Annotated in this window: 46 protein-coding genes, 1 CRISPR repeat array and 1 riboswitch (2 of these 48 only partly in view); of the genes, 36 read left to right on the top strand and 10 right to left on the bottom strand. The window is 54.3% G+C overall.

Translation table 11 applies throughout. The annotated features are described in order from the left end of the window. Together X474_RS24780 and X474_RS24775 are read left to right on the top strand one after the other, a co-directional pair. A protein-coding gene (locus tag X474_RS24780; RefSeq protein ID WP_044352763.1) for a hypothetical protein crosses the window boundary here: on the top strand, positions 1 to 805 show its 3' portion. The gene continues 503 nt to the left of window position 1, outside the view; the window shows 805 of its 1,308 coding nt (coding positions 504-1,308); its start codon lies beyond the left edge, outside the window; its stop codon occupies positions 803 to 805. Positions 806 to 1,070: 265 nt separating this feature from the next. Then, the gene (locus X474_RS24775) at positions 1,071 to 2,198 is read left to right on the top strand and encodes a hypothetical protein (RefSeq protein WP_044352762.1); all 1,128 of its coding nucleotides are present in this window, start codon (positions 1,071 to 1,073) and stop codon (positions 2,196 to 2,198) included. Between the two features lie 8 nt (positions 2,199 to 2,206). Here the strand turns inward: X474_RS24775 and X474_RS24770 are convergent, their stop codons facing one another. Both X474_RS24770 and X474_RS24765 read right to left on the bottom strand, forming a co-directional pair. Continuing rightward, a complete protein-coding gene (locus X474_RS24770; protein ID WP_052515621.1) occupies positions 2,207 to 2,731 on the bottom strand; it encodes a shikimate kinase in 525 nt (174 codons plus the stop codon). Positions 2,732 to 2,737: 6 nt separating this feature from the next. Beyond that, positions 2,738 to 3,208 carry an L-2-amino-thiazoline-4-carboxylic acid hydrolase gene (locus X474_RS24765; protein WP_052515620.1) on the bottom strand — a complete coding sequence of 157 codons (471 nt, stop codon included), beginning with the start codon at positions 3,206 to 3,208 and terminating at the stop codon, positions 2,738 to 2,740. A gap of 271 nt (positions 3,209 to 3,479) precedes the next feature. After that, a CRISPR array of direct repeats spans positions 3,480 to 4,887; the repeat unit is 28 nt; unit sequence TTTCTAAGCTGCCTATGCGGCAGTTCAC. Positions 4,888 to 6,044: 1,157 nt separating this feature from the next. Between X474_RS24765 and X474_RS24755 the strand changes: the two genes are divergently transcribed. Together X474_RS24755 and X474_RS24745 are read left to right on the top strand one after the other, a co-directional pair. Then, positions 6,045 to 7,229, top strand: a complete 1,185-nt coding sequence (locus tag X474_RS24755) for an ABC transporter substrate-binding protein (RefSeq protein WP_156360928.1) — start codon at positions 6,045 to 6,047, stop codon at positions 7,227 to 7,229. Between the two features lie 853 nt (positions 7,230 to 8,082). Further along, on the top strand, positions 8,083 to 9,264 hold the full coding sequence (locus X474_RS24745; protein WP_052515618.1) for an ABC transporter substrate-binding protein: 1,182 nt from the start codon (positions 8,083 to 8,085) through the stop codon (positions 9,262 to 9,264). A gap of 195 nt (positions 9,265 to 9,459) precedes the next feature. Here the strand turns inward: X474_RS24745 and X474_RS24740 are convergent, their stop codons facing one another. Then, positions 9,460 to 9,846 carry a response regulator transcription factor gene (locus X474_RS24740; protein WP_044352758.1) on the bottom strand — a complete coding sequence of 129 codons (387 nt, stop codon included), beginning with the start codon at positions 9,844 to 9,846 and terminating at the stop codon, positions 9,460 to 9,462. Positions 9,847 to 10,238: 392 nt separating this feature from the next. Between X474_RS24740 and X474_RS24735 the strand changes: the two genes are divergently transcribed. The 7 genes from X474_RS24735 to X474_RS24705 all read left to right on the top strand — a co-directional run bounded on the left by X474_RS24735 (position 10,239) and on the right by X474_RS24705 (position 19,836). Continuing rightward, entirely contained in the window at positions 10,239 to 12,251 is a 2,013-nt protein-coding gene (locus X474_RS24735) for a sensor histidine kinase (protein ID WP_044352757.1), read from the top strand. Positions 12,252 to 12,255: 4 nt separating this feature from the next. Then, positions 12,256 to 12,930, top strand: a complete 675-nt coding sequence (locus X474_RS24730) for a response regulator (RefSeq protein WP_044352756.1) — start codon at positions 12,256 to 12,258, stop codon at positions 12,928 to 12,930. Positions 12,931 to 13,118: 188 nt separating this feature from the next. Then, the gene (locus tag X474_RS24725) at positions 13,119 to 14,825 is read left to right on the top strand and encodes a bifunctional sulfate adenylyltransferase/adenylylsulfate kinase (RefSeq protein ID WP_056009693.1); all 1,707 of its coding nucleotides are present in this window, start codon (positions 13,119 to 13,121) and stop codon (positions 14,823 to 14,825) included. A gap of 59 nt (positions 14,826 to 14,884) precedes the next feature. Further along, complete coding sequence (wecB, locus tag X474_RS24720) at positions 14,885 to 16,009, top strand: non-hydrolyzing UDP-N-acetylglucosamine 2-epimerase (RefSeq protein ID WP_231688378.1); 1,125 nt, start codon at positions 14,885 to 14,887, stop codon at positions 16,007 to 16,009. A gap of 326 nt (positions 16,010 to 16,335) precedes the next feature. Continuing rightward, the gene (gene ligA / locus X474_RS24715; RefSeq protein WP_044352755.1) at positions 16,336 to 18,408 is read left to right on the top strand and encodes an NAD-dependent DNA ligase LigA; all 2,073 of its coding nucleotides are present in this window, start codon (positions 16,336 to 16,338) and stop codon (positions 18,406 to 18,408) included. 10 nt (positions 18,409 to 18,418) lie between these two features. After that, positions 18,419 to 18,697 carry an acylphosphatase gene (locus X474_RS24710; RefSeq protein WP_044352754.1) on the top strand — a complete coding sequence of 93 codons (279 nt, stop codon included), beginning with the start codon at positions 18,419 to 18,421 and terminating at the stop codon, positions 18,695 to 18,697. Positions 18,698 to 18,786: 89 nt separating this feature from the next. After that, positions 18,787 to 19,836: a hypothetical protein gene (locus X474_RS24705; RefSeq protein WP_156360925.1), complete on the top strand. Its 1,050-nt coding sequence runs from the start codon at positions 18,787 to 18,789 to the stop codon at positions 19,834 to 19,836. Between the two features lie 113 nt (positions 19,837 to 19,949). Here the strand turns inward: X474_RS24705 and recN are convergent, their stop codons facing one another. After that, entirely contained in the window at positions 19,950 to 21,665 is a 1,716-nt protein-coding gene (recN, locus tag X474_RS24700; protein ID WP_044352751.1) for a DNA repair protein RecN, read from the bottom strand. A 317-nt stretch (positions 21,666 to 21,982) separates the two neighbouring features. Between recN and rlmN the strand changes: the two genes are divergently transcribed. The 13 genes from rlmN (at position 21,983) to X474_RS24625 (ending at position 36,823) form a co-directional block, all read left to right on the top strand. Further along, positions 21,983 to 23,029 carry a dual-specificity RNA methyltransferase RlmN gene (gene rlmN / locus X474_RS24690; RefSeq protein WP_044352748.1) on the top strand — a complete coding sequence of 349 codons (1,047 nt, stop codon included), beginning with the start codon at positions 21,983 to 21,985 and terminating at the stop codon, positions 23,027 to 23,029. Between the two features lie 63 nt (positions 23,030 to 23,092). Continuing rightward, entirely contained in the window at positions 23,093 to 23,470 is a 378-nt protein-coding gene (gene hisI, locus X474_RS24685) for a phosphoribosyl-AMP cyclohydrolase (RefSeq protein ID WP_044352747.1), read from the top strand. Next, complete coding sequence (gene hisG / locus X474_RS24680; RefSeq protein WP_044352746.1) at positions 23,467 to 24,342, top strand: ATP phosphoribosyltransferase; 876 nt, start codon at positions 23,467 to 23,469, stop codon at positions 24,340 to 24,342. The genes hisI and hisG overlap by 4 nt, the downstream gene beginning before the upstream one ends. Before the next feature lie 23 nt (positions 24,343 to 24,365). Continuing rightward, complete coding sequence (locus X474_RS24675) at positions 24,366 to 25,532, top strand: pyridoxal phosphate-dependent aminotransferase (RefSeq protein ID WP_044352745.1); 1,167 nt, start codon at positions 24,366 to 24,368, stop codon at positions 25,530 to 25,532. Between the two features lie 7 nt (positions 25,533 to 25,539). Further along, entirely contained in the window at positions 25,540 to 26,148 is a 609-nt protein-coding gene (gene yihA, locus X474_RS24670; RefSeq protein WP_044352744.1) for a ribosome biogenesis GTP-binding protein YihA/YsxC, read from the top strand. Between the two features lie 171 nt (positions 26,149 to 26,319). Continuing rightward, a riboswitch (TPP riboswitch) is annotated at positions 26,320 to 26,436 on the top strand. A 91-nt stretch (positions 26,437 to 26,527) separates the two neighbouring features. Continuing rightward, positions 26,528 to 27,871 carry a bifunctional hydroxymethylpyrimidine kinase/phosphomethylpyrimidine kinase gene (gene thiD, locus X474_RS24665; RefSeq protein WP_044352742.1) on the top strand — a complete coding sequence of 448 codons (1,344 nt, stop codon included), beginning with the start codon at positions 26,528 to 26,530 and terminating at the stop codon, positions 27,869 to 27,871. Positions 27,872 to 27,874: 3 nt separating this feature from the next. Continuing rightward, entirely contained in the window at positions 27,875 to 29,179 is a 1,305-nt protein-coding gene (thiC, locus tag X474_RS24660; RefSeq protein ID WP_044352741.1) for a phosphomethylpyrimidine synthase ThiC, read from the top strand. 5 nt (positions 29,180 to 29,184) lie between these two features. Next, complete coding sequence (locus X474_RS24655; protein ID WP_044352739.1) at positions 29,185 to 29,997, top strand: HAD-IIB family hydrolase; 813 nt, start codon at positions 29,185 to 29,187, stop codon at positions 29,995 to 29,997. After that, the gene (locus X474_RS24650) at positions 29,990 to 30,988 is read left to right on the top strand and encodes a biotin--[acetyl-CoA-carboxylase] ligase (RefSeq protein WP_052515616.1); all 999 of its coding nucleotides are present in this window, start codon (positions 29,990 to 29,992) and stop codon (positions 30,986 to 30,988) included. Before X474_RS24655 ends, X474_RS24650 begins: the two co-directional genes overlap by 8 nt. A gap of 278 nt (positions 30,989 to 31,266) precedes the next feature. Next, complete coding sequence (locus tag X474_RS24640) at positions 31,267 to 32,337, top strand: CNNM domain-containing protein (RefSeq protein WP_044352738.1); 1,071 nt, start codon at positions 31,267 to 31,269, stop codon at positions 32,335 to 32,337. A 257-nt stretch (positions 32,338 to 32,594) separates the two neighbouring features. Then, entirely contained in the window at positions 32,595 to 33,401 is an 807-nt protein-coding gene (locus X474_RS24635; RefSeq protein ID WP_052515613.1) for an ATP-dependent Clp protease proteolytic subunit, read from the top strand. A gap of 63 nt (positions 33,402 to 33,464) precedes the next feature. Further along, the gene (locus X474_RS24630; RefSeq protein WP_052515612.1) at positions 33,465 to 35,075 is read left to right on the top strand and encodes a hybrid sensor histidine kinase/response regulator; all 1,611 of its coding nucleotides are present in this window, start codon (positions 33,465 to 33,467) and stop codon (positions 35,073 to 35,075) included. 350 nt (positions 35,076 to 35,425) lie between these two features. Continuing rightward, a complete protein-coding gene (locus X474_RS24625) occupies positions 35,426 to 36,823 on the top strand; it encodes a sigma-54-dependent transcriptional regulator (RefSeq protein ID WP_044352737.1) in 1,398 nt (465 codons plus the stop codon). A 9-nt stretch (positions 36,824 to 36,832) separates the two neighbouring features. On the opposite strand, the gene X474_RS24620 is transcribed toward X474_RS24625, so the two are convergent. After that, positions 36,833 to 37,801: a lysylphosphatidylglycerol synthase transmembrane domain-containing protein gene (locus tag X474_RS24620; RefSeq protein WP_044352736.1), complete on the bottom strand. Its 969-nt coding sequence runs from the start codon at positions 37,799 to 37,801 to the stop codon at positions 36,833 to 36,835. Positions 37,802 to 38,406: 605 nt separating this feature from the next. Here X474_RS24620 and X474_RS24615 point away from each other — a divergent pair. From X474_RS24615 to X474_RS24560, 12 genes are all read left to right on the top strand, one after another. Next, positions 38,407 to 39,390, top strand: a complete 984-nt coding sequence (locus X474_RS24615) for an NAD-dependent epimerase/dehydratase family protein (RefSeq protein WP_044352735.1) — start codon at positions 38,407 to 38,409, stop codon at positions 39,388 to 39,390. Further along, positions 39,390 to 41,252, top strand: a complete 1,863-nt coding sequence (gene asnB / locus X474_RS24610; RefSeq protein WP_044352734.1) for an asparagine synthase (glutamine-hydrolyzing) — start codon at positions 39,390 to 39,392, stop codon at positions 41,250 to 41,252. The genes X474_RS24615 and asnB overlap by 1 nt, the downstream gene beginning before the upstream one ends. 4 nt (positions 41,253 to 41,256) lie before the next feature. Beyond that, a complete protein-coding gene (locus X474_RS24605) occupies positions 41,257 to 42,000 on the top strand; it encodes an acyltransferase (protein WP_044352733.1) in 744 nt (247 codons plus the stop codon). Then, complete coding sequence (locus tag X474_RS24600) at positions 41,997 to 42,974, top strand: radical SAM/SPASM domain-containing protein (protein ID WP_044352731.1); 978 nt, start codon at positions 41,997 to 41,999, stop codon at positions 42,972 to 42,974. The genes X474_RS24605 and X474_RS24600 overlap by 4 nt, the downstream gene beginning before the upstream one ends. A 97-nt stretch (positions 42,975 to 43,071) precedes the next feature. Then, positions 43,072 to 44,244 (top strand): glycosyltransferase, encoded by a 1,173-nt coding sequence (locus tag X474_RS24595; RefSeq protein ID WP_044352840.1) that lies wholly within the window; start codon positions 43,072 to 43,074, stop codon positions 44,242 to 44,244. Between the two features lie 65 nt (positions 44,245 to 44,309). Next, positions 44,310 to 45,263 carry a glycosyltransferase family 2 protein gene (locus tag X474_RS24590; RefSeq protein ID WP_044352730.1) on the top strand — a complete coding sequence of 318 codons (954 nt, stop codon included), beginning with the start codon at positions 44,310 to 44,312 and terminating at the stop codon, positions 45,261 to 45,263. Beyond that, positions 45,263 to 46,738 (top strand): flippase, encoded by a 1,476-nt coding sequence (locus X474_RS24585; protein ID WP_044352728.1) that lies wholly within the window; start codon positions 45,263 to 45,265, stop codon positions 46,736 to 46,738. The genes X474_RS24590 and X474_RS24585 overlap by 1 nt, the downstream gene beginning before the upstream one ends. Positions 46,739 to 46,942: 204 nt before the next feature. Further along, positions 46,943 to 48,088, top strand: coding sequence for a glycosyltransferase family 4 protein (locus X474_RS24580; RefSeq protein WP_197282267.1), 1,146 nt, complete (start codon positions 46,943 to 46,945; stop codon positions 48,086 to 48,088). Continuing rightward, positions 48,085 to 49,185, top strand: a complete 1,101-nt coding sequence (locus tag X474_RS24575) for a glycosyltransferase family 4 protein (protein ID WP_052515609.1) — start codon at positions 48,085 to 48,087, stop codon at positions 49,183 to 49,185. Before X474_RS24580 ends, X474_RS24575 begins: the two co-directional genes overlap by 4 nt. 8 nt (positions 49,186 to 49,193) lie before the next feature. Continuing rightward, positions 49,194 to 50,342 carry a glycosyltransferase gene (locus X474_RS24570; RefSeq protein ID WP_231688377.1) on the top strand — a complete coding sequence of 383 codons (1,149 nt, stop codon included), beginning with the start codon at positions 49,194 to 49,196 and terminating at the stop codon, positions 50,340 to 50,342. A gap of 213 nt (positions 50,343 to 50,555) precedes the next feature. Further along, positions 50,556 to 51,917: a Trk system potassium transporter TrkA gene (trkA, locus tag X474_RS24565; protein ID WP_044352727.1), complete on the top strand. Its 1,362-nt coding sequence runs from the start codon at positions 50,556 to 50,558 to the stop codon at positions 51,915 to 51,917. Positions 51,918 to 52,087: 170 nt separating this feature from the next. Next, positions 52,088 to 53,548, top strand: a complete 1,461-nt coding sequence (locus tag X474_RS24560) for a TrkH family potassium uptake protein (RefSeq protein WP_044352726.1) — start codon at positions 52,088 to 52,090, stop codon at positions 53,546 to 53,548. A 65-nt stretch (positions 53,549 to 53,613) separates the two neighbouring features. On the opposite strand, the gene X474_RS24555 is transcribed toward X474_RS24560, so the two are convergent. The 5 genes in view from X474_RS24555 to tkt are tightly spaced (at most 43 nt apart) and all read right to left on the bottom strand, a layout consistent with a single transcriptional unit that may run on beyond the window. Then, a complete protein-coding gene (locus X474_RS24555) occupies positions 53,614 to 54,306 on the bottom strand; it encodes an SOS response-associated peptidase (protein WP_044352724.1) in 693 nt (230 codons plus the stop codon). A gap of 2 nt (positions 54,307 to 54,308) precedes the next feature. Next, the gene (gene pgl / locus X474_RS24550; RefSeq protein ID WP_044352723.1) at positions 54,309 to 55,067 is read right to left on the bottom strand and encodes a 6-phosphogluconolactonase; all 759 of its coding nucleotides are present in this window, start codon (positions 55,065 to 55,067) and stop codon (positions 54,309 to 54,311) included. Next, positions 55,064 to 56,635, bottom strand: a complete 1,572-nt coding sequence (zwf, locus tag X474_RS24545) for a glucose-6-phosphate dehydrogenase (protein WP_082464628.1) — start codon at positions 56,633 to 56,635, stop codon at positions 55,064 to 55,066. The genes pgl and zwf overlap by 4 nt, the downstream gene beginning before the upstream one ends. Positions 56,636 to 56,678: 43 nt before the next feature. Next, a complete protein-coding gene (gnd, locus tag X474_RS24540) occupies positions 56,679 to 57,578 on the bottom strand; it encodes a phosphogluconate dehydrogenase (NAD(+)-dependent, decarboxylating) (RefSeq protein ID WP_044352722.1) in 900 nt (299 codons plus the stop codon). A 40-nt stretch (positions 57,579 to 57,618) separates the two neighbouring features. Then, a protein-coding gene (gene tkt / locus X474_RS24535; RefSeq protein ID WP_044352721.1) for a transketolase crosses the window boundary here: on the bottom strand, positions 57,619 to 57,671 show its end. Its footprint extends 1,942 nt past the window's final position; 53 of the gene's 1,995 nt are visible here — the last part of the coding sequence; the start codon falls outside the window, past its right edge; its stop codon occupies positions 57,619 to 57,621.

The following is a 57,671-nucleotide window of genomic DNA, read 5'->3' as shown; positions in this document are numbered from 1 at the left end:
GGCCGAGTTGGGCGGACTGACCCCGGCCCAGTTTTCCCGCCTGATCAACGACGACTGGCACGGCGGCAGCCTGGGGGTGGTCAAGCTCACCAGCGGTTTGAACCCCGCGGATCTGGCCGCCGCGCCGATTCTCTCCAGGGCCAGGACCATGCTCAGGGCGGTTGCGGAAACCGGTATGGTCAAGTCCACCTTGCGGGGCAATCTGCCCCGCTGGTTTGTCTCTGAGATGGTGAGCCGCATGGCTTTGCCGCCGGGATATATCGAGTCTATTCTGCGGCGTAAAAAGGTGTTGAACGAAAAGGATGTCCTACCCCTGCATGTGGTCAGGGTTCTTTTGGAGCTTTCCGGCTGTCTGCATTTGACGGATGGTCACTTCCATACCACCAGAAAGGGCATAACCCTTTCCAGTGAGAGGCGCTCCCAGGATCTTTACACTCTTTTGTTCAAGACCCATTTCAGGGAATTCAACCTTTCCTACATGGACGATATGCCCGATGCGCCGCTTTTGCAGAATGTGATTGCCTATTCCCTTTACGGCCTTTCTATTCTGCCCAACGAATGGCGTCATCCCGAGCAGCTGGCCCGCAAGCTGGCCTTGCAAAGGGAAGTGGTGGGCGCGCCTTACACCTTTTGGAATGAAAAGGTGCACCAGATGCTGATCTCCCGGCTTCTGCGCCCCCTGATCGGTTTTGGCCTTTTGGAGAAACAGTTTTTGCCGAGCCGGGAAACCCTGGACTGGCTTAAACCGTTTGAAGTGAGGCGCTCGCCTTTGTTTGCCAGGTTTTTGAGTTTTGATCTTAAATAGTCCTTAAGCCGCTGGATAATCCGGTCCGGCTTTGGGCAACAAAAGCGGAATGCTTAAACCAGGCAGTTCCGCTTTTTTTATGTTCAAGCCGAAACGCATTTTTGAATCAATGCCCACAGCCCGGATTTGGGGGTAATATTGACTAAATGTGGAGGGGAAGACCCGGTTCGGGCAATCTCGGCCTTTCTTTAAAACCAGTCTCCGGGGCCCAAGGCCCCGAGCCGGCTTGATTTAGCCAGTTCAAAATCAACCAGGGGGTCGCACCATGAAACCGGATTCAGAACTCAGGCTCAGCATTATAGGCCTGGGCAATCTGCTCGAGATTATCTGGCCTTGCTTTAAAACCGCCTTAACTGCCCCTGATTTAAGAAAAAGGGTCTTGGCAACCACCCTGGATGAACCTGAACTTGAGGATAAAAGAAAGCATTTCGGCATAGAGGTGCAACTGGGGGAGAATTTAAAGGCGCTAGAGAAAAACCAACCGGATATCATCGCTTTTGCCCCACCGCCCCAGGCCGCGCCCAAGGAGATTGAGCTGACCTTGGCAAGCTATTTTGCCGAAGTCAGGCAAAAGGGAGCGCCCTTGCCCGAGATCTATGCCTTTCCCCCCATGCCGCCCGGCTCCCAGTACCAAAAGGTGCTGGGCACAGATGTCCTGGTGGTGAACCTCATCCCCAATAACGTGACCCGTATTGCGGGTGAGGCGGTGCGGGATGAAGGCTATTATGTGGCTTGTTTTTATGGAGACTGGCCCCAATCTTCCCGGGATCGCCTGCAAAGGATTTTTGCCTCCCAAGGGGCCATGGTCCAGTCCCCGCCCGAACTTTTAGTTCCCATGCTCGGCGGCACCTGCGGCTTTTTCTGCCTGTGGGAAGTGGTTCCCCGATTGGCCGCCATGCTGAGTGCAAAGGGTTGCGGCTCTGACCATAACCAAGTCGGCGGTTTTCTGAGGGCCGTGTGCCGGGAAATCAGCCGTTTCACCCCGCCTTCAGGCGAAGAACTCGGCCGTTTTGGCATAACCGGCGACCTTGCCCTTTTCCTTGCCCACATCGCCGGGGCCTGGTTGAGGGGAGTGGAGAATTATTTTAAGGAGATCGATTTTCCCGCTGAAGCGGCCCGCACAATCCTGACCCGGGGCTTTGACCTGATCCTGCACACCACCCAATGCGAACCCAAAGAGGTTTTGCATAACCACGCCGTGGGTGCGGCCACCAAGGGAGGCGTCCTGGAAAAGGCGGTGGCTGTTTTCAAGGAAAAGGTGGAACCGGTTCTGCAAAAAGGGGTGCAAACCCTGCCTGCCGGACCCGGAACGGCCTGGCCGGAAGAACTGTCTGCCAGGGTTTTGGAATTGTGCCGTATTGTGGGAGCCCACGGCAAGCGCTTGGCCGGTTGAAAGCGGGCTTAGCCGGTTTGACGCTTCATCAGGTCTGCAATAAGGCGGCTCAGGCCCAGGGCCGATTTCTCCAGGGATCCGGGGTGGGTTTCAAAAACCTCATCACAGGCGGAAAGATAGGCCTCTCTGGAATTCTCCCAGATAGCGGCCAGCTCATCCTCCAGTATTGGGTGGCCGGTCACCCTGGGGCGCTGGTTGTTTCTGATCCTTTGGGCCAGGATCTCCAAGGGAGCATTTAAAAGGATGATGGGGCCGGTCCCCTTAAGTTGATCCAGGTTCCAGGGGTAGCGCACCGTTCCCCCGCCCAGGGCAAACAAAATTCCGCCTTGGGCCGCGGTGCGCCTTACGATCCGGTACTCCAGCTCCCTGAAGGCCAGCCAACCCTTTTGCCTGACCAGCTCGTGAAAGGAAAAGCCCAGGCGGCGGTCAGCTTCCCGATCCAGATCCAGGAAGCTGAGCCCCAGTTCACTGGCCGCCCTTTGGCCCAGGGCGGATTTGCCGCTGCCCATCATGCCGCAGAGATAGGCGTTCATTGTTTTTTATCCTTGGCTTATCTTAAGCACGCAACAGGGGTCGCCCCCGCCCAGGGTTTTGGAAAGTTCCATGTTGACTCCGTGATAATCAGCCCGTCCCCTGTCGCCCTCCATGGCGATATCACAGTAAAGGGCCACCTTTTCAGGGGGCAGCCCCAGTTCTTTCCAGGCCTCGACCAGGGCGCAGTAACGCATTTTTTGTATGGCGTAGTTGTCTGCGATTTCTATCTCGGAATCAAACATCAGGGCAGAGCCCTTGTCCTTGTGCCTCTGAACCCAGGCCTGGGGGCTGAAATCCTTTACATCACTGGCCCCTTTCATGTGACCAAATTCAAAGATCGCCTCCCGACAGAGCTTTTCCACCTGGTCTTCAGGCAAAACCTGACTGAATTTTTTATAAAGCAGGGCAAACCAGATGGCCCGGTCCTTGATGGCTGCCCTTACCTTGGCAATGAGTTCAGCTTGGTGATCTTGCATGCAAAGCTCCTTAAGACCTTTAAAAGGCCACTTAAATTCAAAATGAAAAGGGAGGTGCGGTAATGGTCTTCCCCCCGGTCGGCAATAGAGGTGCTATTCAGGCAGACAACCGGTTCAAGCCCTTAGCCGTAAAAAAAAGGCAGATAAATTGAAACCGGCAAGGCCCGATTTATGCCTTGTGTAGAGCCTGTTTTTTGATCTGCGGTTTTAAAAGCCCCCTCAGCCAAAGGATATACCGGCTGTGAAGCATTGTTTCAAAGGGGAAGGGCAATTTCCAGGCCACCTATGGGGCAGTTCACTTGAGAAATCAACCACCTCTAAAAATAGCACATTTCTAAGCTGCCTATGCGGTAGTTCACAAGATAACCAATTTGTTCCGTCATCTGAAATTTTTCTAAGCTGCCTATGCGGCAGTTCACTATATCATTTAAGGAATTAAGAGCGGAATAATTTTCTAAGCTGCCTATGCGGCAGTTCACAGATGGCAAATGCTCAGATGAATACGCTTGACTTTCTAAGCTGCCTATGCGGCAGTTCACATAAAGACAGCAATGAGATTACGGTCTCTGCTTTTCTAAGCTGCCTATGCGGCAGTTCACAGAAAGGACAAGGGAGAATTGGGGATGCTGCATTTCTAAGCTGCCTATGCGGCAGTTCACTAAGAGAGTTTGATAAAGCGACAGATGAATATTTTCTAAGCTGCCTATGCGGCAGTTCACTGTTGGAGCGTATCACCGTGACTTTAAGCACATTTCTAAGCTGCCTATGCGGCAGTTCACATTTTGTGCATGTTAGCTCCCGTAAGCAAAAATTTCTAAGCTGCCTATGCGGCAGTTCACGACCGTAACCCCCACGGTTCCCTCCCCCATGCTTTCTAAGCTGCCTATGCGGCAGTTCACTAGACAAACGCCGTAAGGCAGGCATGGTTGAATTTCTAAGCTGCCTATGCGGCAGTTCACACGGTGTCCCACTTATGCCAGCGCATATCACCTTTCTAAGCTGCCTATGCGGCAGTTCACCCTTCCTGCTGTATTTTTTGTTATATCATTTATTTCTAAGCTGCCTATGCGGCAGTTCACGGCTTCCGCCGCCGCCAACCTCACTTGGCTGATTTCTAAGCTGCCTATGCGGCAGTTCACAGGGTGATCAATGTCAACCCCCGGTCTGTACTTTTCTAAGCTGCCTATGCGGCAGTTCACCAAGGAACGTCGCCCTCAAGTGGCACATGGCGTTTCTAAGCTGCCTATGCGGCAGTTCACTACTAATTGTTTGCGATGTTGTATGTATTGCATTTCTAAGCTGCCTATGCGGCAGTTCACTACCGAATTAGGTATTGCTCCCAGCGACATTTTTTCTAAGCTGCCTATGCGGCAGTTCACTGCGTCGCCAGTCCCAGGGAGGGGTGGGGGATTTTCTAAGCTGCCTATGCGGCAGTTCACAAATGGCTGGTATTCGGCGGATGGAAGTAAGATTTCTAAGCTGCCTATGCGGCAGTTCACATATTTCAGTTGATTGGCTACTAGGTGTAATATTTCTAAGCTGCCTATGCGGCAGTTCACCTGAATTTCGCAAAATAATCGGAATTTCTCCGTTTCTAAGCTGCCTATGCGGCAGTTCACGCAAATTCGAGCGCCCAACCGGATAACAATTTTTTCTAAGCTGCCTATGCGGCAGTTCACTAGAGATGTTTTCTTATAACATCCTAATTTGCATGAAGATATCCTAATTTTAGAGAATTTGACCCTTTTTTTGAGACGCTTTTTAACTCACCGATATTGCAGTGCTTTTTTTAGGGCCAAAAAAAAGGGTCAAAATTGAATCACATATTCACAATTGTTTTCGGGTGAAAAGCAGGGCCTGGTCCGGCTTGGAAGGGGGCTGGATTAAAGCTCCGGCTTATTGGCTTGGGGCTGTTTTTTGATTTTCCGTCAGGGGGAAAATCACTTCCTTGCGATCAAATCCGTTATTTGCCGGGAGCGGGGAGCAGATGGTGCTGTTTGCCTTCTCGTCCGGCAGGCAGGCCCAAGGATCGTGAAGTTTGCGGTCCGGGTTTTGCCCGGAGCAGAGCCCAAATCCCCCTCCGCTCGGTTTTATATGTTTCTATTCTGGATGCGGTTTTTGCCAAAAAAAGAAAAAGCCTTGGCTCAGGTAAGAATGCTTGAGTGTCGATATCCGCCAACTTGTCGGCATATAAGCGAAAATGAATTCAGCACCGCAGAGCCCCGCTTTGTGGAAAACAGATCTGAAAGATTTTTAAAAGGCCCAAAAGAACATTTACTTGACCCTGTTTTTAATTAATGTTAATTAGCTTGCTAGGTAAATCGGCAGGTTGCAATGGCTCTTTTAAAAGGGGCTTTTTGTTCACTTGCATTGCTTGTCGGTTTAAAAACCGCTGGGCAGGGCCGAGACCAAAGGCCTGAGAAGACCTTAACCGGAGATTCCCGACCAGGGAGAATCCTTTGGGAGCTGTTGAAATGTTACTAAATAATCCATGTCGTTTAAGTATCTTCGAACAATTATCCTTCAACTCTCGCCCCGCCTTTGCCGTGATCCCCTTCTCTGTAGTAGTACCCGTATCCTGCTGATCTTTTGCCCTTTGGGCGTCTTTATTTTTTCAAAAACTTAAATTTTCGGCATCAAGCCTGATCCCAGGGATCAAAGCCTGTGCGTCAGCTCTTTTTTAGTGCAGGCATAAAACCCGGATTTTGAGTGCCGACTGTCTGAAAAGGCTTTCATATTGATGAGTTGCCTTTGAGTGCCTGTTTTGGTTTTTCCCGTTCGGCCGCCGGTCGGACGGTTTCAAAAAGGGTTTATCAATCATTATTGGGAGGAAAAAATGAAAAAGTTAACCCGGAATTGGTTTCGATTGTGCCTGGCTGGTCTTTTCCTGGCGTTTGGGTTTTTGGTCGGCCAAGAGGCGATGGCCAGTGAGATAAGGGTGGGAGGGCTCTTTGATATGACGGGCCCCACCAGCGAGGTGGGGGCGGATTACGGCCAGGGGGCCATGGCGGCCGCCGACTACATCAACAAAAACGGCGGCATAATGGGGCAGAAAATAAAGCTTATCCCCAATGACTATGCCTATCGCATCCCCGATGCGGTTAATCTTTACAAGAGATACAGAAGCGTTGACAAGGTTTTTATTGTCCAGGGCTGGGGCACCGGAGACACCAATGCCTTGAGGGGTTTGGTGAACCGGCACAAATGCGTGTTTATGAGTGCAAGTTATGACGGCGGCCTGGCTGATCCCAAAAAGACACCCTACAACTTTTATATCGGCACCCCCTATGGCGAGACGATCCGCATGGCCTTGGATTTCGCCAAGTCAAAAGGGGCCCAAAAGTTTGTGTTTATCTATCCTGACCACCCTTACGGCAAAAATCCCATTCCCGCGGGCAAGGAATACGCCAAGGAGATCGGCCTTGAGGTGGGGCCGGATGAGATTGTTCCCCTTAAAGCCATCGACGCCACCAGCCAGCTTATGCACTTAAAGGAATTCAATCCTGATTACGCCTGGATCGGCAACACCACAGCCAGTGCGGCAGTCATACTGAAGGACGCAGCCAAGCTGGGGCTCAAGACCAAGTTCATAATCAACTGTTATGGGTTTGATCGAAACCTGCCCAGGCTGGCAGGAGGTGCGGCCGAGGGCAGGGCCTTTGGCATGATGCCGGTGGCGCCTATGGGCGCGGATGTGCCGGGCATGAAACCTGTCATGGAGGCGGCGGGAGGCAAAACCTACACCTATAATTTTGTTAAAAGCTGGGTCTCCATGCTGGTCATGGCCGAAGGCCTCAAAAGAGCGAAAAAGGCGGGCAACCTCAGTGGGCCGGGCTTGAGAGAGGCTCTGGAGACTATCAAGGATTTCGATACCGGCGGTTTGACCGCCCCGATCACCTTTTCCGCAAAGGATCACAGGCCCAACACCGCTCTCAGCATCTATACGGTGGGTGACAAGGGAAAACTGGTCAAGGTCAAGGACGCCAAGTTCCCCAGGCTTGATAAATACTTGGGTTACTAAAAAAACGGAAGGTTATTGCCGGCAAGTATTCACCCGGAGCCTTTAAAAGCCCCGGGTCGGCTTTCCGGCAAGGCCTTTCCGGGCTGTGACGGATGCCGCCTGGTAAAAGCCCGAGTTTTTACCAGGTGGCTTGCACCATAAAGACTCTTGATTGAGCAGGCCACCGTGGCGGGGTTAGATTGGAAATCGCTGGAACCTGGTTTGGCATATCCCCAAAGGCTTCCTTTGCCTTTAATCCTTATTGGTTTTGCCGGGTGTTTAAAAGGGGGGGGCATGGCAGCCGTTTTTTTAAGAGGAGAGATTTAAAATAAATTTTCGGCTTAAAGTTGTTTTGCTGCTTGACCATCTCCTGGTTTGCTGTTAATTATGTTTTTCATTGTTTTTTCGAATTCAGGAGAAATGTCATGAGAACACCAAAGGTATTGTTAAGTCGCGGGTCGCAAGACTCTTGTGCCTTTAACTCTTTCTCTGCCCGTTCCTCCCGAATTATTATCTCCATTCCCTCCATTATCAGCTCAATTTCCATTATCGGCTAATTCCGCTTTTTAAAAGGTGTTTCAAGGACCGCTAAGGGACTTGGAGCGGCAAATACCGGCCTATTGAACCGTTTTTCGGAAAAGATCCGTAATTTGGATTTGCCGGAACATTTGGTTTAGTTGGTCAGTATTAAAGCTTTGTCAACACCTTTTAGTGGCGGAGTAATCTGAAACCAACCAGGTATCTGGTATGGGATATCTATAATCTGTGCCATTTTTATGGATTTTTGTATCTATAAAGCACGGGAATATTTTCTGCCAAAGCCTGGCATTGATACAAAATTTAAGGCATTTGTTACTGAAAAGGAGTTAATTTAATGGGCGTGAAAAAGTTTTTCTATCTGGTCCTTTGCACCCTGGGCCTGGCTTTTTTTAGTGGCCCTTTTTTGAATTCGGCCCAGGCCAAAGTGATTAAGGTGGGTGGCCTTTTCGATCTCACCGGCCCGACCTCGGACGTGGGCAGGGATTACGCTGCCGGAGCCTTGGCTGCTGTTGATTATATTAATAAAAACGGAGGCATAGATGGAGATAAGCTCAAGCTTATCCCCAATGACTATGCCTATCGCATCCCGGAGGCGGTCAAGCTTTACAAACGCTACCGCAGTGTGGAAAAGGTTTTTGCCATCCAGGGTTGGGGCACAGGCGACACCAACGCCCTGCGCACCTTTGTGAACAGGGACAAGTGTGTCTTTATGAGCGGCAGCTATGATGGAGCCCTGGGCAACCCGAAAAAGACCCCCTATAACTTTTTTGTGGGGACCCCCTACTCGGAGACCATCCGCCTGGCCTTGTTGTTTGCCCAGAAAAAGGGAGCCAAAAAGGTCGCCTTCATTTATCCCGACCATCCCTACGGTAGAAACCCCATCAAGGCGGGCAAGGAGTTTGCCGAGAAACTGGGGCTTACCGTGGGGCCGGATGAGATTGTTCCTTTAAAGGCCATCGACGCCACCAGCCAGCTTTTGCATCTTAAGAAGTTCGACCCGGATTTCGCCTGGATCGGCAACTCCACAGCCAGTGCGGCTGTAATTTTGAAAGATGCCGCCAAGTTAGGGCTCAGGACCAAGTTTTTGGTCAACTGTTACGGAATGGATAGAAACCTGTTTAAACTCACCGGCGGAGCCTGTGTGGGCCGGGCCTTCGGCATGATGCCCCTGGCCCCAATGGGGGCCGAGGTTCCGGATATGCCCAAGGTCATGGCCGCTGCCAAGGGAGAGCCCTACACCCATAATTTCATAAAAAGTTGGGTTTCGATGATGGTCATGGCCGAAGGCCTGAAAAGGGCCAAAAAAGCCGGGGAGCTAAACGGACCGGGCCTGAAAAAGGCCATGGAAACCTTGAAGGATTTTGACACCGGCGGCTTGACTGCCCCGCTCACCTACTCCCCGACCGACCATCGGCCCAACACCAAGCTTGCCATCTTCAAGGTTAATGAAAAGGGAAAGATGGTGCCGGTTGAGAGTGTGAGTCTGCCCCGCAAAGAAGAATACCTGGGTTATTGAGACCGCTGGGACCGGTCGGGAGGGGCCGGTTCCCACGTGGAATGTACTTGGGAGTACGGCCGGGCGGGAAAAGCCTTTTGATTCGGAGGGTAAGGGCTTTTTCCGCCTGGAGCCCGGCCTTGCCTGCCCCCGGCGTCCGCCGCCGGGGGCAGGGGCCGGGTTTTTATATAAGGCGGATCTTAAAAAAGGGGCCTGTCAGGCCATCAGGGCGGAATAGGAGCGTATAAGCCGCTCCAGCTCTTCAGGTGCACTGACGGTGCTCATGAAAGTGTCGGCCCCGGCCTGTCTGGCCAGCTGCCTGTAGCGCGGTCCGTGCTCCATATCCATCAGAACGATCATAAGATCCGGGAATGAAGTCTTTAAGTCCTGGAGTCTCTCATAGCCCAGTTCGTTGGCGGCGTTTAAGTTGATCAAAAGAATATTGGGCTTAATCAGCCTGATATTGCGCTTCAACCCTAGCGGGGAGCACAGGCACCCGGCGCAAGCCAGTCCTTTTGTGCCGTCTATCAATTGGCACATAAAGTGCCGCAGGTTTTCCTCAGGCTCCATAAGGAGGACCTGCAAACCCTGTTCTTCCTTCATTTGTGCAATCTCCGGAACTGCTTGGACTTCGGTCTCTACCGGGAATCGTCCGGTTTTGACCAACAAACCCGCCCTGTTTGGTTCAATCCCTGATCAAAAATTTGGATCGGCTGCCTCACTCGGGCTGGTGATGCCAATATATCCATAGAGTTAACTTGGCCATATAGGGTATATGCCTCAAATCTCTTCCTTGGATACTTCATTTTGCCTCTGGGAAATGTTTTGCCGACTGGGCTGTGATAGTAGATAATTTGGTGTCCAGGATTCTTGTTTTCAGGATGATGCCATGGGGAGTACAATCCAACTGCCCGGATTCGGCTTTTCCGGGTCAATGCCAACTGATCAAAAAAGAACAGTTTTTGTTCCCGAAAGCGAGAGAACAGGGGATGTTTATGTCAAATGACCAGAGTGCCAGGGACTATTCCTGGCCCTGGCGGGGATATCTGGCCTTTTGCGTCCTTTTGATCCTCATTTTGGTTGGCGGCATCTATAGCCTGTGGGTCTCCAGCACCATCACCGCACAGGCTGAGAAGGAGAACCTGGCCGCCGACCTGGCCCAGGCTTTGAGTGGAGCCGAATTTATAGCCGATCATCAAAAAAACCTTTTGGACCGACTAAGGGCCATCGCCTTAAGAAACCGTTTCACCTATGCCTTTGAAGGTCGTGATCTTGCTGAGCTGCGTTCTGTACTGGTTCCTCTCATCCAGACCAATCATGAGATTAAAACTATTTTTCTGGCCGATGAAAAAGGCCAGGTTTTTTTTGGGCTTCCCCATCTGGTGGACAGGGAAGAGACCATAAAGGGGCTCCCTTTGCAGACGCCCAAACCCTGGGTCTCTTTTAATCTCCTGGGACTGGAAAAGGGAAGGCCTTCTCTCACCGCTTTCAGCGTGCCGATCAAAAACCGAGATGAAAAAATCATAGGCTATCTGGGACTGAACCAAAGAGGCAGCGTTTGGAAAGATTTTTTTGTCCGCATCTCCGCCAGACCGGGGCGCACCTTTTTGCTTTACGACCAGAGGCGAAAACTGGTGGCCGCAGGCAAAAACGCAAGCAAGCTGTTGGACAGGGATATAAAGGTGCTATCAGACCCCAGCCTTTTGCATGATGTGGCAAGCGAGCGCCCCTGGGCCGGGATCGTGGAAGGGGCAGAGGGTAAGGCATTTGTCACTGCGGCCATAGTGCCGGGATTAAACTGGCTTGTGATTGTGGCCCAGGACTATGAAGCCGCCATGAGATCCAGTCGGGCCATGGGGGAGAATATTGTTTTTTTTCTGCTCCTTTTACTGTTATGCCTGTTTTTACTTGGTTTTATGCTACTTTCCCGCTACAGGGTGCAGCAACAGGTGTTGGCGCGTTTGGGCGGGGAAGTGGAGAAGCGAACTGCGGACCTGGCTTATACCACTGAACAATATCGCAGCCTGGTGGAAGACCTGCCCGATATTGTCTATGAAATTGATGCCGTGGGGGTTTACACTTTCTTAAGTAATTCCGTGTATTACGTGTTGGGCTATCAACCGGAGGAAATGGTCGGCAGACTGCGTCGGGATTCAGTGCACCGGTCTGACCGATACAAGTTTGATGATGAATGGAAAAGGGGTGAGCGTGGAGAGGAGATCAGCATCCTTGCCCTGCGCCATATACACAAAAATGGTTCGATACGCTGGCTTTCGGTTCATTCACGGGGCATTTTCTCCCCCTCGGGCCAGGTAATCGGGCGCAGGGGCGTGGCCAGGGATGTAACCCAACAGGTGCTGGCTGAAAAAAGGGTGCGGGAGCTTTCCCGCCAGCTGATCTCCACCCAGGAAGAAGAGCGCAAGCGCATCGCCCTTGACCTGCATGACGAGATGGGGCAGATGCTTTCGGCTCTCAAGATAGGTCTGCAGGCCCTGGCCAAGAGGGAAGAGTTAAAGGATTCCGAAGAATTGGCCAGGCTTATTCGCCTCACTCAGGTGGTGATGGATCAAATAAGGGCGCTCGCCCATAGGCTGCGTCCCTCCATTTTGGATAATTTCGGCCTAAAGGCCGCCTTGGAGGATCTCTCGGAAACCCTGGCTGAATCTGAACTTCTGGAAGTGACCTATCATTTGGAGGATCTGCCCAAGAATCGGATATCACCCGAGATGGAGATATCATTGTTCAGGGTTGCCCAAGAGGCCCTGACCAATGTTTTAAAGCATTCCCAAAGTGAGAAGGTTGAGGTCAGGCTTGAAAAGGACCGGGACTGTGTGAGGCTGGTGGTAAGGGACCAAGGGGTTGGTTTTGATGTGGACCAGGCCCTGGAAGACGGTAAGAGGTTGGGTCTTTTGGGCATGGAAGAGAGAATCGGCCTTCTGGGAGGTCATCTTTCCATTATTTCCGGTGAAAAGGGGACCACCATATTGGCCGAGGTGGCAGTGGGGTGAAGACATGACAAAGCTGTACAAAGCGGTGATCTGCGATGATCACGCCATATTCAGGGCTGGATTGAAAAGTGTGTTGGCGGCTATCCCTTCCTTGGAGATAGTCGGTGAAGCGGCAACCGGTTATGAGGCCTTGGAGGCGGTGAAAACGCTCAAGCCGGATCTGGTCACCATGGACATAGCCATGCCCGAGCTGAGCGGCATAGACGCCACCAGGGAGATAATTTCCATATTTCCCCAAACCAGGGTGGTGATTTTAAGTGTTCATTCGCGCAAAACCTTTATCCTGGAGTCGCTGAAGGCCGGGGCCAGGGGGTATGTGCTGAAGGATTCGGCCGGAGAAAAGCTCTGCGAGGCGGTTGAGACGGTTTTAAAAGGCGAGTGTTTTTTGGATTCCCCGGTGGCGGCCCGGATTGTGGATGAGTTTGTCAAGCTCCCGGACCAGGAGGTTAATGTCAAACAGACCCCTGAACGCCTCACGGACCGGGAGCGCCAGATTCTGCGTTTGATTGTGGAAGGAAACACCAATAAGAGCATTGCCTCCAAATTATGCTTAAGCCCAAAGACCGTGGAAAACCACCGGGCCAGGATCATGAGCAAACTCGACAGGCACGATCTCATAGGCCTGGTTAAATACGCTTTGGCCAATGGCCTGGTGGATGCGGATTCCTGGAGCCGTTGAAAATAAACCCCTATATTAAATTGGGGACGTCCGTTTTTTTAGGAAGAGAGTTAACTGAGACCGGTTTTGCTGCGTATACCCCTGATCCGTTTTATACTGTAACTTTGCCTGGAAGTCAGAGTTTGGCATATCATATTTTTGGGCTGTGATATTTAAAGGTAACTCGTCTCTTGGAAAAGAGGATACCTGTGCTCAATTATTATCCAGGATCTGAAAACGACTGGCATAGCAAGCAAAAGAACGCCTGTTATGAAAAAGAGGCCCAAAAGGCCGAGTCCATGGCCCTTAATAACAGCGCGCTTGTCACTTTGGAGCTTCTTTTGACCGGAGCTTTTGCCCCGGTCGATAAATATTTGGGATCTCAGGACTGTGACCGGGTTATAAGGGATATGCGCCTTGGCAGCGGAGCAATTTTTCCCCTGCCGGTGACTCTTGAGGTCTCGGCCGACTTGGCATCCCGTTTAGCTTGCCAAGATAAACTCGCCCTGCGCGATCCGGAAGGGTTTCTTTTGGCCCTGCTCACGGTGGAGGAGGTCTGGCAGCCGGATTTTGTTAAAGAGGCCGAATTGATTTGGGAGCTTGGGAACCCGGAGGAAAATCCCCTGGCCAAGGCCTATTGTCAAAAGCAGGGGCATTATAGAGTGAGTGGACCGGTGCAAAAGGTTTCCGTGCCCGTTCACCACGATTTCAGCTATCTGAGGGCCACCCCCAGTGCAATGAAGGCATTTATCAATAAGAATTCCTGGGAGCGGGTGATCTCGTACCATTCCACCTATACCTTGCACCGCGCTGAATATGAGCAGACCAGACAGGCGGCAAAAGAGGCGGATGCCCATATCCTGCTTCATCCCGTGGCGGCCATAGCGCCGGTGGGAGACCGCTCCCACTATTCCAGGATAAGATCCTATCAAAAAGCTCTTAATCTCTATCCCCGGGATTTGGCCACCTTGAGCCTGATTCCCCTGGAGCCCTGGGGCGCAGGTCCCAGAGAAGCCTTGTGGCATGCCCTGGTAAGGAAAAATTACGGCGCAACTCACATCATGATTGACAAAAATCATGGCGAACCTCCTTTCCATCTTTGGGAGGGATCCCCCTTTTATGCCGACTGGAAGGCTTTTGATTTGGTCTCGGCTCATCAAAAAGAGCTGGGGATCACGCCCGTTAAACTGCCTGAAATGGCTTTTTCCCTTTCCAAGGGAAAGCACCTGCCTGTCGCTTTGATGAATAAGACGGATGTGTCGCCACAATTGACCCCCAAGGAGGTGCGTCGGCGCTTGGAAACAGGCCGTTCCATTCCGGAATGGCACTCATTCCCCGAGGTGCTGGAAGAGTTGAAAAAAGCCTATCCGCCTCGTAATGAGCAGGGCTTCACGGTTTTTCTAACCGGCCTTTCCGGCTCCGGAAAATCCACCCTGGCCAAGGTCCTGGTTTCCAAGTTTTTGGAATTGGGAACCAGGGCGGTTACCTTGCTCGATGGGGACCTGGTGCGTAAAAATCTCTCAAGTGAGCTTAATTTTTCCAAGGAGCACAGAGAGATAAATGTCAAGCGCATAGGGTTTGTGGCCAGCGAAATTACCAAAAACGGAGGCATTGCCATCTGCGCCCCGATTGCCCCCTATGAAGAGTCCCGCAGGCATAACCGGGACTTGATAGGCAGCCTGGGCGGTTATATTGAGGTTTATATCTCCACCCCCCTTGAGGTCTGTGAACAAAGGGACCCCAAGGGCATGTATGCCAAGGCCAGGGCCGGGCTGGTCAAGGGATTCACCGGAATAGACGATCCCTATCAGGCGCCGGAAAACGCCGAGCTTGAGATAGACTTTACTGACCTAACCCCCGAACAGGGCGCTGAAAGGGTTATGCTTTATCTTGCCCAGGAGGGCTATTTGGGTTAAGAGCATGGCTTGCCCCGACAGTTTTCAAAAAAAACCATGACAAGGATCTGAATAAGCCTATGCAACTGGTGAACATGCCTTTGAAAAACGGAGCCTTAATCCATTTGATAGGTGCGGCCAGGCCCAACTTCATGAAGATCGGGCCGCTTTTTCACGCTATCAAGCAAAATCCGTTGCTCAAAGGAGTTATTGTTCATACGGGCCAGCATTATGACCGTAATATGTCGAGAGGCTTTTTTGAGGATCTTGGCCTGCAACAACCCCATATCAACCTCAATATCGGCAGCGGCACCCATGCGGAGCAGACCGGTCGAACCCTTATGTCCTATGGGGAACTGCTTTTGAAAGAGAACCCCCGGCTGGTGGTGGTGGTGGGCGATGTAAACGCCACTTTGGCCTGTGCCCTGGCCGCCGCCAAGCTGGGGGTGCCTGTTGCTCATCTGGAGGCCGGGCTGAGATCCTATGACCGCACCATGCCCGAGGAAATAAACCGGCTTTTGACAGACACCCTGGCCGACAGGTTGTGGACCCCTTCCGAGGATGCCGATCAAAATTTGATCAAAGAGGGAATCGATCCGGCCCGGATAAAGCTGGTGGGCAATATCATGATAGATTCCCTGGAGATGATGCGCCCTAAAATAGAAGCGGACCGGACAGCAAAGAGCCTGGGTCTCAAACCCCGCGAATATGCAGTGGTGACCCTGCACAGGCCCGCCACGGTTGACAGCGGGCAAAAACTTTCTCAAATGATCCGAATATTGCGGGAATTGAGCGAAAGGCTGGAACTGGTTTTTCCGGTGCATCCCCGAACAAAGAAAAACCTGGAGGAGTTTGGCCTTTGGCGGGAGCTTGGCCGGACTACCGGTCTTAAGCTTTTGGAACCCTTGAGTTATATTCCTTTTATGAATATTTTGTTTAACAGCCGTCTGGCCATAACGGATTCCGGCGGGCTGCAGGAAGAGACCACTTACCTGGGCATTCCCTGTCTGACCATGAGGCCCAACACGGAAAGACCCATTACCGTAACCCGGGGAACCAACCGTTTATGCAAGGCCGAAGAACTGACGGGATTGGTGCATGAAATCTTAGAGAATCCGCTTAAAAAGCCTGATCCCCCCAAGTTCTGGGACGGTAAGACAGCCCAAAGGGTGACCGCGGATATAGAGCGGATGCTCCTTAAATAAAATTATTTTTCCGAATGGCGGCAAAAGGGCCGTCCATAGGTTTTTATTTAGCCGAAAAAGCCGGGGCAGATGATGCCTGGTGAAAACTTGGGTGGCCAAGCGGCTTGAATCACACGCCTTAAAAATAGTTTGGTGATTCGGCGCGTCGTCTTCCCAAAAGGCCTGAAAAGTTTTTTGTTCCAGGGAGCGCGGCCCCTTCACGGATTCATAGCTCATATCTCAAAAAGCCGTTTTTCAGGTGCCGGACCAGGACAGATTCTGGTAAATGGTACCGAGTCTGTGGTAATTCATATTGTTATTGTAAATAATCTTGTTCGGATAAAAAAATGGACCGCAACCAGGCAGCCCAAAGGGCTGGTGAGCTTTCAGAGTTTTTAAGACATCATAACTACCTTTATTACACTAAAAACACTCCTGAAATTTCAGATGCTGAATATGACCGCCTCTTGGCGGAGTTAAAAGACCTGGAAGATAAATACCCGGAGCTTGCAGCCTCGGATTCCCCTACTCATACAGTGGGGGCTCCCTTGAAGTCCAGCTTTGCTCCGGTAGTCCATTTCAGGCCCATGTTAAGCCTCGAGTCAGCAGCCGAAGCCAGGATAATGGATGATTTTTTCCGGCGTTTGGCCGAGTCCAGGCTGGAAAACACCGATCTTCTGGTCCAGCCCAAAATGGACGGGCTCAGCGTGGAGCTGGTCTACCGTCACGGTATTTTCACCACCGGCTCCACCAGGGGGGATGGTCGTCAAGGCGAGGACATCACCCCCAATTTAAGGACCATAGCGGATATCCCCTCGCAACTGAAGCCAATTGAACTTGGCGAATATGGAGAAGAAACTTCGCCCCAGACCGGTCTGTTCAGCCAAAATACAGTAAGGCGGGTTCCTGACCTGGTGGTGGTCCGCGGCGAGGTGTACATAACCTTGGCAAGCTTTGATCAGCTAAATCAGGGCCTGATTGCTCAAAATGAGACGCCCTTTGCCAATCCCAGAAACGCGGCCGCAGGCTCCCTGCGCCAGATGGATCCCAGGGTGACTTTCACGAGGCCCTTGAGCTTTTTCCCCTTTGAACTGGTAAATGCCTCTGAACTGGGGGTGGCTTCAGATCACAAGGCCTTGGAGTTACTGGCCGATCTTGGCTTCAGGCTGGAAAATGACCACCTGCAAAAGGGCAAGGGCAGGGAATTTGTCGATCGCCGCCACGCCTGGTATCAGGAGCAAAGGGATAATCTACCCTTTGAGATTGACGGCATGGTGGTCAAGGTTGATTCCTTGAGCCACCGGGATCTCTTGGGGGAGCGCTCCCGCAACCCCCGCTGGGCGGCTGCCTGGAAGTTTCCCCCCAGGCAGGAGGTCACAGAGGTGCGTTCCATTGTAATTCAGGTTGGCCGCACCGGAAAACTGACGCCGGTGGCCCTTTTAAGACCGGTGGATGTGAGCGGGGTCACGGTGAGCCGGGCAACCCTGCATAATTTTGGAGAGGTGGCCCGACTGGATGTACGGGAAGGCGACCTGGTCAGGGTAGAGAGGGCAGGCGATGTCATCCCCAAGGTGGTGTCGGTTGAAAAAGAGGCCGATCCCCGCTCGCTTGCCTTGAATCCCCCTTCGGTTTGTCCGGTCTGCGGGGAACAGGTCGTGGTGGAAGGGGCTTATCACCGCTGTCCCAACTCCCTGGGCTGCCCGGCCCAGGTCATGGCCTCAATCAGGCATTTTGCGGGTCGCGCAGCCCTGGATATTGAGGGCCTGGGCCCAAAAAGGGTGACTCAATTAATGGACAGGGGATTGCTCAACGGGCTTGATTCTCTGTATAGTTTGGTTCAAAAGAGAGATGAACTGGCCAGGCTGCCCGGTTGGGGGGAGCTTTCGGCCGATAACCTGCTCAAGGCCCTTAACAAGACAAAAGGGGCCACGTTTGATCGCTTTCTGTTTGGCCTTGGCATTCCCGGCGTGGGCCAGGCCACAGCCAGGGAACTGGCTCTCAAATATCCGGGCCTGGAGGACTTGATCAGTTCCTCCAAGGAAAAATTGGCCCAGGTTGACGGTGTGGGCCAGGTGGTGGCCGAGCAGATTAAAGAGTTTTTCAGTCACCCCCAAACCCTGGAAGCCGCCCGTAAGTTGGCGGGTCAGGTGGCTCCCGCGGCCCTGGTCCAGGAATCCGGTCATGATTTGCCTTTAGAGGGACAGACCCTGGTTTTTACCGGAACCCTCACCGCCATGAGCCGGAGCGAGGCCAAGGAAAAAGCCCTGGCCCTGGGAGGTAAACCGGTGAACAGCGTTTCAAAAAAGACCTCCCTGGTGGTGATAGGCGAAAATCCCGGTTCCAAGGCCGAAAAGGCGCAAGAACTGGGGGTGAAGATTGTGACCGAACAGGAATTTTTAGAGATGACAAAGGAAAAATAAGGAGTCCCAAATGACCGATACCCAGGCAAAAGTAATTATTTCAGGAGTGGTGCAGGGGGTCTGGTACAGGGCTCACACCGAAAAACAGGCCCGTTCCCTGGGCCTTACAGGTTATGTCAAGAATCTGCCTACAGGCCAGGTGGAGGCTGTCTTCACCGGCCCCAGGGAAACAGTGGAACAGGCTATAAGCTGGTGTCACCAGGGCTCGCCCAACGCCCGGGTAAGCAAGGTTGAGGTTAAATGGCTTGATAAACCTGAGTCATACCCTGATTTTGGCATTCGCTACTAGCCTGGGCGGAAAAGGTGCTGTAAGATGCGGTGATAACGACTTTTAAGATCACCCCCTTCTCACACGTTTAAATATGCGGAGCATTGTCTATGTCGCCACGCCGTAAGCCGTCAGATATTTTAAGATTATTGATCTGTCTGGCCCTAATTTCTGTTCTGGCATTGGCTTCGGGCTGCGGTTTCTCCACCCTGGCCTCTGATACAGCCAAGTATGTGGGGGAAACCTTTTCATCCAAGGGAGACTCCTTACGCAAGCGGATGGTTGCCTTGCCCTTTACCAGCGGAGTTGAAGGCCTTAAGCCAAAGGCGGATGAGATCTATGGGCAACTGGTCGCCAAGCTGGGGGAAATGGATAATATCCACTTGGTGGACCCGTCCCGGCTTACGGACGCCGAGGCCATGGTGCCCAAGGAAATCACCGATCCTGAAGAGCGTCTGGTCCTGGCCGCCCGCAAGCTGGGGCTCAATGTGGTGTTAAGGGCCCAGATCACCGACCTTTCGGTTACCCATCGGCTCACCGGCATCTACGGTATGAGAGAGAATACGCCTTTTTTGAACCTGGAACTGGATATGGCCCTGGTGGATGTTATCTCCGGTGCTTTTTTTGATGTGGGAAGCATCAAGTCCAATCTGGAAATTGACGAGGTCAAGGCCCAGGCTGTTGCCATGGGCGCCAAGCCGGACCCCAAAAAGGTGGATGAGCTGGTCAAAGAGCTGACTGAACCCAGTATGGAATGGGTGGAGGAAAAGCTTGAAGACCATAAGTGGAGCGGCTTGGTGCTGGCAGTGGAAGGCAACAGGCTTTTGCTCACCGTGGCCAGGGACACCGGCTTGAATCAGGGTGATTTGCTGGCGGTTCAGGCCCTGGGAGAGAAGATCAAATCCGGCTCGGGCCGCATGGTGTATCTGCCCGGTAAGCTGATCGGCAAGGTCCGGTTGCTGGAGTTGGGGCAAGACACTTCCTGGGCTGAGGTTGTCCCGCCCGAGGTGGTTGAAAAACCCGAACCCGAGAAACTTTCCGATGAAAAACTGGAAGGCGAGAAAATGGGTGATGAGGCAAAGGCCAAGCCCGAGCCCGAGCCCAAGCTGGAACCTGAACCGGTCGTCTATAAACCCGGACAGGTGGTGCGTCCCTTATAAGGTTTGCACACGGGTCAAACGGGGAAAACCGTTTTCATTGTTGTCCAAGGGGGCCTTTTAAAAAAAACCGGCAGACGCCAAAAGCCAGCTCTAAATTGATCAAATACCCCTGCTCAGACAACTGGGCGGGGGTTTTGTTTTTGTTCAAAGGCCGCGGAAAGCATCTGTCTGGCATGTTCCCTTGCCGCCTGTCCGTCGCCTTCGCCTGCCAGCATGCGGGTAAGCTCGTGGATGCGCTTGTCCTGATCCAGGCGGATCAGGTTGGTTATGGTGCGCCCGTTTGCCACTTCTTTTCTCACTACAAAGTGGCGATCGCCCCAGGCGGCTATCTGGGGCAGGTGGGTTATGCAGATCACCTGCATGTCTTTACTCAAGCGGGCCAGCTTGCGGCCCACAGCCGATCCGATAGCCCCGCCTATGCCTGCGTCAACTTCGTCAAAGACCTGAAGCCCCGCACTTCTCTTGTGGGCCGCCAAGGCCTGTAGGGCCAGCAGTATGCGGGAAAGCTCTCCGCCGCTGGCTATCTGGGCCAGGGGGCGATAACCCTCTCCCGGGTTGGGGGCCAGGTAAAAATGCACTTCTTCCAGGCCAGAAGGGGACAAGGGGCCTTTTTCCGTTTCCAGCGCGTTTGCATTAGGATGCTTGAACCTGATCTCAAACCGGCAGTGTTCCATGCCCAGTTCCTTGAGCTCGCCCTCCACCGCCCGGGCCAACTTCCTGCCGGAATCTTTGCGTCCGGTGCTTAAATCCCCGGCCAGGGCCAGGGTTTGTTCCAAGACCCGGCTGTATTTTCCTTCCAGCTCTTTCAGGGTGTCCTCGCCCTTTTCCAGGCCGGCCAGCTCCCTTTTGGCCTGCTCCAGGGTCTTAAGCGCGCTTTCCACGTCACCGCCGTATTTGCGCACCAGCCTCTGCAAAGAGGCCAGCCGGGATTCAAGCCAATCCAGCCTGCCGTGGTCAAAAGAGAGCCCGGCCAGGTAGTCGCGCAGCTCGGTGCCCACGTCGTCCAGTTGGTAATAGGCCTCTTCCACCGTATCGGCCATGGTCTTGACCCTTGGGTCAATCCGGGCCAGATCGATCAGCATGTCCCGAACCTTGGAGAGGTTCTCCAATACGGAATCCTGGTCAGCGGCATAAAGGGTGTGGTCGGCCCCGGAACCCAGCCTCATGACCTTTTCCGCATTAGCCAAAAAACTTCGTTCAGCCTTGAGGTTTGCCTCTTCGGCCGGATCAAGTCCCGCTGCTTCCAGCTCGTTGATCTGCAGGTTGAGAAAATCCCGTTTCAGTTCCCGGTCAGCCAGGTCTTTTTGGGTTTTTCTGATTTGGTTTGAGAGTTTTTTAAGCTCGGCTACACCTTTTTCGACCTGACGGCGGTTTTCCTCCAGGTTGGCAAAGGCATCGAGTAGATACAGGTGCTCTTCCGGACTCAGGAGGCTTTGATGGGCATGCTGGCCGCAGATGCTGACCAGAAAGGGGGCCAGCTCGGTCAGTCGGCTCAAGTTGGCCAAAGATCCGTTTATCTGCACCCGGTTTCTGCCCTGTTGGTTTACAACCCTTTTGATCACCAGCTCCCGGTCTTCTTGGGGATCTTCCAAAAGGTCTCCGGCCGGGCTTGGTTGGGAGAGTTCAAAAAGAGCCTCCACCACGGCGGAATCACTGTTTTCCCTGATAAGTCCGCTGGTTGCCCTTTGCCCTAAAATCAAGCTCAAAGCGGCCAGGATAATGGATTTTCCCGCGCCGGTCTCACCGGTTATCACGGTCAGGCCGGGGCCCAGCTCCATCTCCAGGGATTTGATGAGTGCGAAGTCTTTTATTCGAAGAAAGCTAAGCATAAGCGCCCTAATCAACCTCTGCGAGTCTATCCGGTGAGCCGGACGAAATTAGACCTTAAGGTTTGCTTTACACCCTGTTTCAAGATTCCAAAATACCCTTATCCCCCAGGCCGGTCAAGCTCCCGGAGTATGCCCCCCGTCTCGTAAACCGGATGTTCATATAAAAGGAGGTCTTTTGAAACATTTTTTATTTTATCTTTTTTTTCAGTTAGTTGAATATGAATGCCTCCCCCCTGGTTTTGGGGTTGAAGGCTGTTTTCTTTAACTCTTTCCCGGCATCCCATGGGAATTGGTTTGCTTTTTGGTATATTACCTCCATGTCCGAGTTAAAGGCACATAAACCTGACCTGCGGGACTTAAGCGCCATGGAGGTGCAGGATCTCATGGTTCGTCTGGGCGAAAAGCCCTATCGGGCCAGGCAGATTCTGGCCTGGCTCTACAGAAGGGGCGCTCGGGAAATTTCGGCCATGACCGATCTTTCCAAGGAACTGCGCAGAAGGCTGTCCGAAGCCGCTTCCTTGTTCTGGTATGAACCGATCAAGGTGGAAGAGGCGGGAGACGGCACCAGAAAATTTCTCCACCAGATGGCCGATGGCGCCCTGGTGGAGAGTGTCTTGATGCCGGAGGAGGACCACAGCACCCTTTGCGTTTCCACTCAGGTGGGTTGCCGCCAGGGGTGCCGCTTCTGCCGAACCGCTTCCTTGGGTTTTCAGAGAAACCTGACTCCGGCCGAGATCATGGGGCAGGTGCTGGTGGCCAGGGATCTGGCCGAGCCTGACAAACCCTTGACCAACCTGGTCTTCATGGGCATGGGCGAACCCTTGGATAACCTGGATTTCGTGTGCCTGGCCCTGGATAATATTCTTGGCGAATATGGGCTTCAGATGAGCCAGCGCAAGGTTACGGTCTCCACAGTGGGCAGGGTGGATAAACTGCCAGAGTTCGCCAGGGCCACAACCGCGGCCCTGGCTGTGAGCTTGAATGCGCCCAATGACGAGTTGCGGTCCCGCCTGATGCCGGTGAACCACCGTTACGGCCTGGACCGGTTGAAAGAGGCCCTCATGGCCTATCCCCTTAAGCCCACCCGGCGAATCACCCTGGAATATGTCCTTTTGGGCGGGGTGAACGACCAGCCCGAGCATGCCAAACAGTTGATGCGCTTTTGCCATGGCCTGCGCTGCAAGGTCAATCTTATTGCCTTTAATCCCTTTCCAAAGGCCGAATTCCGGGCTCCTTTGCCCGATGAAGTGGCCGCCTTTCAAAACGCCCTGGTAGAGCACCATATCACCGCCTTGGTGCGCAGACCCCGGGGTGCAGATATCTCGGCCGCCTGCGGCACCTTGGCTGCCCGGCATCACGCTTGACAACTGTTTTTCACCCGAGTACAAAAATTTATTCCCTTTTGTACTGAAAAAGGCAGGATTTAGATGGTCAAATTAGATTTTGAAAAGACAAAAGGACTGATCCCCGCCATAGCCCAGGACGCGGCAACCGGCGAGATCCTGATGCTGGCCTATATCAACCAGGAGGCCTGGGAAAAGACCCTTGAGACCAAAGAGGCCCATTATTGGTCCAGGAGCCGCCAGGAATTGTGGCACAAGGGCGGTACCAGCGGGAACGTACAAATAATTAAAGATATTTATGTGGACTGCGACGACGATACCGTGATCTACAAAGTGGAACAGATCGGTGGCGCGGCCTGCCATACCGGAATGCGGACCTGCTTTTACCGCAGGGTTTCCGGAGATGAATTGGTGACAGAAGGCGAACCGGTGTTTGATCCTGAGGAGGTTTACGGAAAATGAAGGAAAAATTGAAACTTGGCATCCCCAAAGGCAGTCTGCAGAACGCAACCATACGCCTTTTTGAAAGGGCCGGCTGGAAGATAAACGTAAACGGCCGTTCTTATTTCCCCGAGATCAATGACGATGAGATTGATTGTTCGCTTTGCCGGGCCCAGGAAATGAGCCGTTATGTGGAAAACGGCACCCTGGACGCAGGCCTCACGGGCAAGGACTGGATCCTGGAGAACGACTCCGTGGTGGAGTATGTGGAGGAGATGGTCTACTCCAAGGTCTCGGCTCGTCCGGCCCGCTGGGTTTTGGCTGTGGACAAGGATTCCGGGATCAAAAAGGCGGAGGATCTGGCCGGTAAAAGGGTGGCCACTGAGATGGTCAATTTCACCCGCCGCTTTTTTGAAGAAAAAGGCATACCCGTGGAGGTGCATTTCTCCTGGGGCGCAACCGAGGCCAAGGTGGTCAACGGCCTGGCCGACGCCATAGTGGAGGTCACCGAGACCGGTTCCACCATAAAGGCTCACGGCCTTGAGATTATAGATGAACTCATGCAATCCACCACTCAGCTCATTGCCAATAAAGAGGTCTGGCAGAACCCTGAGAAGCGTAAAAAGATCCAGCAGGTTTCCCTTCTGCTCAAGGCCGCTTTGGTGGCTGAAAAGCTGGTGGCGCTCAAGATGAACGTGCCTAAGCTCAAATTGCAGGATATTGTCGAGGCCCTGCCCAGCTTAAACGCTCCCACCGTGGCCAATCTCTATGGCAGCGAATGGTTCAGCGTTGAGACCGTTGTGGAGGAGGGTAGGGTGCGCGATCTGATTCCCGAGCTTATGGATAAGGGCGCGGAAGGCATCATAGAATACGCACTGAATAAGGTAATCTGAGAGATAAAGGGGAGTCAATAACCATGAGCTGCACCAAACGGGCTGAGAATCTGCCCGCATTCATAGTAATGGACGTGCTGGAAAAGGCCCAGGCCCTGGAAAAAGAGGGCAAGGAGATTATCCATCTGGAGGTGGGTGAGCCGGATTTTGACACCCCCAGTGTGGTCTGCGAAGCGGCCTACGAGGCCATGAAAAAGGGCCGCACCCATTACACCAACTCCCTGGGCGTGCCCGAACTGCGCCAGGCCATATGCGATCATTATCACCAGACCTATGGGGTGGAGGTGGACCCGGACCAGGTTGTGGTCACCTCCGGCACCAGCCCGGCCATGCTTATGATCTTCAACGCCCTTTTGGAACAGGGCGATGAAGTGATCATAAGCGATCCCTGTTATGCCTGTTACGAAAATTTCATCACCTTCACCGGCGGCAAGGCTGTGCGCATCCCGGTCAGGGAAGACGATGCCTTCCAGTATCGGCCCGAAGAGATAAAGGCCCAAATAACCGGTAGGACCAAGGGATTGATGCTCAACTCCCCTGCCAACCCCACCGGTCAGGTCATGAGTGCCGAGCGCATGAAAGCCATCGCCGACCTTGCTCCGGGCACGGACGGCCCGCCTTATGTGATCAGCGATGAGATCTACCACGGCCTTTCCTATGGCGACGAGGACCACAGCATCTTGGAGTTCACCAAGGACGCCTTTGTGCTGAACGGCTTTTCCAAGCTCTATGCCATGACCGGCTGGCGCCTGGGTTACATCATCTCTCCCAAGACCCATATCCGGGCCTTGCAGAAGATGCATCAAAACTTCGCCATTTGCGCTCCTTCCATGAGCCAGTGGGCCGGCATCGCCGCCCTGACCCAGACCAGGGAAGAGACCGAGCGCATGAAGGAAAAATACAACGCCCGCAGGCTGCGCCTGGTGGAGGGGTTGCGTCAGTTGGGACTGGGCATCAAGGTGCCGCCCACCGGGGCCTTTTATGTCCTGGCCAAGGCGGATCACCTGGACCCGGACGACTACCGCCTGGCCTTCCATATCCTGGAAAACGCCGGTGTAGCGGTGACCCCGGGCTGCGATTTCGGCCCCGGCGGCAAGGGCTATCTCCGGTTCTCCTATGCCAACAGCCTGGAGAACATTGAAAAGGCGCTTACGCGTCTGGACGACTATATCAAACGTTTTTACAGCTAAGGCAGGTATGGGGCTCATAATTAAAAATTCCGATTTCTTGACCGCCGCGGTGAAGCCCAAGGGCTATCCCCCGGTCGGCCCGCCCGAGATCGCCTTTGCGGGCCGCTCCAATGTGGGCAAGTCTTCTTTGATCAATTGCGTTTTAAGGCGCAAAAGGCTGGTCAGGGTTTCAAGCAAGCCCGGGCGGACCCAGGAGATCAACTTTTTTGCCATCAACCAGGACCAGTTCAGGCTGGTTGACCTGCCGGGCTATGGCTTTGCCAAGGTGCCCCGTTCCGTGAAAATGGGCTGGCGGCGCATGGTGGAGAGCTACCTTTCCGCCAGGGAGCCGTTGGCCTGTGTGGTCCTTATTCTGGATATCCGGCGTGAACCCACTGAAGAGGACTTCATGCTTTTGGATTATCTGGCGGCCCAACACCTCACCACTGTGATTGTGGTGACCAAGGCAGACAAACTTTCCAACAATAAAAGAAACGCCCGCCTGGCCAAATTGCGGCCTGTGTTGGGTAAATATGACCCTGATTTCATGCCGGTTTCAGCTGTGAACGGCATGGGCAGGGAAAAGCTGTTGGACAGGCTTGGCATGCTGGCCGGTTTGAATGAGGAACTTTCCTGAAAGGGAAAGTAATTTCTGAACAAAAAACCGGCTGGGCTGTAAAAATTTTTGCCCGGCCGGTTTTTTTTGCCTGAGTTCCGGCCCGGTGGTTTTCCCTGCCGATTAATCGCTGGTTAATTCCGTAATGTGATCTTCACTTTATTGACTAAACTCGTCTGGCCTGATAGCTTAACACATGCCGGGGGGCGTCACTTGAGACTGAGAGCCCGGCGCGTTAAAAAAGCGCCTGGCGACCCCTTGAACCTGATCCGGGTAATTCCGGCGGAGGGAACGGCTAGGCCAGTAAGGGCTTTCCGAAGTGCACAAAGCCGTCTGACCCAGCCTCACCTGGGTCGGACGGCTTTTCTAATTTGTTGCAAAACAACAAGGAGGCTTTTTTATGCCGCTTGCTAAAGTAATGATAATTGCCGGTTCCGACTCCGGCGGCGGGGCGGGCATCCAGGCTGACCTTAAGGCCGTGACTGTTCTGGGGGGACATGCCATGACCGTTATCACAGCCCTTACCGCCCAAAACACCCGGGGAGTGCAGGGCGTGCATGCCGTGCCCCTGGATTTTGTCCGCCGGCAGTTTGATGCCGTGGCAGATGATATTGAGGTGGATGCAATCAAGACCGGGATGCTTCATTCAGCGGAACTGGTGGAGCTTGCGGCGGAACTGGTCAAGGGCCTTGATCGTCCGCTGGTGGTGGACCCGGTTATGGTGGCCAAGGGTGGGGACCGGCTTTTGGCCGAAGACGCAGTCCGGGCTGTAAAGGAAAAATTGATTCCTCTGGCCACCCTGGTAACCCCCAATCTGGATGAGGCGGAAGCCCTTCTGGAGAGGGAGGTGAGGAATACGGAACAGATGATTCAGGCCGCCAGGGATCTGGTCGCCATGGGTGCCAAAGCCGCTCTGATCAAGGGCGGACACCTGGAAACAGACCCGGCTGACGTGCTCTTTGACGGTGAAGAGGTGCATGAGTTCAAGGCCGCCAGGATAGACACTCCCCACACCCACGGCACAGGCTGCACTTTGGCTTCTTCCTGCGCCACGCTTTTGGCCCAGGGCCGCGAGGTTTCCGTGGCCGTGGAAAGGGCCAGGCTTTTGGTAAGGCGCGGCATCGCCGGCGGTTTGGCCATTGGCAAGGGACACGGACCGGTCAACGCCATGGCGGACCTGGAGCCGCGTCTGGCCTTGGGCGGCGGCCTGGCCAGGGTGCAGGCTGCCATGGACCGGCTGGAGCAGGAACCCGGCCTGGGCTTCATTATTCCCGAGGTCAGGGGGCAGATCGGCTACGCCCTTCCCGGTGCTGCGGGACCGGGCGAGGTTATCGCCATCCAGGGGCGGATTACAGATATGAACGGCAGGCTGAAAGCGGCCGGTCCGGCCAAGGCCGGAGCCAGCCAGCATGTGGCCAAAATCGTGCTCACCGCTTGTGCCGCAGATCCGGAGAAACGCTGCGCCATGGCCCTTTGCTTTGATGAAGACCTTATCGAAAAGGCCCGTTCCCTGGGCTGGCAGGTGGGCGAATTCTCCCGTGCCGATGAACCGGCGGATGTAAAGGCACGCGAAGGCTCCACCCTGGAATGGGGAACCGGCCATGTGATCGAGCAGATGGGCCTGGTGCCTGATTTGATTTTTGACCGGGGTGAAGTGGGTAAGGAGCCGGTGATGCGGCTTTTGTCCCGCACCCCTGAAGAACTGGTGGCCAAAGTGCTGGCCCTGGCTGGAAAGGAGGCCTAGCAAATGGCCCAAACACAGATGCAAGCGGCCCGCGCAGGCCAAATAACCGAGGCCATGGAGCAGGTTGCCAAATACGAAGGCATGGACCCTGAAAAACTTCGCATTCTCGTTGGCGAGGGTAAGGTGGCCATCCCCAAAAACCCGGCCCACAAAAACCTGGAGCCCAGGGGCGTGGGCGAGGGCTTGAGCGTTAAGGTGAACGCCAATATCGGCACCAGCTCGGATAGGGCGGACGCCGCCGAAGAGATCGATAAGCTGAACGCAGCCCTGGAGGCCGGAGCCGATGCGGTGATGGACCTCTCCACCGGTGGAGACTTACGGGCCATGCGCCAGCAGGTGTTGGATAACTGCCCCGTGCCGGTGGGAACCGTGCCGATCTATCAGGCCGCGGTCGAGGTCACCAGCCAGGACCGGGGCATTGTGGATATGACCGCCGATGAGCTGTTCGGGGTTATCGAAGACCAAGCCAAGCAGGGCGTGGACTTCATCACCGTGCATTGCGGGGTGAATATGGCTGTACTGGACCGTCTGCGTGGCGAGGGCCGCATCATGGATATCGTGAGCAGGGGCGGTTCATTCATGGCCTGCTGGATTCTGGCCAATGAAAAGGAAAACCCCCTTTACGAGCATTACGACCGGCTGCTTGAGATCTGCCGGGCCCATGACGTGACCCTCTCTCTGGGCGACGGCCTGCGTCCCGGTTGCCTGGCCGACGCCACGGACCGGGCCCAGATCACCGAGCTTATCACCCTGGGCGAGCTGACTCAAAGGGCCTGGGACGCAGATGTGCAGGTGATGATCGAAGGACCGGGCCATGTGCCCCTGAACCAGATCCAGACCAATATCCAGTTGCAGAAAAGGCTTTGCCATAATGCGCCATTTTATGTGCTCGGCCCCTTGGTGACTGATATTGCGGCGGGTCACGACCACGTGGCCTGCGCAATCGGCGGGGCTTTGGCCGGAGCCGCCGGAGCGGATTTCTTGTGCTATGTCACCCCCACCGAACACCTTGCCCTGCCCGGGCCGGAAGATGTATACCGGGGGGTGGTGGTGACCAGGGTGGCTGCCCACGCAGCCGATATTGCCAAGGGCAGGGAGCAGTCCATTGCCAAGGATAACGCCATGGCCAAGGCCAGGGCCGATATGGACTGGGAGACCATGCTGAACCTCTGCCTGGACCCGCGCACCGCCAGGAAGATCAGGGAAAACTCCCTGCCTGCCGAAGAAGAGGTCTGCACCATGTGCGGCCGCTTCTGCGCTGTGCGCCTGATGCGGGATTACTTCCATCCCGAGCGCAAGAAAGGATAAGCCCTATGGGCCTGGTGGTCTTCACCGATCTGGACGGAACTCTTTTGGATCACCAGGCCTATGACTATACCCCGGCCAGGCCCGCCTTGGATGCCCTGGCCCAAAGGGGAGTCCCCCTGGTTCTCACCTCGAGCAAGACCCGGGCCGAGATGATTGTTCTGTGGCATGAGCTTGGGCTTGATCATCCCTTTATCGCTGAAAACGGCGGCGGGGTTTACGCGCCTTTTGGTCATGCCCTTGCTCAAGGTTCGGAGTGGTCAAAAGCCGGTGATGGCTGGCTGGTGAGGCGCCTGGGCATGCCGATTGAAGAGGTGCGCAGGCGGTTTTTGGTTTTTAAGGACAGGTTCGGGGCCAAGGGGTTCGGCGACCTCACGGACCGGGAGGTGGCGGGGTTCACCGGCCTTTCCCTGGAAAAGGCCGCCTTGGCCGGGAAAAGGGAGTTTAACGAACCCCTGATATTGCCGGAGCCGGAAAAAAATGAGGCCGGTTTTGTGCGAGCCGCCCAGGAACAGGGACTTTCCGTCACCAGGGGGGGGCGCTTTTTTCATTTGCTCGGTGGAGGGGACAAGGGCCGGGCCGTGAGCCTTGTGAGCAGTCTGTACCGGGAAAAGGATAAAAACCTAAAGACCATGGCCCTGGGCGATGCTCCGAACGACCTGGCCATGTTCAAGGCTGTGGATCACCCGGTTCTGGTGGCCCGGCCGGACCTGAGCCACGCCCCCCTTGAACTGCCTAACTTGAAAAGGGAAAATCTCCCCGGCCCCGAGGGCTTTAATCACGCGGTCAATACCTTTTTAACGGAAAAACAAGATGCCTGAGATGAAAACCAGCACAGAGGTGCTGAGGCTTTTGCTCAATGCCGATAAACCCCGTTCCGGTCAGGAAATGGGCGAGCTTCTGGGGCTGAGCCGGGCCGCGGTGGGCAAGGCGGTTACCGCCCTGCGTAAACAGGGCTTTGAAATCAAGGCCCAGCCAAGGGTGGGCTACAGCCTGGTCTCTGAACCGGATATGATCCTGCCCGCCAGGGTCGAGGCCAGGCTTGATCCAAATAGTCTGGGGCTTCCCTACTTTCATTTCGAAGACATAGACAGCACCAACCTGGAGGCCAGGCGTAGGGCGGAAAAGGGCGTTCCCCACGGCGCTTTGTTGGCAACCGAATATCAGAGCAAGGGCAGGGGAAGGCTGGAGCGCCGCTGGATAGCACCTAAGGGCGCCTGCCTTATGTTTTCCCTGGTCCTGCGTCCCAAGCTGGAGATGAGCCTGGTTTTCGGGCTTACCAATCTGGCGGCTTTAGCCGTGTGCCGCGCTTTGGAGGAAATCACAGGCCTTGAACCCAAGATCAAGTGGCCCAATGATCTTTACCTTAGCGGTGTGAAACTCGCCGGAGTGCTTACCGAGTTTGCCAGCCGCGCGGAACAGGTGGAGTATGTGGTGGTGGGAGTTGGGCTCAATGTCAATCTGAGCCGCCAAGACCTGGCTGAAATCGGTTCACCGGCCACGTCTTTACTCTCTGAAACTGGACGCAGTTGGGATCGGGCTCGAATTCTGGCGGCGGTCATGCGCAATATGAACGGATTATACGAGACCTTTACCAAAGGTGACAGAAGGGCCCTGGTGGCTGAATATGAAGCCAGATCCTGGCTTTTGGGTAAAGAGGTTTCGGTCAGGGACGGAGACGAGGTGAAGACCGGCCTTTTCAAGGGTATGGCCGCTGACGGAGCCCTGATTCTGAAAGGCCGGACAAAAGAGATGCTGATTCGGCACGGTGATGTGACTGTACTTTCAGTCAGCGATAAAAATAAACCCTGAAATTCCCCTGTTTAAATCCCCTGAGAGCGATTGTCTATAATTTTCCTTTTTTCGGATTGCCTTTATACTCATGTTATGCTTGCATGGTTAGCTCTGGATTTAACCGCTTTTAGCCGGTGCGGCAATCAATAATCTCTCCGGTTGTTTTTTAAAGGCATATAAAGCCTTTTGAGGCAACTCGTTGGACTGCCCAAGTAAAACGGTGAAACGCGGTTTGGTTTGAGTTTTGATCTGACTTTTTGGGATTTTTCGCTTAACCAAAACAGGCCGGAGGAATCATGGCCACCTTGATCCTGGCGGTTTCTTTTTCCATCTGCATTTCCGCCTTGTGTTCATTGCTGGAGTCGATTTTGTATTCCACACCCCATATCACCCTGGAGTCCGCCTCTGCCCGCGGCGAAGACCAGGCAAGTGGAATGAAAAGGCTCAAGTCCAATGTGGAAGTCCCTTTAACCGCTATTCTTATTTTAAACACCGTGGCTAACACCGCCGGAGCCTCCCTGGCAGGCTGGGCGGCGGGCCAGGTTTGGGGGGTGAAATACCTTTGGGTCTTTTCCCTTGTCTTCACCCTGGCTATTTTGCTTTTTTCCGAGATCATCCCCAAAACCGTGGGGGCTGTGCATTGGCCTTTGCTTTGGCGTCATTCGGTAAAGCCTCTGGATGTGATGGTGGCCGCCACCAAGCCCTTTATCAAACTGCTGAGACTGGTGACCAACCTTATCATCAGAAGCGCCCCGGAAATGGTTATAGTCAGCGAGGACGATATCCTGGCGGCGGCCAGGCTGGGCGCCAGGGAGGGTGAGATCACCATCATGGAACACAATCTCATCCACAATATAATCAAGCTGGAGGATTTAAAGGCCGAGGACATCATGACCCCCCGTACGGTTATCTTTTCGGCCAACGGGGACACCCCTGTGTTTAAGCTCAAAAAGGAGGCCAGGACCTGGCAGTACAGCCGGATACCGGTCTGGGTCGGCGGCAGGGAGGATTTTCAGGGCTATGTGTTGCGCAGGGATGTGGCCAATGCCGATTCCGGTAAGGAAAACCTGCTGTTAAAGGAAATACTCCACGCACCGGTGCGTTTTGTCCCCAATACGGCCAACGCCCTGAATCTTTTGAGCTCATTTTTGCGTCGAAAAGAGCATATGTATATGGTGGTGGACGAGTACGGGGGCATCATGGGACTGGTCACCCTGGAAGATGTACTGGAATCACTGGTCGGGTCTGAAATAGTGGATGAAACAGATACTGTAGCGGACTTGCAGGTTCTGGCCCGTAGGAGAGGGGCCACTGTCCTTAAGTTTGAGGATCTTTTGAAGGAGCCGGAAGAAGAAAAGAAGCAATAAAATATATCTAATAATAACTAATTGTTATCGAAAGGTGAGGCCTTGCGGGGCCTTGCCTTTTTTTATGGCGTTCCAAAATGCCGCGATTCGCCTGCCCGGTAGAAAGTCTGTTTTTATTGGCATGTTAATTGCTTTTGATAATCAGTGGTGAGCCGTGCCGCAATGAAATTCAGGCCGTTTTGCGGCCTTCCAACCCATGCGAAGGGAGATTTCAAAGATATGTCCGGTGCGGGCCATCTGGCAAAAGGAGGTGTGCCATGAAAAAGATGTTTCTTTTTACCTTTATGACCCTGGCTCTGGCGGCCACACCGGTCAAGGGTGAGACATTCATGGATCTTTTACGGGTAATGTCCCAAGGAAAACCTCCACAGACCCAGTGTCCCAAAACCCTTATGGTCAAGGATTGTCTTAAATGTCATGTGATCCCCACCTTTGAGCTCAAGGAAAAGAAAGCTCACGCAGAACGCAGCTATCCCAACGAGCATACTTCGATTATTGAACTAAAGGGCACTCAGATGGGATACTACATGCTTAAAGGCGAAGTGGAGAGAAAAACATCTGAAGAAGTTAGGCAATACTTTGAATATCTTGATCATTTGACTATCAGGAAAGCCATTGTCGAGGTTCAGAGCCCGGGCGGCAGCCTGTTTGAGGGTTGGCGCATTCACGGCATTATGGAACATTACAAATCCAAGGGCATGATCGTGGAGACCAGGTGCTACGGCTGGGCCGCTTCGGCTGGTTTTATTATCTTTGTCAGCGGCAGCCGGGGACACCGGCTGGTAAGCCCCCAAGCAGAGTTGATGTGGCACGAGCTGAAGAGTTTTAAGATGTTCGACGTCTCTTCTCCTGCGGACAAGGAAGATGAGGCCGAGGTGCTGCGTCACCTGCAGAATACGGCCAATACCTGGCTGGCTTCCGTCTCCAGGCTGACAAAAGATGAGCTGGATAAAAGTGTCCATAAAAAGGAGCTTTGGTTGAACGGCAAGGAAGCCATTGAACAGGGATTTGCCGACGGCGCCCTTAATCGGCCTCTGCTCAAGGTGAGCGATGGACGCCCATGATGGCCGGGAAGATCGTTTTATCCTAAGTGTTTATAAATAAAACAGCTTGTTAGGGGTTTTTAGATGAAGCGAGCGGATATTTATTCAGATGATATGATCCTGGAAAACAGGCGTCTCAGGGAGAATTTGGCCCGTTTGTCCGGAATACTGGACAACCTGGATGAATTGATCTGCCGTTTCACTTTTGACGGCGCTATTACCTTTGTGAATGATGCGCTTTGCCGCATGAGCGGAAAAATGTCAGAGGAGCTTTTGGGCAGGGATGTGTTCTCCTTGATTAAACCAAGGGACCGGCAGCTGGCACGGGAGCTTTTCAACACAATTGACCGCAGCAATAACACCGTGGAGGTGGAGCAAAGCCTGACCAGGGCCAATGGAGAACTGTTGTGGATCGGCTGGCAAGGCAGGGGGATTTTCAATTCCGAAGGTGAGATCATCGAATACCAGGCAGTGGGGCGCAATATTACAAGGGAGAAGCAGAACCGAAAAGGCAGAAAGAACGCAGAAGAGGAAAGAGCCAGGCAAGAAGATCAGGTTCGTCAAAGTGAAAAAATGGAGGCCCTGGGCACCTTGGCCGGGGGCATAGCCCATGATCTCAACAGTTCACTCGGAATTATTGTGACCAATACCGAGATAGCCCTGGAGGATCTGCCCCCAGAGGCCCCCAGCCGCTATGGCCTGGAACTGGTCTTAAAGGCCAGCCACCGGGCCATGGACCTGGTTAAGCAGATCCTGACCTTCACCAGGCCCTCAGAGGAGAAGATGGCTGCCGTTCGCTTGGGGCCCATTGTCCAGGAGGCGGTCAAGTTGGTGGAGTCTTCCCTTTCATCGGATATCAAGGTTTGTGTTTCCCCGCCCAAGGGCGAGGATATTGCCCTGGCCGATCAGAGTCAGATTCATCAGGTCGTGCTGAACCTTTGCACCAATGCAGCCTGGGCCATGCGCAAAACAGGCGGCGTGCTGAATGTTTCCTTGGAGGCCTTTGACCTGAAAGAGACCATGGAAACCAGCTGCGGCAAATTGGGGCCGGGAGCCTTTTTGAAACTGATGGTGATTGATACGGGCCAAGGTATGAACGCAGACGTACTGAAGCGGATTTTCGATCCCTTTTTCACCACCAAGGGGACCGGCAAGGGCAGCGGTATGGGTTTAAGCGTGGTCCACGGCATTGTCAGGGCCCATCAGGGAGGCATAGTCGTTTCCAGCCAGGCAGGCAAGGGTTCCTGTTTTGAGGTTTATCTTCCCAGGCTGCAAAGTGAACACGGCTCCTGGGGGGAAAATGCGGAGAATCTGCCTAAAGGCACCGAACGCATCCTTCTGGTGGATGACGATGAAGATATGGCCTTGGTGACTCAGGGGCTTTTCAAAAGGCTGGGGTATAAGACCACGGCCCTGACCGGCAGTTTAAAGGCGCTTGAAACCTTTAAACAGGATCCCCATGGTTTTGACATATTGGTTACCGATCAGGTCATGCCCGAGATGACCGGGCTGGAACTGGCCCGGGAGGTCCAGGCCCTGCGCCCGGATATCCCCATAATCCTTTTCACCGGTTTCTGGGCGGCCGGCACCAGGACCAAGGCCCGTGATGCAGGCATCAGGGAGCTTTTGATCAAGCCGATTCGCAACCGCAGGTGGGCCGAGACAGTGCGTCGGGTCTTGGACCAGAATAAATAGACCCGGTAAAAAATAAAGCTTTATTACGGCGAGGCCAAAGGCCTTGCCGGTTTTTTTATTAGCTTAATTTATTGTTTCTCTTGCCCAAAGAGGCTTGTTTTCATTATTCTGGGCACAACGGGGTTTACCTTTTGATAAGGCAAGCCTGTTCTCGCATTTTATCTGCCGTATTGAAATGTATGATTAAATTGGGGTGGTTTGGCAGGTTAAGGCCGTGCCGACTTAATCTTTCCCGATAAATGCATTTAAGGGACCTTTAGTTATTTAATCAGATGAAGTAAATACTTAGACCCAATCTTTTGACCTCAAGTCGTTAGTTTTATCATTTGGTTTTTCACCAAAGGGGGACTATGGCTCGGGTTCTGGTGATTGATGACGACCGCCTGGTCTGCGATACCTTTGGCCATGTGATAGGACGCATGGGCCATGAAGTGGATTGCGCCCTCACCCTGGATCAGGGTATTAAAAGCGCGGAGGCCGGAGACTACGCGGTGGCGCTTTTGGATGTCTATATGCCCGATGGCGACGGTCTGGAGGGCTTGACCGCCCTGCGTAAACTGCCCACACCGCCGGAGGTCATCATCATCACCGGTTACGGTGACCCCGACGGCGCTGAGCTGGCCATAAGAAACGGGGCCTGGGATTATATTGAAAAGGCCTCATCCCATAAAAAGGTGATGCTTTCCCTTTCCAGGGCCATCAGGTATCACGAGGACAAGCTGAAAAAGGAAAATGCGGTCGCTCTTAAGACCGAAGGGATCATTGGGGTTAGTTCGGCCATGACCGGTTGTTTTGACGAACTGGCCAAGGCGGCGGTAACCGAGGCCAATGTGCTGATAACCGGTCAGACCGGCACGGGCAAGGAGCTGTTTGCCCGGGCTATTCATCAAAACAGCAATCGCCAGAAAAACCGCTTTGTGGTGGTGGACTGTGCGGCCCTGCCCGAAAATCTCACCGAAAGCGTGCTTTTTGGCCATGAAAAGGGGGCGTTCACCGGGGCGATCAAGGACCGGACCGGGCTGGTGTTGCAGGCCCACACGGGGACCCTTTTTCTGGATGAGGTCGGTGAGTTGCCGCTTAATCTGCAGAAAGCCTTTTTACGGGTCCTGGAGACGCGCAGGTTTTTGCCCCTGGGCGGACAAAGGGAGCTTTTCAGCGATTTCAGGCTGGTGGCGGCCACCAATCGCGATCTTGATCAAATGGTTGCCCAAAAGGAGTTTCGGGAGGATCTTCTCTTTCGGCTGCGTTCCCTGAATCTGTATATTCCGCCTTTAAAGGATCATCCCGCGGACATAAGGGAGCTGACTTCATATTATCTGGCCCTTATATGCGACAAGGCCCAAATGGCCTGCAAGGGATTTTCCCATGACTTCATGGCCATGCTCATGGCATATCCCTGGCCGGGAAACGTGCGGGAGCTGATCCATGCCCTGGAGACAGCCTGCGCGGCTGCGGGCGTGGACAGCATTCTCTTGCCCTGGCACTTGCCGACCAATATCAGGGTGCAGGCGGCCAGGGATTCGGTGAAGGGTGATTTTGAGGAGCAGGAAGCCAATCTTCAACCGGTGAGGGAGCTTAAGGCGCTGCCGGACTGGCGCGATTACCGCAACCAAATGGAGAGCAACTACCTGCGCGACCTTATGGCACTTTCGGATTGGGATGCCAATCAGGCGGCCGAAGCCTCGGGCATGAGCCGCTCTCATCTTTACCAGCTCTTAAAAAAGCATGGAATCGGCAAAAAGATTTGAACTTTCCGCTTAAACGCCGGATCCACGTCCTTTAAGCCCTCCCACTGCGTAGAAAAGTGCGCCCGGCAGGGTGGTCACCACTATGGAAAGATTGGCAATTAATCCCAGGATAAAGGAATCCGTGGCCGTGAGCCCGACCAACCCGAAGAAGGCCACATAAAGCCCCTCAACCACGCCAAAGCCCGAGACTGAGACCGGAATCCTGGTGAATAAAAGGGCGAGCGGCGCAACGGCCGCCGATTCCAGGAGGCTCAAATCGATATTAAAGGCCAGGGCGGTGAGCCAGGTGCCGACAACCGGCACAGACTGCTCAATGATGGAAAGGAACAAGAACCAGGCCAGGGCCAGGGGATGATTGCGGTATTCACTGTATGCGGCCAACAGTTTGCCGACCCAGCCCAGGACCCGGCCTTTTTTCGCCAGTTTTTCAGGCAGGGCGGCCATCCACCTGGCCGGCCTTTTGGAGAGGGTCAACCCTACGGCCAGTACAGAAGCCAGAAGTATGCCCAAACTCCAGCCCACCAGGCCGTAGGGGGTGTCCACCGCCATGCCGGCCAAAAGGGAAAGCGCAAGCGCCGCGGCCATGGCCGAGGCCACAAAACCCAAGGTGCGCTCCAGGGCCACCGAGGCGGTTAGAACCGATAGGGGGCGAGAGTGGTTGCTTACGCATGCCACCCTCATGGCGTCTCCGCCCACAGTACTGGGTAGAAAACAGCCGGCAAAGGTTGAGAGATAATAGGCCCTGATCGTTTGCCAGAAACTTATCTCAAGCCCCCGGCAGATCACAAGGACGCGCCATTTATAAGCCATCAGGAGCCGGTCAAGGGTGATCCACAAGGCCAGCCAGCCAAGATAGCCCCACCTGGCTTCAGCCAGGGCACGACCCGCCTCCTTTAAATCCACCATAAAGCCTAAAAGCACAAACATAAGGCCTGCGCTGATAATCAGCCTGAACCATGGTCCCTTGATAAATGACAATCCCTGTAACCCTTTTCAGGCAAAAGCCCGCTTGAAAATCTTAAAACCCCCGCCCGGAGCGGCTGTTCAGACCGAACCTCAACCGGTTTTTTGTCCCGGCAGCTTCAGGTGAAAACCGCTTAATCATACCGGATATCGGCAAACAGACAGCTCTCAGATTTTGATAAAGTAAAATTTTTGTGGATAATACACCTTTTCAGGGTAAAACCCGGCTTGCAAAAAAATAGAACTGACAGGAAAATACTCCAATTCAAAAGAGGGCGGGAAAAGACACTCCGTGGATTTTCGGTAAAATAATCGGCAGGGCCATTCCGCTTCTTTTGGGAAGTCTTTTACTCCAAAAGGCCGCCGACCGGGGCGAAGAGGCCCGGGTCAAAGGTTAAGGACTTGCAATCGGGCCCATATATCATTAGGCTATGTTCAAGCCTTCCAGGGGGTTGTCTCCTCTATTTCAAGGGCTCCGCTGCATGAAGGCCCGCCTTTGGCACTGCCCGGAGGTTTAACCGGGGTATAAGGTGCGGCCGGTTCCGGGTATGGAACCGGCTTAGTGTTTCAATATATAACTGACCGGTCAGGGACGCCTGTCCGGGGATGATGGGAAAACCATGCGCGTATTGGTTACCGGCGGAACCGGCTTTACCGGCTCCCATCTGGTTCGCAGGCTCCTGGCCCGCGGCGATGAAGTGCTGGTGCTGGATAAACAGCCCGGCCTGTTTGCCGATGAATTAAAGGCCAAGGGGGCCAAGATCACCCTTGGCTCAGTGACAAATGCCGATCTCTGCCGCAAATTGGTTGACGGTTGCGAAATAGTGCACCATTTAGCTGCCGCGTTTCGCGAGGTGAACCGCCCCAACAGCGTGTATACAGAGGTGAACAGGGAAGGCACCCGAAGGCTTTGCCAGGCCGCCCTGGACGCCGGGGTGCGCAGGCTGGTTTATTGCTCCACCCAGGGTGTGCACGGAAATGTGGACAACCCGCCGGGCGACGAAGACACCCCCATTGAGCCCGAGGACTTTTATCAGTACTCCAAACACCAGGGTGAGCTGGTGGTGAACGAGTTTCTGGACAAGGGGCTTGAATCAACCATCCTGCGCCCCATGGCCATCTTCGGCCCCGGGGATCCGGCCCGTTTTCTGATGATCTATAAAAGGGTGGCCAAGGGCCGCTTTATCATGGCCGGTCCGGGCAATGCCTTTTACCATCCCTTATACATAGACAACTTTATCGATGCCTTTGAGTTGGCCGAAAACGCGCCCGAAGCAGTGGGCAGGGCCTACCTCATTGGCGATGATGAATATGTGACGATCAAGGATCTGGTCTTAAGGGTGGGCAAGGCGCTTGACACCGAGGTGAAGATCGTCCACGTTCCGTTCTGGCCGGTTTACGCGGTCAGCGCCCTTTGCGAACTTTTGTATAAGCCGCTCCCGGCCGAGCCTCCCCTTTTCAGGCGCAGGGCCGATTGGTTCCGTCAGAACCGGGCCTTTAAGATTGATCGCGCCCGCAAGGAATTGGGCTATGATCCCAAGATCTCAGTGGATGAGGGGCTCAGGCGCACCGGCCAGTGGTATAGGGAAAACGGTTATATCTGATGTGCGGAATTTGCGGGTTCAGTTGGGAGGACCAGGATCTGGTCCGGGAGATGACCCACCGGCTTAAACACCGGGGGCCGGATATGTGCGGCGACTATGTGGATCGTGGCGTGAGCCTGGGGCACACCCGGCTTTCCATCATAGATCTTTCGGAAAACGGCCGCCAGCCCATGTTCAACGAAGATAAGAGCGTGGTTTTGGTGACCAACGGCGAGATCTACAACCACCAGGACCTGCGCAGCGAACTGAAAGGCAAGGGGCATGTCTTTTACTCTGATTCCGACTCGGAGTCGATTATCCATGCCTATGAGGAGTGGGGGCCGGACTGCATAAAACGGCTTTCCGGCATGTTCTGCTTTGCCCTTTTGGATAAAAAGAAGAAGCGCATAATGCTCGGCAGAGACCGCCTGGGCATCAAGCCGCTTTATTATTACCAAAAGGGCGGGGACATCATCTTTTCCAATGAGATAAAGGCAATGTTGGCCTGGCCCGGCCTGGAACGCAGGGTGGATCTCTCCGCTCTTTACCAGTACCTGGGCTATGAGTTCGTGCCCGCGCCCCGCACCCTTTTTGACGGGGTGAAAAAGCTGAGCCAGGGCCATTACGCCCTGTTTGAACTTGAAAACGGCAAATTAAGCGAACATAAATACTGGGAGATGGAGTTTGATCCCCGTTTTTCCCGGCCCGAGGAGGCGGTGGAAGAACTCAGGGCCAAACTCAAAACCGCTGTAAACAGGCGCCTCATGTCCGATGTGCCCCTGGGGGTATTTCTTTCAGGCGGCCTGGATTCAACCACGGTGACCGCCCTGATGCGCGAGTGCGGGGTGGAACATTTACGGACCTTTTCCATAGGCTATCCCGATAAAAGCTTCAGTGAGCTGGATTACGCCGAGGAAATGGCCCGCTATTACAAGACCGATCAGACCGTGCTCATGATCGAGGGCCTCACCATTGAAGAACTGGAAAAGGCGGTCTATCACCTAGACGAGCCCATGACCGACCTTTCGGCCATACCGCTCATGCTTATTTGCCGCAAGGCCAAGGAAAAGGTGACTGTTGTCCTTTCCGGCGAGGGCGGCGATGAGATATTCTGCGGCTATGACCGGTTCAAGGCCTCCAGCGCCTCCAGGCTTTTGGATCTTGTGCCCGGCTCGGCCAGGGGCCTTCACGCCCTGTCCCGGCTTTTGCCTGACCAGCCCCAGAAGAAAGGGGCGGTCAATGTTTTGAAGCGTTTTTTGGACGGGGCTATCCTGCCCAAGGAGGGCGGGCACTTGAGGTGGCAGTATTTCCTGGCTCCGGGACAGGCGGAAAGCCTTTTCAACCAGGAGGTGAAAAACCAGGTCACCTTCGACGCCTTTGGACCGATCAAGCGCATCATGGAGTCATGCAACAGCGATAAGCGCCTGGACAAAGAAGTCTTTGGCGATATCAAGCTGTTCATGGCCGACAGTGTGCTCATGAAGGTGGACAAGATGTCCATGTCCACCTCCCTCGAGGTGAGGGTTCCGTTTTTGGATCACGAAGTGATTGAGTTTGCAGCCACTTTGCCCGGTAGCTTTAAACTGAAAGGCATGACAACCAAATACATCCTGCGCCAGGCCATCAGGGGGCTGGTTCCCGATCATGTGGTGGACAGGGGCAAACAGGGATACTCCCTGCCTGTGAAGAATCTCCTGAGGGGTCAGCTCAGGCCCTTGATGGAGGAGCTTTTACGCAAAAGCCCCCTGGTGACGGACTATATGGTCCCCCAAAGTGTGGAAAAACTCATGCAGGAGCACTTGGCGGGAACCCATAATCATAACCATGTCCTCTGGGCCCTTATGAACGCGGCCCTGTGGCACAGGCGTTATCTGGAGGCTTGAGAAAGTGGACCAGCCCAATCCCCACAAGGTGGCGGGAGCCCTTAAACAGGGTGGAGGACTGAAGGCTTACCAGGATCTGGTTTTGGGCGACCGCTCCTTTGGCTTTCTTTTGCTGCACGAGCTGGTGATGCTTTTTTCCTCCTGGGTGCCCGGCGCCCTGGGCGTGGTCCTGCGCAAATTTTTCTACCCGCTTATTCTGGGCGGTGCGGGCAAGGGGTGCCTCTTTGGCCGGGGCGTAACCTTCCGTCACCCCAAAAAGATTTTTTTGGGCAAGGCGGTGGTCCTGGATGACGGGGTCATGGTCGATGCCAAGGGAGTTGACAACCGGGGCATCAAAATGGCGGACGGTGTTTACATCGGCAGGAACAGCATTGTCTACACCAAGGGCGGGGATATCGAGCTGGCCGAAAAGGCCAATGTAAGCTCAAACTGCATTTTATTTTCCAGCAACCGCCTTTATGTGGGCCGGGGCACCTTTATCGCCGCCTATGCCTATCTCCTGAGCGGCGGTGAATACGATATGGAGTCCAGGACACCTCTGTGCGAACAGCCCGGTACAAACAGCCGGGGAGAGACACGGGTGGGTGACAATGTCTGGATAGCCGCCCATGCGGTGGTGGCTGACGGGGCCTTTGTGGGAGACGACTCAGTAGTGGCTGCCGGCGCCGTGGTCAGGGGGAGGGTTGAACCAGGAACCCTGGCCGCAGGGCTGCCCGCCAAAACCATACGATCCTTGGAACGGAAATGACCCTTCTCGCCAAAAGACTCCTTATTCAATATCGGGATTTCATGCTGCGCCGTCTTTCCCCGGAAGCTCCCCCTTTCAGGCTGTGGGTGGATATATCTTCCCGCTGCAACTTAAAATGCAAGGCCTGTCCCCAACGCATGCTGAGCAAGAACCAGAGGCGGGATATGGACCCGGCTATACTGGACAGCCTGGTGGGGCAGATACCCCAGCTGGCTCCGGTGGAGGTGAACCTTTTCCACAGGGGTGAGCCTTTGATGCATGAGGAGCTGGGGCAGTGGATAAGGAGATTCAGGCAGGCAGGGGCCCTGGTCCGGTTGCACACCAATGCCTCTTTGATTACAAGGCAAAAAGCCCTGGAACTGGTGACTGCAAGACCCGAGATAATCACCTGCTCCGTGGACTCCTTAAACCCGGAGGCCTATGCCGTTGCCCGGCCCGGCGCCGATTTAACCGAAACCCTGGCCGGAGTGGAGCATCTTTTGGCCGCACGCAAAGCGACCGGCGAAAAACAGCCCAAGATATCGCTTTTATTGATGGGTGAACACCCCTGGGGAGATCCTGAGCAGGCCAGGCTTGACCGCTTGAGGCAAAAGGGGCTTGACCGGGCTATTAAGCGGAATCCCCACAACTGGGGAGGCAGCGTGGGTAAGGTCCAAAAGGATAAGGCCGTGAGCACCTGCACCTTTCCCTGGTACGGACTGGCGGTTTTGAGTGACGGTTGCGTCACTGCCTGCCCCCAGGATTTTTTCGGGCAGATCACCCTGGGCTGGGCCGATGAAAAGAGCCTGCTTGAGATTTGGCGGGATAGACCCATTCGGTCTTTGCGCAAGGCTCATGCCGGAAAACAGCCTGAAAATTATGTTATATGTTCAGAGTGTGACCGGATAAGACGCTCCACCTTCCTGGGGGCGCCCACCGAGCATTTGAAAAACTTCCTGGCCGAGTCTATATTAACCAAGTTGGGCACGCATTAATCCGGGCCTGTTTTGTTTAAGTATAAGGGGATCTTTGAGGAAAAATCCCTCCTATGGCCAAACTAATCTGGGCCTCAAAGGCCCCGGGCGGAAAAAAATGAAGATATTAGCCGTGGCCCCAACCCCCTTTTTTGCGGACCGGGGTTGCCACATGCGAATACTGGGAGAGGCCCAGGCCCTGCAAAGGCGGGGGCATGAGGTCCTTTTGGTGACCTATCACCTGGGCAGGGATATCGAAGGCGTCCCGACCTGGCGCACCAAGGCCGTTAAATGGTATGACAAGCTTGAGGCGGGCCCCGCCCTGGGCAAGTTCTACCTGGACTGGCTCTTGCTTTTAAAGACCATGGAGGCGGTGCGCAATTTCAAGCCGGACGTGATCCACGGCCACCTGCACGAGGGTGCGCTTCTGGGTAAAATGGCCGCCTGGCTCACCGGTAAAAAGATCCCTGTTGTCTTTGATGTGCAGGGCAGCCTGACCGGTGAACTGGATTCCTATGGCTGGCTGGACAAAGTTCCCTTTGTGCGTCCCATGTTCCGCCTGGTGGAGAAGATAATCAGCCGTTTCTCCAATCAGCTGGTCGGCTCCAATGAGACGGTGAGCGAGTTTCTGGAAAAAGAAATGGGGCTTCCCCAAAACCGGGTGCAGACCATTATCGATGGTGTGCATATGGGCTTTTTCAAGGGCACCGGCCGCACGGATTTGAAAGAGGAGCTGGGCATTGATCAAAATCGCCCGATCGTGCTCTATACCGGCGCTCTTTTGTCCAGTAAGGGAGTGGATAACTTTTTCGAGGCCATTCCCCATGTGCTCAAGGAAAAACCGGATGCCTATTTTCTGGTGGTGGGCTATCCGGTGGAGGATAGCAAGGCCCTGGTCGAGAAACTCGGTGTGGCCGAAGATTGCCTTTTTGTGGGGCAGGTTGACTATTTCCTATTGCCGGATTATCTCAAGATAGGCGATGTGGCGGTTGACCCCAAGGTGGATGCGGCCGGTGAAGCCAGCGGCAAGATCATAAATTATATGGGCGGCGGCTTGGCCGTGGCTTGTTTTGACAACCATAACAACCGTCGTTTTCTGGCCGATTGCGGGGCCTATGCCCCCACGCCGGATCCAGCCGGTCTGGCCCGGGCCATATTGGATCTGTTGGCCGACCCGGACGCCTGCCGGGCCAAGGGCGAGGCGGCCCGCGCCAGGGTGGAGCAGGAGTTTTCCTGGGAAGCCGGCGGCCGCCGTTACGAAGAGGTTCTGGAAAAGGCGCTGGCCTTATAAGGCGTGGCTAAATCCGGCGTAACCGTTTTCAGGCGGATATTGCCTGGCAAGGAGAAACAGGACAGGTGGATCTTTCAATAGTGATTCCCCTTTACAACGAAGAGGATAACATCAAAAACCTGCACAATGAGATAACCGCCGCCATGGAAGGGCTGGGCCTGGACTGGGAAGTGGTTTATGTGGACGACGGCTCCGCAGATAAGACCTTTGACCTTTTGAGGGAAGTGGCAAAAGAGGATATCAAGGCCAAGGTGGTCGGCCTCAGGCGCAATTTCGGCCAGACCGCGGCCATGAGCGCGGGTTTTGACCATGCCCTGGGCAAGGTGGTTGTCACCATGGACGGGGACTTGCAAAACGATCCCGCGGACATCCCCATGCTGCTTGCCGAGCTGAACAAGGGCTATGACTTGGTGGCAGGCTGGCGGGCCGACCGCCAGGACGCCTATCTTTCCCGCAAGCTGCCTTCCCGCCTGGCCAACGGCCTTATCAGCCGGATCACCAAGGTGGAGCTGCATGATTATGGTTGCACCTTAAAGGCCTTTCGCAGGGAAGTGGTGCAGAGCATCCGGCTTTACGGAGAGATGCACCGCTTTATTCCGGCCATAGCCAGTGCTGTGGGGGTCAGGATAAAAGAGGTGCCGGTAAACCACAGGGCGCGCACCGCCGGTTCCAGCAAATACGGCATCAGCCGCACGCCCAGGGTGCTCCTTGATCTCTTTACAGTTAAGTTTCTGCTCTCCTACGGCACCAAGCCCATACAGCTTTTCGGGCTATGGGGCCTGGCCACCGGAGGAGCGGGATTTCTTTTGGCTCTTTATTATACAATTCAGCGTCTTTTCTTTGCCGTGCCTCTTTGGGGCAAGCCTGGCCTTATCCTGGCCGTGCTTTTGATGTTGGTCGGGGTGCAGCTTATAAGCATTGGTCTTTTGGGTGAACTGCAGGTCCGCACCTATTACGAGACCCAGGCCAAGGCAACCTATACGGTGCGCGAGGTGCTGAACGGCGAATCAAAACGGTGATGGACGCCGGAGAAGAGCGCCTTTCGCCCCTTGCCCGGGCAGGGCGTAATCTCTTATTCAAGTCCTTGGGGGAAACCCTGGCCAGGGTCTGTTTCGCCGCGCTTTTTATATTTACCGCCCGGATTATAGGGGCGGGCGAGTACGGACGTTATTCCTTTGCCGCCTCACTGGCAGCCCTGGCCCAGATCGGCATGGATTTGGGGCTGAACACCCTTTTTGTGCGGGATTGCGCTCGAAATCCCGCGCTTATCCCCAAATACGCAGGCAATCTCCTGGTAATGAAACTCAGTCTGCTCAGCCTTATGCTGACAGTTATTCTGGGGTTTTGCCTTTTTAAGGGCTATCCACTGGAAGACACGGCCCTTATTTTGGCCGTGACCCTGGCCCAGTCTTTTTGGGGCCTTTCCGACTTGGGAGTGGCCGGGTTCAATGCCTTGGAGCGCATGGACTTGGACGCCATGATCAAGGTCACCGGCCGGTTCGCGGCCCTTTTGGCCGCCGGCAGCCTTCTGGCCGCCGGGCTGGGGGTCTGGGGCCTGGCCCTGGGTCTTTTAATAGCCAATGCACTGGCTGCCTGCCTTTCCCTTTACAAGTTAAAGGCCCTCAAGGGGTTTACCCCTTCCTGGGATCCGGCATTTTTCAAAAGCCTGTTCAAGGAGTCCTTGCCCTTGGCCCTGACCAATATTTTTATCCTGGTTTATTTCCGGGTGGATATTGTGATGATGGAGGCCATGGGAGCCACCTTCAGGGAGATAGGCTGGTATGCGGCCGGGGTGCGGGTGATCGATGCCGCAGCCATGGTTCCGGCCATGGCCGCGGCCGCGCTTTTGCCGGTGCTTTCCAGCCTGGCCCAGAAAAGCCCCCGGGCCATGAGGAAGCTCTACAGCCAGGGACAAAGACTGATGCTTATTCTGGGAATCCCCTCGGCAGTGGGGTTGTGGACCGTTCGTCAGGATATCACCTCTCTGGTATATGGCCCCAGCTTTGGCCCCACCGGCCCGGTATTTATCTGGCTGGCTCCGGTCTTGGGTCTTTTATTCCTTAATTTTTTGCAGATGGCCATGCTCACCTCTCAAGGGAGGCAAAGGCTTTTGGCCTGGGCTACCGGCGCCTGCGTGCTGGTCAATGTGGGGTTGAACCTGTGGCTGATCCCGGCCTACGGATTCATGGGGGCAGCCTTTGCCACCTGCGTCACCGAGGTGGTTTTGTTCACCCAGTGCTCCTATTTCATAGGCAGGGGCAAGGGAGCGGTGGAGATCCTGAGTACGGCCCTGCGCCCGGCCCTGGCGGCCGGGATCATGGGGGTCGGCCTGTGGCTGGCAGGTGATTGGCATGTCCTTTTAGTGATCCCGGCTGGTATTATCATCTATGCGGCGGCCCTCTTTGCCCTCAGGGGGCTCACCAAAAAGGAAGTCATTGAGTTGTGGGGCCTGCTGCGCAATCCCGCCAAGGCCGCCGGAAGCGAAGCTGAATGAAAACGGAAAATCTTTGGCAAAGCGACGTTGCCAATAATAAGAGCCAAGGGATAAGCTGGTAGTGGCCGCCGGGCTTTAAAAAAGCAGTGCCTGTAAAAAAAGGCCGCGCTTAGTTGTTTTGCATTCATACCGGGCCGTTTGGCCGCAGGGCCGCCTTATATAACATTTGAGATCAAAGGCCCTTTTTGACGAATGGGAGAAGCGGTGAGAATCGCCATTGATGTCAGGACTGTCACAGCCTTGCGCTCAGGCGTGGGCAACTATGTGCTCCACCTGTTGAAGGGGCTGCGCAAGGTGGCTCCGGAAGAGGAATTCCTCTTGGTGGGGCAAAGGGACAACCTTTTGGAGATAGGCTGGGATTTGCCGTCCGAGCTTACTCATCAAACCAGGATATCCCATGAAAATCATCCCTTGGGTGATATGTGGGAACATTTCTGGCTGCCCGGTGTCTTGGAGCAGAAAGACATCCAGGTAATGCACGGCCCGGCCACCTTGATACCTTTGCACGGTGGAACCTACTCCAAGGTGGTGACTATTCACGACTTGGTGGCCTTTCTTTTTCCGGACACCATTCCCCGTAAATATGCCATGTACATGCGCTGGTTGATCAAAAGAGTGGTCAAAAGGGCCGACCGGGTGATCAGCGTCAGTGAAAACACCAAAAATGACATGGTCCAGATCCTTAACCTGGATCCTGACAAGATAACCGTGGTGCATGAGGCGGCTCAACCGGATTTCCGGGTGGTGGAGGATGAACAGCTGTTAAAAAACACCTGCCGCCGTTACGGCATAGAAGGCCCGTTCATCTATCATGTGGGCAACATTGAGCCCAGAAAGAACCTGGTTCGCCTGATGAAGGCCTACCTGCTTCTACGCGACCGGCTTAAGGGGGCTGTGAAGCTGGTGATTACAGGCCAAAAGGGCTGGCTCACCAAAAAACTTTTCCGCAACCTAGGCGGTGTGGATCTGTCTGAAGATGTGATTTTTACAGGTTACGTGCCGAGTGAGGACCTGCCGATTTTGATGAATGCGGCCGAGGCCTTTATCTTTCCCTCTTTGTACGAGGGATTCGGCCTGCCGGTGCTGGAGGCCATGAGTTGTGGAACCCCGGTGGTTACCAGCAATATAAGTTCCCTGCCTGAAATTGTTGATGATGCCGCTGTTTTGGTGGACCCTTATTTGGAGGATTCCATTGCCGAAGGTATTTTGCGGGTTCTCGAGGACAGCGACCTGCATCGGGATCTAAAGGCCAGGGGGCTGGCCCAGTCCGCCAAATTCTCCTGGGAAAAGGCGGCCAGCGAGACCATGGATGTCTATCGCAGGGTTTACAACGAAAGGGACTTCAAGTGAAGCTGATCTACGACCTGCGCATTTTATCCCCGCATATGCACGGCATGACCCGCTACGGCCTGGAGCTGCTCAAGGCCATCCTGGAGCTGGATCAGGAATTGGGTGTCGGGGTGCTGGTCGTAAAGCCTGAACACGGCGAACTGTTGCCTAAAGATCCCCGCCTTGTGGCTATTGCCTGCGGCTTGAGCCCCTATGGCCCCAGGGCCCAGTTTACTCTGCCCAAGATACTTAACGCCCTAAGGGGTGATGTTTACCATTGTCCTTTTTTCGGTCCCCCGGCCAGGTTTAACGGACCCATGGTGGTTACTATCCACGACCTTATCCACCTCAGGTTTGCGGGGGACTACGGGCTGAAACAAAAATACTATTACCGCTTTGTGGTCGGCCCGGCGGCCCGTAAGGCCCGGGCGGTTTTCACTGTAAGCGAACACTCTAAAAAAGATGTTGTGGAGCTTTTAAAGGTGGAGCCCGAAAAGGTGCTGATTACACCAAACGGAGTGGATTCGCGTTTTAAGCCCCTTGAGCGGAAAGAAAGGCAAAAGGCGCTTGATGAACTGGGCTGGCCGGAGGGATATCTCTTGGGGGTGGGCAATAAAAAGCCGCACAAGAATTTGCTTTCTCTTATAAAGGCCCATGACATCTTAAAAAGGAAAATGGCTGATCAAGCCCCGGCTCTGGTCCTGGTGGGAGTTAAGCAGGATGATTTCCCCCAGGTTAAGACGGGTGGGGATTTGATTTTCAGTTCTTCCCTGGATGACGAAAAATTGCGCCTGGCCTATGGAGCAGCCGCAGCTGTGGTCATGCCTTCCCTTTACGAAGGTTTTGGCCTGCCCGCCCTGGAGGCCATGGCTTCGGGGACGCCGGTGGTGGCAAGCGACCAGGCATCACTGCCCGAGGTGGTTGGCCAAGCCGGGGTTTTGACCGGGCCCGAGCCCGAACCCCTGGCCCAAGCCCTGATGAATCTTTTAGAAGACCCTGGTGAAATGAAGCGTCTGGCTGCCCTGGGCCCTGAACAGGCCGCCCGCTTCACGTGGCGGAACTCGGCCGAAACCGCCTTAAAGGCTTTAAAAACCATTGCCTCCCATGGCTCTCTATGAGGTGCACTTTGCAGATTTGCGATGAATTAAAGGATCTTAGGGTTGTATTGGTGCATGACTGGCTTACCGGTATGCGGGGAGGTGAAAAGGTTTTAGAGGTTTTTTGCCGTTTGTTTCCCAAGGCTCCCTTATACACCCTGGTTCATATCAAGGGGTCGGTCTCAAAGACCATAGAAGATCGTCCCATCCACACCTCTTTTATCGATCGTTTGCCCCTGGCCCACAGCCATTATCGTTATTACCTCCCCCTTTTCCCCCTGGCCGCCGGGATGCTGAAACTGCCTCCCTGTGATCTGGTTTTGAGCTCCAGCCATTGCGTGGCCAAGGGAGTAAAGGTCCCCACAGGGGCCGCTCATGCGGCCTATGTACATACCCCTATGCGTTATGTATGGGATATGTATGATGATTATTTTGGGAAAGACAAGGGGGGGCTGGCTTCCAAGATAATGCCCTTTGTGCGTCCCCATCTGCAGCGTTGGGATGTGGGTTCAAATGATCAGGTTGATTTTTTTTGGGCCAACTCAAAGCATGTGGCTAAAAGGATCAAGCGGCATTACGCCAGGGACTCCATTGTGATCAATCCGCCGGTGGAAGCCGGGCGCTTCACCCCACAGGCCGGGGAAACGGACTATTACCTGGTTTTGAGCGCTCTGGTGCCCTATAAACGGGTGGACCTGGCCGTGGCGGCTTGCTCGCGTTCGGGCAGAAGGCTTAAGGTGGTCGGCAAGGGGCCGGACCTGGAGAGACTTAAATCCCTGGCCGGGCCGACTGTGGAGTTCCTGGGCTGGCAGCCTGATGAGGATCTGCCCGGTCTTTATGCCGGAGCAAAGGCCCTTTTGTTCCCCGGGGAAGAGGATTTCGGCATCACCCCCCTGGAATCCATGGCCTCGGGCGTGCCGGTGGTGGCCTATGGCAAGGGAGGAGCCCTGGAAACGGTGATACCACCTGAAGCCTCAGATAAAAGTTTTGCCACCGGGGTTTTCTTTGCGGAACAAAATGTGGATTCCCTGCTGGGTGCGCTTGATCGCCTGGAGTCTCAACCGGAGTTGTTTGAAAAAGAGGCTATGGTAAAACATGCCCAGGCCTTTGACACAGAGGCCTTTGCCCAAAGGATCGCTGAAGCGGTCTTAAAGGTGTGCGAAATAAAATTCAAGTAAGTTGACCATTTGTCAGGGTGGTGTTAATCTTCTGTGCTGCAATCGTTTGTGAAGTGGGCGGATGGTAAACTAAAAAAATGCCATCCGCATTATTTTTTCGGGGCTAATCCCCGCAAATATTGCATTGAATATAGGTTCGGCAGGGAGTTTTTTAAAGTTTTCGGGGTTGATTCAGGTGTTTTCCCAGCCGCCTGTTGAACCGAGGAGTTTTGGATGAAAGTCCTAGTTCTTGGCGCCGGTGAAGTAGGCTACCATACCGCGCTCAGGCTCTCCCGCGAGGGCCAAAATGTGGTTCTGGTGGACCGTAGCAGCCAGGCGCTTCGCAAGGTTAACGATTCCATGGATGTCCAGACCCTTATGGGCGAGGCTTCCAGCCCCAGGATATTGCGTGAATCCGGAATCGACCAGGTGGACCTGGTGGTGGCTGTCACCGACAGTGATGAAGTCAATTTGCAGGCCTGTCGTTTTGCCAGGCTCTTGGCGCCTGCGGCCACCAGAGTTGCCCGCATCAGGAATGTGGATTATCTGGAGTTTATCGAAGACGAAGGTCAGGCCACCCTTGATGTGGATGTGGTGATCAATCCCGAAAGGGAGGTTGCCAATCAGATTATTGAATTCCTGGCCATTCCGGCCGCTTCATCGGTTACGGATTTTGCCGACGGTCAGGTTAAGCTTTTGGGGCTGAGGTTGCCCGCCACCAGCCCTCTGGTGGGTAAGGATATGTCCCAGGTGCGGCCCTCCGGCGGCCTGCCTTTTTTGGTAGTGGCCATTGAAAGGGCCGGACAGGTTATCATACCCAGGGGTGAGGATTACCTGCGCGTTAATGACCTGGCCTACGTAGTGGTCAGTGAAAACGCCATTGCCGATGTAGTGGCCCATTTCGGTCTGTCAAACGAACCGGTCCGCAATCTGGTGGTGGTCGGCGGCGGAGCCATAGGCTCTGCGGTGGCCCAGGAAGCCAGGAAAAGGGGCATCAAAAGCCGCATTATCGAAAAGGACCAGCAACGCTGCGAGGTGCTGGTTGACAGCCTGAAAGACGTGCTGGTCTTAAACGGCGACGGCACGGACCTGACCCTTCTGGAGGAAGAAAACGTAGGCGCAGCCGATGTCTTTGCCGCCATGACCCAGGATGAAGAGAGCAATGTGCTCATGGCGCTTTTGGGCAAAAAGCTGGGCGCCAAACGCACCATCGCCAGAGTGGCGCATTTGGGTTATGTCCCCATGGTGAGCACCTTGGGGCTGGAACTGGTGGTAAGCCCTCGTTTTGCCGCGGTTTCCGCTATCCTGCGTTATCTGCGCAAGGGCAAGGTGTTAAATGTGGCTTCCTTGAGGGACGAAGGAGCCGAGGTCATAGAAGTGGAAGCCATGCCGACTTCCGGTGTGGTTGGCAAACCCCTGGCTGATGTCAAGATGCCGAGCGGGGCCTTGGTCGCCGCAGTGATCAGGGGCGCCGAGGTTATGATTCCCAGTGGTAATACTGTGGTTGAACCTGGTGACCACCTCTTGATTTTCCTCTTGCGCCAGGTCTTGGGCAAAGTGGAGAAGCTTTTGACCGTTAGCCTGGAATTCTTCTAAAAGCTTGCCTTTTTTCCAGAGGCTTGGCCAAAGGCCTTGCCTCTGGGTTATTATTATAAGATTGCAGACCCATTTCGAGGCGTTGATAAAGGCCCGGCAGTGGTCTGTGTTTAAAAACACAAAAAGCGTCCCTATGGCCTTACAGCCGTTTTTTCGGGGATGCTCTAAGGATGATAGATAAAGTGGGACTGGCTTATACATTTTCCCTGGTGGGGCTTCTTACAGCCGGTATGGGAATTTTTATGTTCGCTCCCATGGGCGTCAGCCTTTGGTATGGCGAAGCTGCCTGGTCGGCTTTTTTGGCCGGGGCCATGGTCTCTTCGGTCCTGGGTGGTATTTTGTATTGGCTCTTCAGGGATAATGAACGCCCTGAACTGAGTCAGCGCCAAGGCCTGGCCATTGTGGGCCTTTCCTGGGCCGCATGCGGAATTATGGGTGGGCTGCCCCTTTACCTTACCGGTGATTTTGTCAGCTTCTGCGATGCGGTCTTTGAATCAGTCAGTGGATTCACCACAACCGGAGCCAGCATCCTAACCAGTGTGGAGGATTGCGGCAAAGGCGTGCTTTTCTGGCGCTCACTCACCCATTGGCTGGGAGGCATGGGCTTTATCGTGCTTTCCCTGGCCATCCTGCCTTTTGTGGGGGTGGGCGGCATGCAGCTTTACAAAGCCGAGGTGCCGAGCCCGTTTCCGGATCGCCTGCAGCCCAGGATAACCGATACGGCCAGTGTGCTTTGGAAGGTTTATGCCCTGATAACTCTCGCAGAGACCCTGCTTTTAATGGCCGGAGGCCTGGATTGGTTTGATTCGGTGTGTCATGCCATGGCCACCATGGCCACAGGCGGTTTTTCAACCAAAAATGCCAGTGTGGCCGGGTTTGGGAGCGCCTATGTGGAATGGGTGGTCACTATTTTCATGGTTATTGCGGGGGTGAACTTTTCCCTGCATTTCATGGCCTTCCGCCGCCGTTTCGACGCCTTTTGGAAAGACGAGGAGTTCAGATTTTATATTGTGCTCTATCTGGGCATAGTGATCGCCATTACCGCTTCGCTTTTTTTCAGCGCGGATATCATGGTTCTGGACTCTCTCAGGCTGGCGGCCTTTCAGACCGCAACCATAATAACCACAACCGGCTTTGCCACGGCGGATTATTCCCTGTGGCCGCCTTTTGCCGTGGCCCTTTTGATCTGCATCATGTTTGTGGGTGGTTCTGCCGGATCCACAGGGGGCGGCCCCAAATGTATGCGGGTGCTTTTGGTTTTGAAACGCTCCCTGGTTGAGCTTAAGCGTCTGGTGCATCCGCGCATGGTGAGCCCTTTGAAACTTTCAGGGCATATTGTGGATCGTCAGGTTGTCGGCGGTATATGGGCCTTTATGGGGCTTTATCTGGCCCTTTATTTAGGGGCCAGCCTGTTTTTGGCCGCCCTTGGCATGGACCTCACCACGGCCTTTTCCGCTTCCATAGCCTGCCTCGGTAATATCGGCCCCGGTTTGGGATCGGTTGGGCCGGCCGGAAACTATGCCCATCTGCCGGATATTGCCAAATGGTTTTTATCCGTTTTGATGATCGTGGGGCGCCTGGAGGTCTATGCTGTGCTGGTGCTCTTTTTGCCGGAGTTTTGGCGTAGGTAAGGCCCTTTTTGAGAAGTCGCCAAAACGCCCCCGCGCCTTTCAGGTAGCGGGGGCGTTTTTTCCTGTCAAGCGAAGAGGCTTTTCTGTTCTCCGGCCGGTGCTATACAAGCAGGCGAATCGTTTTTAACTGAATTGACCACCCCGGAGACAGGGCGCACCTGCATCTCTGCTTCCGGATAGGGCTGCAAAAGGGAGAGCAGAAAATCAGGGTCTTTCTGTTCGGGATCAAGCCAGGCCTTTTCAAGGTGAGGGGGCAGGATCACCGGCATGCGGTCATGAACCCGGGCCACCAGGGGATTGGCCCGGGTGGTTATGATGGTAAAGGTTTTTAACCCCTTTCCTTCAGGGGCCTGCCATTGATCCCAGAGTCCGGCCAGCCCGAACATTTCACCGGAGGCCAAGGTGTAGTAGAGCGGTGTTTTGGGCTTGTTTTTCCCCTGGCTTTGCCATTCGTAAAAACCATCAGCCGGAATAAGGCAGCGTTTGGCTTTGAGGGGGCCCTTGAAGCTGGGTTTTTGGGCCAGGGTCTCGGCGCGGGCGTTGATTGCCTTGAAACCGTGGTCAGGATCCTTGGACCAGTGGGGAACCAGGCCCCATTTCATAGAGGTCAGTTTCAGGCCATCTGTATTGACTATGAGTTCCACTTGCTGACCCGGAGCCAGATTAAAACGCCGGGCAAGGGTCTTCCCCCCCGGATTTAAGCCAAAGCGTTTCTCCACTTCAGCCATCTCTCTGTCCCTGCTAAAGCGTCCGCACATTTTTAGTCGTCCGATTCTTCTGTCCGGGGTAGTTTTTCTGCCGCTGGTTTATCCAAAAGCCAGATAACTTCACCACTTGGTTTGATGCAGCTCGCCGGCCAGTCCTGGCTGGTTTGGTTGCCCTGGATCAAGGCGAGGGTTTTGGCCACCGCCTCTGCCTTTTCGGAACCTGTCACCAGAAACAATATGCATTTTGCCTGGTTAAAGGCCTTGGGGGTGAGGGTCAGTCTGGTTATGGCAGGGATCGTGTTGATTGGCGGTTCCGCCGGCACCACCAGCCTGAAACTGGTAAGGGCCGGGTCTCGGGGAAATAGGGAAGCGGTATGACCATCCGCGCCCAAACCCAAAAGAGCCAAGTCCCATAAAGGATCTGTCCGTGGCCAGAAGTGGCGCAGCTTTTCTTCGTATTTCCTGGCGCTTCTCACTGGATGGTCAATATCCACCGGTATGGGGTGGATGTGGGCTCTGGTGATAGGCGCTTTTTTCAATAAGAACCTGTCTGCCTGGCCGAAGTTGCTTTCTGCCATCTTGGGATGCACCAGGCGTTCGTCGCCCCAGAATATCCTGAATCTGCCCCAGGGGATGCTTTTGCTGAAGGGGGCTGCGGTTAAGTGGGAGTAGGTATCCAAGGGAGTGTTTCCCCCGGAAAGGCATAGGAAGAAACGGCCGCCGTTGCTCACGGCCCGGGCTTTTTGACGGATTATTTCCGCGGCCTCCATGGCCAGTTGCCTATTATCCAATATTTTGATCGAAATCTTCATAGGGCGGGTTCCGGCCAGTCGGGTAATATGGTTTTGACCTCCTCCGGACCCCAGGACCCTGGGGTGTAGGTGTGCAGTCTGCTTGCCCGGTCGCCGCAGGATTCGCACCGGTTCAAAACCGGCTCCAAAAAGGACCAGCAGAGTTCCACCCCGTCTTGCCGCCAAAAGAGCATCTGCTCCCCTTGCATGCAGTCCAAAAGGGCCTTTTCATAGGCCCCCAGACTAAGGCCGGAAGGGTCGACCGCATAGTCAAAGACCATGCGCACCGTACGCAGGCAAAGAACCGGACCAGGCCCTTTGGTCTGAAAACTTAAGGAAATGGCTTCTTCAGGATGAATATTTAAAAAAAGCCGGTTTTGGGTTATATCCTGCCCCAATACCTGGCGGAACATGGAGTGGGGGACTTGCCGGAAGAAAATCACCATGCGGGTTACTTTTTGGGCCATGCGCTTGCCTGAGACTAAGTAAAATGGTACCCCCTGCCAACGCCAATTGTCCACATATACCTTTAACATGGCAAATGTGGGGGTTAGCGAGGTTTGAGCCACACCTGATTCCTGACGGTATCCTTTTATCTCCTTTCCAGCACCATATTGCCCCAAGAGCAGATGCTGGTCCACGGCTTGGGAAGTAAAGGGGCGCAAGGAACGGAAAACCTTGGTTTTTTCATCCCGAACCCTGTCCGCGGCCCACATGGAGGGAGGTTCCATGGCTGTGAGGGACAAAAGTTGGAGCATGTGGTTTTGGAACATGTCCCTCAATACTCCCGTCCCCTCATAATAGCCTGCCCGGTGTCCCACTCCCAGTTTTTCACTGGCTATGATCACCACCTTGTCCACAAAATTTCGGTTCCAGATCGGCTCAAAGATGGCGTTGGCAAAACGGAACATGATTATGTTCTGCACGGTCTCCTTGGCCAGGTAATGATCAACCCTGAAGATCTGGTCTTCACTAAAGGCTTGAGCCATGGTTTGGTTGAGATAACGGGAGCTTTCAAGGTCGTGGCCAAAGGGTTTCTCCACCACCACTCTTATCCAGCCCTGGTGGTTCGGACCTGGTTGGGATAGTCCGGCTTGGGCCAGTTTCCGGGAAACCACAGGCGGCAGGGAAGGAGGCAGAGCCAAGTTAAATAAAAGGTTGTCCTTTGCCCCTGTTTTTTGACCCAGATGCTTTAGTAATGTAGCCAGAGCCTTATAGTCTTCCGGCTGATCATATTCCAGACGGTGATAGTAAAGATGGGAAAGGAAATCAGAGCATTTGCCGCTTTGGGTGTCGCAGTGTCTGGTCACCGCATCCTGCATCTGCCCGCGAAATTCCCGGTCATCCCAATTGGTGCGGCTCACTCCGAGAATAAAGAATTGGTCCGGCAGATGGCCGGAGTCATATAAATTGAAAAGAGCGGGCACCAGCTTGCGCCAGGCCAGGTCTCCGGAGGCCCCGAAAATGACGATGCCTGCCGCTTGCAAAGGCTCAGGCAACAGGCAGCCCGGGGTGGCAGGGGGATTGTCATGGGCCTTTTCCCGCACCAGGGCGGGTTCCGGTTTGGGAGGTGTTTCAGCGCTGTTCATGGCAAGCCTTCCAGAGTTATTACCGATTGGGTTATTGAAAAATTTAATTTTTCTTTACGGCGTGCCCTCCGAACTGATTGCGCAAGGCCGCCAGCACCCGATCGGCAAAGGTGTTTTCCTGCCTGGAGCGAAAACGCTGCATCAAAGCCAAGGTCAAAACCGGAGCCGGTGTGGATGATTTGACCGCCTCTTCCACAGTCCAGCGGCCTTCTCCGGAGTCTTCCACATAACCTCTTAATTTTTGCAGGCTTGGGTCCTGTTTGAGAGAGAGTTCAAGCAGCTCCAAAAGCCAGGAGCGCACCACACTGCCCTGGTTCCATAATCCGGCAAGGGCCTTTAGATCCAGGTCATCGCCATAGGGTCCCTTTTTAAGCAGTTCAAAACCTTCGGCATAGGCCTGCATCATGCCGTATTCGATGCCGTTGTGGATCATTTTGCTATAATGGCCGCTGCCCGTGGGGCCGCAGTGCAGATAACCCCCTTTGGGGGCCAGGTCCTTGAGAAGGGGCTCAAGCAGCTTAAAACCTTTTTCCGGGCCGCCGAGCATTAGGCAAAAGCCGTTTTCAAGCCCCCATACACCGCCGCTTACACCGGCGTCCATGTAAAGGATGCCTTTTTCGGAAAGGCTTTTGGCTCTGGGGAGATCATCGCTATAACGGCTGTTGCCGCCTTCAACCAAAACATCTCCAGGCTCGAGCAGCTTTTTCAATTCTTTGATATGGTGATCAACCACGCCCGCAGGGAGCATGATCCAGACGGCCCTGGGAGGCCTTAGCTTTTCTTTGAGGATGGTCAGAGCTGTAGCGGGCTGGCCGCCCAAGGCGGCCAGCTCGTTTATTTTTTCCGGACTGCGGTTATAGGCCACGATTTCATGGCCTTTTTGGATAAGCCTGAGCGCCATGTTAAAGCCCATGCGCCCCAGGCCGATCATTCCCATCTGCATGGCAATCCTCCTTGCGTGATTGCCCTTTTAGGGACAGTTTTTATCCAAGCAAGCTCAAGGCCTGGTTAACCACATTTTCAACACTTAAGCCCA

This window comes from Dethiosulfatarculus sandiegensis, assembly GCF_000931935.2.
Lineage (GTDB): Bacteria > Desulfobacterota > Desulfarculia > Desulfarculales > Desulfarculaceae > Dethiosulfatarculus > Dethiosulfatarculus sandiegensis.
Note: the sequence above shows the minus strand (reverse complement) of the source record. Positions and strands in the feature narration are given on the sequence as shown.

What these genes read in the sequence shown, in the direction of transcription:
- X474_RS24775 (WP_044352762.1), top strand. Translation starts at nt 1,071, where the DNA reads ATGAAACCGGATTCAGAACTCAGGCTCAGCATTATAGGCCTGGGCAAT.
- X474_RS24770 (WP_052515621.1), bottom strand. Translation starts at nt 2,731, where the DNA reads ATGAACGCCTATCTCTGCGGCATGATGGGCAGCGGCAAATCCGCCCTG.
- X474_RS24765 (WP_052515620.1), bottom strand. Translation starts at nt 3,208, where the DNA reads ATGCAAGATCACCAAGCTGAACTCATTGCCAAGGTAAGGGCAGCCATC.
- X474_RS24755 (WP_156360928.1), top strand. Translation starts at nt 6,045, where the DNA reads ATGAAAAAGTTAACCCGGAATTGGTTTCGATTGTGCCTGGCTGGTCTT.
- X474_RS24745 (WP_052515618.1), top strand. Translation starts at nt 8,083, where the DNA reads ATGGGCGTGAAAAAGTTTTTCTATCTGGTCCTTTGCACCCTGGGCCTG.
- X474_RS24740 (WP_044352758.1), bottom strand. Translation starts at nt 9,846, where the DNA reads ATGAAGGAAGAACAGGGTTTGCAGGTCCTCCTTATGGAGCCTGAGGAA.
- X474_RS24735 (WP_044352757.1), top strand. Translation starts at nt 10,239, where the DNA reads ATGTCAAATGACCAGAGTGCCAGGGACTATTCCTGGCCCTGGCGGGGA.
- X474_RS24730 (WP_044352756.1), top strand. Translation starts at nt 12,256, where the DNA reads ATGACAAAGCTGTACAAAGCGGTGATCTGCGATGATCACGCCATATTC.
- wecB (WP_231688378.1), top strand. Translation starts at nt 14,885, where the DNA reads ATGCAACTGGTGAACATGCCTTTGAAAAACGGAGCCTTAATCCATTTG.
- ligA (WP_044352755.1), top strand. Translation starts at nt 16,336, where the DNA reads ATGGACCGCAACCAGGCAGCCCAAAGGGCTGGTGAGCTTTCAGAGTTT.
- X474_RS24710 (WP_044352754.1), top strand. Translation starts at nt 18,419, where the DNA reads ATGACCGATACCCAGGCAAAAGTAATTATTTCAGGAGTGGTGCAGGGG.
- X474_RS24705 (WP_156360925.1), top strand. Translation starts at nt 18,787, where the DNA reads ATGTCGCCACGCCGTAAGCCGTCAGATATTTTAAGATTATTGATCTGT.
- recN (WP_044352751.1), bottom strand. Translation starts at nt 21,665, where the DNA reads ATGCTTAGCTTTCTTCGAATAAAAGACTTCGCACTCATCAAATCCCTG.
- rlmN (WP_044352748.1), top strand. Translation starts at nt 21,983, where the DNA reads ATGTCCGAGTTAAAGGCACATAAACCTGACCTGCGGGACTTAAGCGCC.
- hisI (WP_044352747.1), top strand. Translation starts at nt 23,093, where the DNA reads ATGGTCAAATTAGATTTTGAAAAGACAAAAGGACTGATCCCCGCCATA.
- hisG (WP_044352746.1), top strand. Translation starts at nt 23,467, where the DNA reads ATGAAGGAAAAATTGAAACTTGGCATCCCCAAAGGCAGTCTGCAGAAC.
- X474_RS24675 (WP_044352745.1), top strand. Translation starts at nt 24,366, where the DNA reads ATGAGCTGCACCAAACGGGCTGAGAATCTGCCCGCATTCATAGTAATG.
- yihA (WP_044352744.1), top strand. Translation starts at nt 25,540, where the DNA reads ATGGGGCTCATAATTAAAAATTCCGATTTCTTGACCGCCGCGGTGAAG.
- thiD (WP_044352742.1), top strand. Translation starts at nt 26,528, where the DNA reads ATGCCGCTTGCTAAAGTAATGATAATTGCCGGTTCCGACTCCGGCGGC.
- thiC (WP_044352741.1), top strand. Translation starts at nt 27,875, where the DNA reads ATGGCCCAAACACAGATGCAAGCGGCCCGCGCAGGCCAAATAACCGAG.
- X474_RS24655 (WP_044352739.1), top strand. Translation starts at nt 29,185, where the DNA reads ATGGGCCTGGTGGTCTTCACCGATCTGGACGGAACTCTTTTGGATCAC.
- X474_RS24650 (WP_052515616.1), top strand. Translation starts at nt 29,990, where the DNA reads ATGCCTGAGATGAAAACCAGCACAGAGGTGCTGAGGCTTTTGCTCAAT.
- X474_RS24640 (WP_044352738.1), top strand. Translation starts at nt 31,267, where the DNA reads ATGGCCACCTTGATCCTGGCGGTTTCTTTTTCCATCTGCATTTCCGCC.
- X474_RS24635 (WP_052515613.1), top strand. Translation starts at nt 32,595, where the DNA reads ATGAAAAAGATGTTTCTTTTTACCTTTATGACCCTGGCTCTGGCGGCC.
- X474_RS24630 (WP_052515612.1), top strand. Translation starts at nt 33,465, where the DNA reads ATGAAGCGAGCGGATATTTATTCAGATGATATGATCCTGGAAAACAGG.
- X474_RS24625 (WP_044352737.1), top strand. Translation starts at nt 35,426, where the DNA reads ATGGCTCGGGTTCTGGTGATTGATGACGACCGCCTGGTCTGCGATACC.
- X474_RS24615 (WP_044352735.1), top strand. Translation starts at nt 38,407, where the DNA reads ATGCGCGTATTGGTTACCGGCGGAACCGGCTTTACCGGCTCCCATCTG.
- asnB (WP_044352734.1), top strand. Translation starts at nt 39,390, where the DNA reads ATGTGCGGAATTTGCGGGTTCAGTTGGGAGGACCAGGATCTGGTCCGG.
- X474_RS24600 (WP_044352731.1), top strand. Translation starts at nt 41,997, where the DNA reads ATGACCCTTCTCGCCAAAAGACTCCTTATTCAATATCGGGATTTCATG.
- X474_RS24595 (WP_044352840.1), top strand. Translation starts at nt 43,072, where the DNA reads ATGAAGATATTAGCCGTGGCCCCAACCCCCTTTTTTGCGGACCGGGGT.
- X474_RS24585 (WP_044352728.1), top strand. Translation starts at nt 45,263, where the DNA reads ATGGACGCCGGAGAAGAGCGCCTTTCGCCCCTTGCCCGGGCAGGGCGT.
- trkA (WP_044352727.1), top strand. Translation starts at nt 50,556, where the DNA reads ATGAAAGTCCTAGTTCTTGGCGCCGGTGAAGTAGGCTACCATACCGCG.
- X474_RS24560 (WP_044352726.1), top strand. Translation starts at nt 52,088, where the DNA reads ATGATAGATAAAGTGGGACTGGCTTATACATTTTCCCTGGTGGGGCTT.
- X474_RS24555 (WP_044352724.1), bottom strand. Translation starts at nt 54,306, where the DNA reads ATGTGCGGACGCTTTAGCAGGGACAGAGAGATGGCTGAAGTGGAGAAA.
- pgl (WP_044352723.1), bottom strand. Translation starts at nt 55,067, where the DNA reads ATGAAGATTTCGATCAAAATATTGGATAATAGGCAACTGGCCATGGAG.
- zwf (WP_082464628.1), bottom strand. Translation starts at nt 56,635, where the DNA reads ATGAACAGCGCTGAAACACCTCCCAAACCGGAACCCGCCCTGGTGCGG.
- gnd (WP_044352722.1), bottom strand. Translation starts at nt 57,578, where the DNA reads ATGCAGATGGGAATGATCGGCCTGGGGCGCATGGGCTTTAACATGGCG.